Source organism: Bradyrhizobium sp. IAR9 (genome assembly GCF_013408065.1).
Taxonomy (GTDB): domain Bacteria; phylum Pseudomonadota; class Alphaproteobacteria; order Rhizobiales; family Xanthobacteraceae; genus Bradyrhizobium.
In genome coordinates, this window is record NZ_JACBZW010000015.1 from 55,955 (window position 1) to 112,219 (window position 56,265).

Here is a 56,265-nt window from a genome sequence, read left to right on the forward strand (position 1 = left end):
GGCCTTTCACCGCAGCCCCTGCTCGTCGATCAGGATGCGGTGGATCTCGATGCGCTCCGGCAGCTCGATCAGGAATTCCGCGTCGCGCGCGAGATGATGGACCTTGGTCGGCTCGCCCTTGGTGAAGGCCGTCATGGCCTTGATGTCCGCCCAATAGGAAATGGTCGTGAACCACGTCTCCTCGTCGCGGTCCTCGCGCAATTGCTGCACACCGAGCGCGGTCTTGAGCAGCGGCGGAATGCCCTCGGACTGCAGATAGGCTTGGTAGGCATCGGCGAGATCGCGGCGGGTGCGACCGCGCCAGATGCGAGCGATGGTCGGCTTGGTCGGCATGGTGGACTCCTTCCGGGCGAAACGCCGTGCTTCGCAGTCCCGTTCCATGCGCCTCCCTGTCGCTGCCGCCAGCGGAACCTGTGCCGGCTGCTGACGGTCCCGTCTCGGAATTCCCCATCATTGATCTGAAGCAATGATGATCCCGACCACCAATGCTAGAACGACTCGCAAGTCGCGACTCAGGGCTCCCCAGCCGGTCGCGACCATCGCAGCGCGTGTTGGAATCTGAGGGCTCAATGGGACGATTACTGAATATCGTGACGCCGCTGCATACGGCGACGAAGCGCGACTACATGGGCCGCATGAACGACGACAAGATCGGCTGCTCGCTGAAAGCGCGGGAGTACGAGGCTGATTATTGGGATGGCGACCGCCGCTTCGGCTATGGCGGCTATCGCTTCATCGAGGGGCGCTGGGCGCCGGTCGCCAAGGCGCTGATCGAGACCTATGGCCTGAAGGACGGCTCCAGCGTGCTCGACGTCGGCTGCGGCAAGGGCTTCCTGCTGTACGAGATGCAGAAGATCCTGCCGGGCTTGAAGGTCGTCGGCTTCGATATTTCCAAGCACGGCCTCGAAAATGCGCACGAGCAGGTGAAGCCGTACCTCTTCAATTACCGTGCCCAGGACATCTATCCCTATGGCGACGACAGTTTCGATCTCGTCATCTCGCTCGGCACGCTGCACAATCTCCGGCTCTATGAGCTCGAAGCGGCGCTCAAGGAGGTCGAGCGGGTCGGCAAGAACAAATACGTCATGGTCGAGGGCTACCGGAACGTCGCCGAGTTGCACAATCTCGAATGCTGGGCGCTGACGGCGGAGTCCATCCTGCACACGTCAGAATGGATCTGGCTCTACGGCAAGCTCGGTTACACCGGCGATTACGAATTCATCTATTTCGAGTGATCGGGCGCGCCTCATGGATATCAAGACTGCCAAGGCGGCCATTCTCGTCGAATCCGGCAAGCCGCTGATCGTCGACGAGTTCACCTTGCCCGATAGGCTTGAACACGGCCAGGTGCTCGCGCATGTGCATACGTCCAGCATCTGTGGTGCGCAGATCAACGAGATCGACGCCGTCAAGGGCGTCGACAAGTTCCTGCCGCATCTTCTGGGGCACGAAGCGCTGGCAACGATCATCGAAACCGGACCCGGCGTCGTCTCCTGCAAGCAGGGCGACACTGTCGTCATGCATTGGCGGCCCGGCAAGGGCATCCAGTCCAACACGCCGGCCTATTCCTGGCGCGGCAAGCGCCTCAATGCGGGCTGGGTCACCACCTTCAATGAATATGCCGTGGTGTCGGAGAATCGTGTCACGCCCGTTCCAGCCTCGATCGACCGCACCAGCGCGCCGCTGCTCGGCTGCGCAGTGACGACCGCGCTCGGCGTCGTCAACAACGACGCGCAGATCGCCATCGGCGAGGCCGTCGTCGTGTTCGGCGTCGGCGGCGTCGGATTGAACATCGTGCAGTTCGCCGCGATGGTCGGCGCCTATCCTGTCATTGCGATCGACCGCCTCGACAACAAGCTGGCGATGGCGAAGGATTTCGGCGCCACCCACACCATCAACTCCGAAGCGGTCAAGGATGTCGCTGCCGAGGTTCGCTCCATCACCGGCACTGAGGGACCCGACAAGGTCGTCGAGACCACCGGCGTCAAGAATCTGATCGAGCTCGCCTACGAGATCACGGCGAAGAAAGGCCGTTGCATCCTCGTCGGCGTTCCCCGCGAGAAGGCCGAGATCTATACGCTGCCGCTGCACTTCGAGAAGGTGCTGAAGGGCTCGGAAGGCGGGCAATGCCAGCCGGCGCGCGATATCCCGCGTCTCGTTCGCCTGAGCGACGCCGGCAAGGTGAGCTACCGCGGGATCGTGACCCACGAGTTCGCGCTCGACGACGTCAACGACGCACTGGATTTGATGCGCAGCGGCACATCGGGGCGGATCCTGCTGAACATCAGCTAGGCCGCGGCGAAGGCGCCGACGGCACATCGACGCTGGCGCTGCAGCAGCCAGGCTGTGATCGCCATGTTCACGATATTCCAGGCGATGCCATTGACCAGCGCCGAAGCGTAGGAGCCGGTCCAGTCGTAGATCGCGCCGGCCATCCAGGCCCCCAGCGCCATGCCGGCGAGCGTGATCGAGATGGCGAGGCTGACGCGAAAGCCGGCCTCCCTTGCCGGGAACAGCTCACGGATGATCACCGCATAACTCGGCACGATGCCGCCCTGCGCCAGGCCGAAAATGGCGGACACGACGTAGAGCGAGACCAGCCCGTTGAACGGCAGATAGAGCGCGAGTGCCATGGCCTGCATCGCCGAGCCCAGCAGCAAGGTCGGCAGGCCGCCGATGAGGTTCAACACCCAGCCGAAGATCAGACGGCTCGCCACACCAAAGCCGAGCATCACCGCCAGCATTTCGGCGCCGCGCGCGGAGCCGTAGCCGAGGTCGCCGCAATAGGCGACCAAATGGACCTGCGGCATCGACATGGCGACGCAGCAGCACATGCCGGCCAGGGCCAGCAGGCCCTGGGTGACGCCCGGAGACAGGCCGATGGCCTGCATCGTGTTGCCGCAGCTCGCCGCTTGGTGCGCAACCTTGTGGAATACCGGTCGCCGCCGCAGAACCAGACAGAGCGGCAGCATCGTTGCGAGGCAGAACAGGCCGATGCCGATATGGGTCTGCCGCCAACCGTGCGCGGCGATGGCATGCTGGACGATGGGTGGCCAGATCACGCCGGCAAGAGAGCCGCCGGCCGTGGCCAGGGAAATCGCAAGGCCCCGGTGCCTGTCGAACCACAGCGATGCGTCGGCCACCAGGGGCGCGAAGCTCGCCGCGCCGCCGAGCCCGATCGTGACGCCTGAGATCGTCGCGAACACGGACAGGTTAGGGGCAAAGGCGGTCAGGACATAGCCGAGGCTCATCAGGATTGTGCCGCCGGCCAGTGGCGGCAGGATGCCGAAGCGATCCGCCAAGCGGCCGACGATGATGCCACCGATCATGAAGCCGATGATGGCGAGCGTGTAGGGCAGGGTCGCCTCCGCGCGAGGCGCATTGAAATCGGCCTGCAACGCCGGCAATGCCACGATCAGCGACCACATGCCAACGCAGCCCAATGCGCTGAGGGCGATGGAGGCGGTGAGGCGAATCCAGGAATACGAATTTTCGATCGACGGCATGTCGGGCACTGCGGCGGGTTTCCTGGGGCTGCATGGAGATCGGCCCTGGGGTATCGCTCGCCGTCAGCGGCGACAAAGCAGGATTTCTCTTTTGTCGAGCGAGCGAAACTCATGCATCCTCCCGGCCTTCCCGCATCGCCCGGAGCCGGCCATGACGTATCTGCTGCCGCCACTCAATGCCCTGCGCGCCTTCGAGGCCGCCGCCCGCCATCTCAGCTTCAAGCAGGCCGCTCACGAGCTGCACGTCACGGCCGGTGCGGTCAGCCAGCAAGTCCGCCTGCTGGAGGAACGGCTGGGGGTGCAGCTGTTCGAGCGACGGACACGGCAGATCATTCTGACCTCTGCCGGCGAAACCTATCTGGCGCGGGTCCGTGACGCCTTTCGTTGCCTTGCCGAGGCCACCGCCGAGCTCAAGCCCGAGGGCGTCACGAGCCTGCTGCATATCGGGCTCCACGCCAGTTTTGCCGTCGATGCGTTGCGGGCGCGCCTGGCGCAGTTCCGCCGGGCCCAGCCCCAGCTCGCCATTCGCATCAGTCAGCCGGCAGGGCTGCACGAGCTGCTCGAAGGCAAGGTCGACGTCGTGATCGCGGACAGGGTGCAACGCTGTCCCGGCTACAAATGCGAGCCCCTGGAGAGCGGCTTCCTGATCGGGCCGCTGGGCACTGCCGATTGTCCGGAGATCGAAACCTTGCGGTCCTGCCTGCTTGGCGATGTCGAGCGCGCGCGGCCGGCCACGCCGAGGGCGCCGCTGGCCGCCAGTGCGGCAGGTCCGGGACGCAGACCATCCAAGCCGTTCTTTTCCGCCTGAACGGGCCTGTTCTCAGGTTTTGCCATGACCGGCTTCGCGCGCCGGCCGTAACCGGCGGTTAACCATGGATATTTACGGTGTCGAAAGCCTCTGAACTGTGACTGTCAGTTGATTTCGAGTCGAGCCCATGGCGTTCGGTAGCCGCGCAACTCCGCGAAGCATCGCCCCGACGGAGCCTGCGGCTTCGTGGGAAGCGCCGCGGGCTGCGCGGATGAAACCTGACGGCGCCGCGCCGGCGCTGATCAAGGGATCGCTGACCGTCACCGGAGTGCTGTCTTTCCTGCGCGAGAACGGCCGGCGCATTCTGACGCTGGCCCTGGCGCTGTTCGCCCTCGGCGTCGTCGTTCTGATGATTCTGCCGGTCCGGTACGCCGCGACCGCCCTGGTCGTGCTCGATCCCCGGGAGCTGCGCGTGACCTCGGATCAGGAGGTGCTGCCGGGCATCGGCCAGGACGCCGCGGCGCTTCAGAGCCAGATCGAGATCGCCAAATCGGACGGCTTTCTCCGCCCCCTGATCGAGCAGCTCAAGATCGCCGATGACGATGATATCGCGGGCGGTCATACCGACATGACGCGCCTGCTCGAGAAATTCCGCAACCGCCTCGAGATCACGCGGCGCGGGCTCACCTACGTCATTGCGATTTCCTTCACCTCGAACCGCCCCGAGCGGGCCGCTTACTACGCCAACGCCATCGCCGAGGCGTTCGTTGCCAGCCAGGGCCGCGTCCGCACCGAGGCCACGGACGAGGCGGCCGACTGGCTCAAGAACCGGCTGAACACGTTGAACGAGCGGCTGCGCGCATCGGAAGACGCCGTCGCCGCCTTCAGGCTCGAGCACAAGATCCTCAATGCCGGCAAGGATTCGACCACGCAGCAATTGCGGGTGACCGATCTCAATCAGCAGGTCTCCGCCGCTCGTCTTCGCACCGAGGAAGCCAAGGCGCGCTACGAGCAGGTGCAACGCGATCTCAAGGCCAATGTCGAAGGTCCCGTGAAGCAGGACCTGTTGAGCATGCTGCGTGCGCAGCGCTCAACCCTGAACGACCAGATTGCGCAGAAGAAGGCGGTGTACGGCGACCGCCATCCCGACCTCGCGATCTCCTACAGCCAGCTGGCCGATATCAACCGGCAGATCGAGGTCGAGCGGAAAAAGAACATCGACACGGCAAAGTCCGAATATGAGGCTCAGCTGGAGCAGCAGAACGCGCTGGAGAAGCAGCTCAAGGCGGTCGAGACGCAGATGCTGGTCGACGGCCAGGCGCTGGTGAAGCTGCAGGAGCTGCAACGGGACGCCGATGCCAACAGGAACATTTACGAGCAGTTCCTGTCGCGGTTCAAGACGACCAACGAGCAGCGTCAGCTGCAAAACTCCCAGACCAAGATCGCTTCGCCCGCCATTCCGCCGCTGCGCTCGACCCGTCCGCCGCTCGCTCTGCTGCTGGCGGCGCTGGCGATCGGATCGCTGCTGACATCGACCGCCGCCACTGCGGCGATGACGAGCATGTCGGGCGGGCCTGCGCCGGCCGAGGCTGCCGTGCACGCAGCGGCGCAGGACACGCAAGGCCGGCAAGTCCAGCAGCCGCTCCAGCCGCAAGTCCAGCAGCCCGCCGCTGCCGCGCCCCGGCCCGAGGCGATGCCGCGCCTTCCTGTCTGGGCCCGCATCCCCGATCTTTCGTCCGGAGCCGGGACCAACACCAACACCGTCTGGCAAAGACCGATCGCTGCCTCAGTGGAGCTCGATCTCGGCGCCTATCTGCGGCCTCTGCTCGAGCGGATCGATCGCGTGCCGGTGCGCGGTTGCAAGGTCGCCCTCGTGCTGTCGGTCGGCAAGAGCGCCGGCGGCAACACCGTTGCGCGCTCGCTCAATCGCGCCGCCGTGAACCGGGGCATGATGAGCGTCTTGATCCGGCTGCAGGGCGAATTCGCAGGTCACCAGCCGCCGGTGACCGAATGGAACGACGGCTCGACCACGGCAGGACTTCAGTCGATCGACGAGCTCCTCAGTGCCGGCCGAAAGGCCGATGCGAGGCCCGAGGACGATATTCGTTCGGAGTTCGATCTGATCATCGTCCATGCCGGCAATCTCGCCCTGCAGCCCGACGCCATCGCGCTGGCGGCGCATGCGGACCTGATCGTCCTGGTGACGCGCGCCGGCGAGCTCGGTTCGGCGGCGATGCGCCGGGTGACCGCCGCGCTGTCGCGGTACGAGGGCGTGCCGACGGGTTTGGTCGTCAATCACGCGCCTGCGGGCTCGACGGCGCCGCACCCCGAGGGCGGCGCATTGGGCCTTGCGGTTTGACGATGAAAGCGGCGCGCCGTCGTTGGCTGACTGCTGCGATGCTGCTGTCGATCTCGTTCGGAGCGCCGGCCTTCGCCGACACTTGCGTGCCCGTGCCGCAGACGGTGGCGCCGGCGAGGCTCACCGCACTGTCGCGCGGCTTCAATGCCGACGGCTGGATCAACGGCGAGGTGCCGAGCCGCGAGTTGCTGCAGCAACTGCGCCGCGCTGGAATGACTCACGTCCGGCTGCCGGTGCCGGCCGAGCGCGTGATGCCCCGGTTCGCTGAGAAGGCCGAACGCGACGAGACGCTGCGCGCGCTCGAGAAGGCGCTGAAGCAGCTCACCGCGCTCGGCTATGCCACGTCCGTCGATCTTCATCCCGGCGAGCGCTTCAATCGCCTGCACAAGGAAGATCAGGACGCGGCGCTGCGTGAGATGCAGGACGCCTGGGGCAGCCTCGCGGGAGTCATTCGCTCCTATCCGGCCGATCGCGTCTTCGCCGAGCTGCTCAACGAGCCCGATATCGGCGCTGACACATGGCAAAGGCAGGTCGAGACGCTCGCCGGCTTCGTCCGCAAATTGCTTCCCGCCACCACTCTCATTGTCGGCCCCGTCAACTGGCAGCGCGCGGACTCGTTGCCGCGGTTTCGTCCGCTGGATGATCCCGACATCGTCTATGCCATCCACTTCTATGATCCCATGGTGTTCACCCATCAGGCCCACTGGGATGTGCAGGATCCGCTGCACGACATCATCGATCTGCCTTATCCGATCAACGCCGGCGATCCCAAAGTGCAGGGGCTGCGCCAGGATCTGCAGGATCGGGGTGCGACCAAGGCGCTCGGCATGCTCGACACTGCAATTGCCGCCGCCAAGGACAAGCCGGCGGCCGATCGCTGGCTCGCGCCGGCGCTCGCATGGCAGCAGCAGTTCAAGCGGCCGATCATCGTCAACGAGTTCGGCGTGCTGAAAGCCGGTGCGCCCAGACAAAGCCGGTTGCGCTGGCTGGCGGACGTCACCGCTTATGCCAGGGAGCATTGCTGGGGCTGGACGCATTGGGAGCTGGCGCAAGGCTTTGGCCTCGTCGACCGCAACACCGGCAGGCCCGATCCCGACGTGATGCGGGCGCTGCTTGGCGGCGCGACCCGGCCCGCCCGGCGCTGACATCGCACGGGTTCGCTATCGTTAAGGAATCCTTACACATCGCCCCGCTATCGTGCTCGACGCGCGCTGCCAAAGGACGATTGATGGGTGCCGGGGACTTGACCCAGGTTCAGACCGTGCCGGCCGAGCCATCGCCGCCGGCCTGGCGCGAGCTGGTTCCGACCCTCTGCATCGCCGTGGCAGCGATCGGCTTTGCTCCGGTCCTGCATTTGGCCTATCCGGCCCTGGCCATCGTGGTCGAGGTCCTCATCGGCATCGCCATCGTGCTGGCGGTCCCGACCTATGCGCCGGCCATCGCGATCTTCGTCCTGTTCTTCCAGAACCTGTTCGTCTCGATCCTGTCGCCGCTGGTCCCGCTGCCGTCCGATCTCGACTTCATCAAGGGCTACAATTTCCTCGTCTGCTCCGTCATGTGGCTGGCGACGTTCGGCCTTTACGTGCTGGGCCAGAGGAATCAATCGGCCGAGGTGAAGCAGATCATGCGCTGGGGTGTCGTCACCCTCGCCGTGGTGTCGCTGTATTTCGCGATCGGCTTCATCCAGGACGGACAGCCGGCGGCGGTCTATCTGCGCAATATCGTGCTGCCGCTGTTCCTGTTCCAGCTCTCGCTTCTGACGGCCGCGACCTATGAGGTGCGCATCACGCCGTTCCTGGTGATGCTCGCGGTCATCCTTCTGCTGTGCGGCTATGTCGAGCTCGTCTTCCGCGATCTCTGGCTGGCCATCACCAACAGCTATACGTTCTGGGGTTTCGACGAGCTCAAGGCGACCCATTCGGGTGTCTGGGAAGCCCAGATGCGGGCCACCGGCAACGTGCCCGTCGACCTCAAGGACCGCTTCAGCTTCGACTTCCTGAATACACCGCTGCTCGAAGGGTTTGGCCTGTCGAAGATGCTGCGCATCAACGGTCCGAACATGCATCCGATCAGCTTCGCTTACGGCGTCGGGTTTCTCGCCCTGTTCCTGTTCTCGGTGGGACGGCCGCTGCTGGCCCTCGCAGCATTGCCGCTGCTGATCTTTTGCAGCGTGAAGGGCGCGCTCATCGTGGTGATCTTCGTGGTTGCGGCCTGGGTCGCGACCCGTCTGATCGGCGCAGTGGTGACGTTGTTGCTCGGCTTCCTCGGCATGGCCGCCTTCGCGGTTCTGGCGATCCGCCTCGGGCTGCAGATCGGCGACTATCACGTCATCGGACTGATGGGTGGTCTGGACGGATTCGTGCAGAGACCTTTCGGCCGGGGCCTCGGCATTGGTGGCAATTTGTCGGAGAGCTATTTCTCCATCGACTGGAGTGCCGCACAGGCGGCCGGGACGATCGACGGCGCCGTCGAGAGCGCGATCGGCGTGCTCTTGTACCAGATGGGCGTTGGCGCCTTCGTGCTGCTGGCCTTCTATTTCGCGATGGCGCTTAGGGCATGGCGCCTCTACGCCTCATCGGGCTATCTGACGCAGGGTCTCGCCGGCTTCGGCGTCATGGTGGTGCTGCTCAACGGATTGTTCCAGGAAGAGGCCCTGTTCGCGCCACTCGCGCTCGGGCTCATGCTCTCGCTCACGGGCCTCGTCATCGGCAGCCATGTGAGAATGCAGGCCGTCGCCCGCGAGGATGCGGCAGTCGAGCCTCTCCCGCGCTACCAGCCGGTGGCGTAGCCCGGCGGCACGCCGGCCGTCCCTTTCGCAAACGGCACCAGCCACGCGCTTAGTCCGCTCGCGCCGCGGCCTTCAGGGGCCGGCATCATCGAACTGTCACCGCCTTGTCATTCGCGCTCTACTGATCGCTGCTCCTTTCGCCGCGCATCGTGGAGGCTGATATATGCATCTGATCAAGACCATTTCGTCCGACCGCCGGTCGATCCTGAAGGGCCTCGCCGCCGTAGCCATGGCGCCGATGGCTGCGCCGGCGATGGCGGCCGAGGGCCTTCCGGCGCAGCCGGCCGGTTCGGCCGCCGCGATCGCCGCCGACAAGGCCTATTGGGCGGCGGTGAAGGGGCTCTACGCCGTGACGCCCGATGTCGTCAATTTCGAGAACGGCTATTGGGGCATCATGGCCGAGCCGGTGCGGCGCGAGTTCATCCGCCAGTCCGACATGATCAACTTTCAGAACACCTATTACGCGCGGCAGCGCGCGGGTGCGGATTTCGAGGCGGTGCGCGCCAAGGTGGCGGAGGCGGTCGGCGCGGCGACCGAGGAGATCGCGCTCACCCGCGGTGCGACCGAAGCGCTGCAGCTCCTCATCGGCGGCTACAACCGGCTGAAGCCCGGCGATGCCGTGCTCTATGCCGATCTCGATTATGATTCGATGCAGTATGCGATGAACGCGCTGAAGGGGCGCCGCGGCGTCGACGTGGTCAAGTTCGACGTGCCGGAGCCCGCCACCCGCCAGGTGGTGCTCGACGCCTATGCCCGCGCCATCGAGGCGAACCCGAAGACGCGACTTCTGCTCCTGACCCATGTCAGCCACCGCACCGGCTTTGTCATGCCGATCGCCGAGATTGCCCGCATGGCCAAGGCCAAGGGCATCGACACCATCGTCGACGCCGCGCATTCCTGGGGGCAGATCGACTTCCGGGTCGGTGAGCTCGAGGCCGATTTCGTCGGCTTCAATCTGCACAAATGGATCGGCGCGCCGCTCGGCGTGGGCTTTCTCTACATCAGGAAGGACCGCCTCGCCGCCATCGACCGTGACATGGGGGATGAGGATTTTGCCGAGGCCGATATCCGCTCGCGGGTTCACACCGGCACGGTCAATTTCGCCACGGTGCTGACGGTGCCGACGGCCGTGGCGTTGCATCAGCAGATCGGTGCCGCGGCAAAGCAGGCCCGCTTGCGCCATTTGCGCGACTATTGGGTGAGCCGCGCCCGCGGATTCAAGGACATCGAGATCCTGACGCCGGACGAGATCGGTTCGTACGGCGCGATCACGTCCTTCCGTCTCGCCGGCAAGACCAGCAAGGCCGACAACGAGGCCATTGTGGTAAAACTGCGGGACAGCCACAAGGTCATGACGGTGCGCCGGGCCGGCGTCGCCAGGGGACAGTGCATCCGCGTGACGCCGGCGCTCTTTACCGACGAGGCCGATCTCGATCGCCTCGTCGAGGCACTGGCGGTGATCACGGGGACGAAGACGGGGTAAAGCCGGGCGGGGCGCGGTCGCTCGTGTGTCAGCTGCGCTTGGCTGATTGGATCAGGTCCCAGCGGTTGCCACAGAGATCCTCGAAAACCGCCACCACGCCATAGGCCTCATGCCGTGGCGCCTCGACGAAGCGCACGCCGGCGGCGATCATGCGCGCATGATCGCGCTCGAAATCACCCGTCTCCAGGAACAGGAAGACGCGCCCGCCGGTCTGGTCGCCGATGCGTTCCATCTGCGCCGGACCGTCCGCCCGCGCCAGGAGCAAGCCGGAGCCAAAATTGCCCCGCGGCCGCACCACCACCCAGCGCTTGCCGCCACCGAGCGGCGTGTCCTCGCAAAGCTCGAAATTCAGAGCGCGCGTGAAGAAGGCAATCGCTTCATCATAGTCAGCGACCACGAGACTGACGAGGGACAGATGCTGATTCATCACGCAACCTGGTGGATGGCGGGAAGCTCGCTGTCAGGAAGACAAGGGTAGCATCGCATTGGCCCAGCCGGTGCAGCCCTCATGCGCCAAGCATCACGCGCTTGCAATCAAAAATTGTGTTGATAGGATTTGCCCCAAACTTCAGGGCGGGGGGCAGAATGAAGAATTCCTATCAGGTCACGGGCACCAATGCGAACGCGCCATTCACCCTGAAGATTCATCGCGGCGACGGGATGTTGCTGCTCGCGATGAATTGGCGGCAGGGCAAGCCACCGCGCGATTTCGTCGGCTTTGCAATCGAGTACAAGGAGCCGAAGCAAGACCGGTTTTGGCCGGTGCCCAACCGCATCGGCTTTCCGGGTCAGCGCAAGAAGCCGAGCGACCCGATGCTCCCGAGTACGATTGCGCCGATTCAAAAATTCCGCTGGGTGCATTTCCCCTGGCACGCCGACAAGGACGGACAATTTCTCTATCGCGTGACACCCATGTTCATGGACAAGTTGGGAACGCTCAGTCGAGGCGAACCGCAGGAAGCCTCGATCGCCCTGATGCGCGAGACATTACCGGGCAAGCTGAATGTTGCTTTCACGCGCGGTTATGTGTCCTCGCAATCCTTTGTTGAGAAGTTCGCGCCCGACCGCAAGCTCGGCAGCCTCATTCCAGATGATGCGAAGGATGGTTTGACCTTCAAGCCCACGAACAAGAAGGCCGAGGACGCCTACAAATGGATGGGCTTCGAAGCGCGTGCGTCGATCCTCGACGTGCTTGATGAGGCGATCGCCGCCAAGGCCAATGTTCGCGTCATCGCTTATGACTTCAACATGCCCGAAATCCTGAGCCGTCTCGAAAAGCTCGGAAAAAGGCTGAAGGTCATCATCGACGATTCGACGGCCAAGGGCGGCGGGCACAAAGCCAAGGATTCGCCCGAGAGCGTCGCTGAGAAGCGCTTACGCAAATCGGCCGGGGCTGACAACGTCAAGCGCCAACATATGGCGAACCTGCAGCACCATAAATCCATCGCGGTTTCCGGCAAGGGTGTGCATAAGGTCGTGTACGGCTCCACGAACATGAGCTGGCGCGGGTTCTACGTGCAGTCGAACAATGCGGTCATTGTCAACAGCAAGAATGCTGTCGACGATTACTTCAAGGTTTTCGATAGCTATTTTTCGGCGGAAGCCGCCGGCGATTTTCGCGACTCCGAGGTGGCGACGGGTTGGCGCGATCTGGGAGTGAGCGGACTCGGCGGAAAGGTCGCTTTTTCGCCGCATACCGAAGAGAACGGGCTCCTGGCCGTGGTGGGCAAGGACATAGCCAAGGCGAAATCCAGTGTTCTTTTTTCTTTGGCGTTCCTGGGTCAGATGAAAAATGGACCGATCGGTCCTGCCCTGGGTCGCGCCATCAAGAGCAAGACGGTGTTCGCGCTTGGCATCGCCGATGCGCGCGTGAAGGAAGGGAATTTGGGCGTCACCGTATTGACGGCCGACAACAAGAAGCGCGTCGTTCGTTCGTCTGCGCTGACCGGCAATGTGCCGGCTCCGTTCAGTACGGAACCGTCAGGACTTGCCGGCAGCGACGGTCAGCACCGGGGTACTCGGATGCATCACAAATTCGTCGTGCTCGATTTCGATACCGATGATGCACGCGTTTATCTGGGCTCATACAATTTCTCTGAGCCCGCCGATACTGACAATGGCGAGAACCTGTTGCTGATCAAGGATCGCACGGTCGCGACCAGCTACATGATTGAAGCATTGCGCATCTACGATCACTATCGTTTCCGCTCCGCCCGCGAGGACGCAAAGGGCAAGAGCAAAAAGGTGCTCGAGCTTCAGTTGCCGCCCAAAAAGGCTTCAGAGAAGCCGTGGTGGCAGAAGGATTGGGACGATCCGATCAGCAGGAGAGACCGGGAGCTATTTGCCTAAAGCATGATCCGGGAAAGTGCGCAGCGGCTTTCCGAAAAAATCATGCTTAAACAACGACCTAAAGCGCGGTGACGCTTCATCCTGATGGCGTCGCGCTTTAGCGCTCGGAATCCAGGTCAATGTGGCGCCAAGGTGGACCACTCGCTCACCGCCACCCCAGCGCCGGCGCGACGTGCTTCAGGATCGCCTCGATCGCATGCGCGCAGTAATCGACCCCTAACTGGTTCGGGATCGTCAGCAGCAGTGTATCAGCCTCCGCAATCGCCTCGTCCCGGCGCAGCTGCTCGATCAGCACATCCGGCTCGGCGGCATAACTCCGGCCGAAGATCGCCCGGGTCTGCGGGTCGATGAAGCCGATCTGGTCCTCGCCTTCGCGCTCCCTGCCGAAATAGGCGCGGTCGCGATCGTCCATCAGCGCAAAGATGCTGCGGCTGACGGAGACGCGGGGGGCACGGGCGTGGCCGGCCTCCTTCCAGGCGGCGCGAAAGCTACGGATCTGCGCGGCCTGCTGCACGTGGAAGGCTTCGCCGGTCTCGTCGTTCTTCAGCGTCGAGCTCTGCAGGTTCATGCCGAGCTTCGCCGCCCACACCGCGGTGGCGTTGGAGCCGGCGCCCCACCAGATCCGCTCGCGCAGGCCTTGCGCGTGCGGCTCGATGCGCAAGAGGCCCGGCGGGTTCGGAAACATCGGCTGCGGATTGGGCTCGGCAAAGCCTTCGCCCCGGAGTAGGTCGAGAAACACCTCCGCATGGCGCCGGCCCATGTCGGCATCGCTCTGGCCCTCGGCCGGGCGATAGCCAAAGTAGCGCCAGCCGTCGATCACCTGCTCGGGCGAGCCGCGGCTGATGCCGAGCTGCAGCCGGCCGCCGGCGATGAGATCGGCGCTTCCGGCGTCCTCCACCATGTAAAGCGGGTTCTCGTAGCGCATGTCGATCACGGCCGTGCCGATCTCGATTGTGCTGGTTCTGGCGCCGACCGCCGCGAGCAGCGGAAACGGCGAGGCGAGCTGGCGCGCGAAATGATGCACGCGGAAATAGGCGCCGTCGGCCCCTAACTGCTCGGCCGCGACCGCAAGCTCGATCGATTGCAGCAGCGTGTCCGCCGCCGAGCGGGTCTGCGATTGCGGCGAGGGGGTCCAGTGTCCGAAGGAGAGGAAGCCGATTTTTTTCATGGGGGCTAGGTATGCATGACCGGAAGAATTTGCGAGACGTTGGCCGAGGGAAAAGTGGCGGCAAGGCGTGTGCCGGTAAGTGCCTCCAGGAGGAAGCAGGCCCGGGTTCGCACCACGACGTCAGGTCGTTCGATTTTGATCCGCCGTGCCCGGAAGCGGCCTCAGATTTCGCAACCGGTCAAATTCAATGCCTTGAGCAGGCCGCCGAACGCCTTGAGTCGACAGGGCTCGGTCTCGCTGGCGGCCTTTGCACGCTGCGCATTGGCAGTTCGCTTGGCAACAATTGCCTTTGGTTTCGGCCTGGGACGTTCAGCGGTCGCGATATTCTTCGTATCGCGCCGATGACGGACGATTGGTTCCGGTGCGGTCGAACCGACTTGGATGTCTCGCGGAGCAACGGGGTTCTCGACCGGAGCGTCCTGTGTCGGCATCGCGCTGCTCACAGCGGCAACCTCGAGGCGATCGGCCTTGGGCAACGCGTCATGTGACGCAGAGACGCTAGCGCTCTGCTCGGCAAGCGGCGGGGCGATCGCGACGGCGCGACGCGGTGGAGCGCTCAGCTCCATTGCCGACAGCACGCCTGCGCTCAACAGGATGAGGAGGCCCAACAACGCCATTTTCAGCATAAAGCGCCTCTAACCTAAGTTAGTGCCGCTGAAAATTCTCCGCGCCAATAAGGCAACTTGTCGGCGATTGCCGACCTACGGCGAATCATTTGCCGACAGGGTTAACGTCGGTGCTGCTTCCGCGGCCGCTGAGAATAGACCGTACAGCTGGGCACCGCCTGACCGATTGGGCGACCGCTGCTTTTGACCCAATGCAGACAGGCTCCCCTTCGACGGCAGCGAAGCCTCGCCAAAGTCCCTCTCGTCGCGGAAGCTAAGTTGACCGCAGGGTCCGAGGTCAGATCGATCGTTGGCTGGTAAACCCTTCTACCAGAGTCTCCGGCGAGATTTTGATCCGCCGTGTTGCATCGGCGGTCAGCCAGTTCATCGCAGAGGGTCCAACCCATAGCGATCGGTCTGGGCTGCTTGGATTGGCGGATCTGTTTGGTCCAGCCGGGGCTTCCGGAATCCCAGGATTGCGCCAACGGACGACGGAGTTGACGCAGGTTTTCTTGATCCAACGACGCGGGATGAATTCGGCTGGTAGCTTTGGCAGGTCCTCCGGGGACCAGATGACGCAGTGGTAACCGACAGAAGCGATATTTCGAGTTGTGGGAGGCGCGGCCGACTTCCACCGCGGACCATCGACGAGAAGAACCACGGGGTCGCGTAACACCTCCGACATCAGCACAGCCTCGTCGTCCGGACCCATCACAATCGAACGTCGCTTCTCACACAGCCCTCTAGTTCCACCACAGCCCGCCCTGCAAGGACGTAGTGTTGCTACTTCCTTTTTGCGGCGCATGAGTCCGGGGCCTGGCCCTTTTCGTCCGCGTTCGACGCTTGGCTCGACGCCAGCTCTCAGGGCATGGCGGGCTAGATTTGCTCATACCAAGTTTCTTCGCAGTTCGGCGGGCATGGGTCGGCGTCCAGCTCAAAATTTCCAGGAACCATTTCCGTTCCGAACCATCCAATGGGTGCGCGGCAATCACCGACAGGCCTCCGGACGGCAACGCGCACGGCGGCCATTGCACGGGATATGCTGGCTGCAATGCCTCAGGAAACCGATGTAAGGAGGTGCCCATGGCAAGGCTTCGTTCGACTTCCATCAGCAGACGAAGTGTGGTCGCAGGACTGGCGCTGACAGCCGCCCCCGTGGCTTTGGCTGGAGCCAATCAAGCGCGTGCGCAGGCCCAGCAAACCACTCCGGATCAAAGCCTGTATGAACGACTTGGCGGCGTCTTCGCCATTGCAGCGGTCGTGGATCACTTCAGCGACGCTGTCGTAAAGAACGCCATCGTCGGTCAGAAGTCAAAAAATCCGCAGTTGAGGGAATGGCACACCAAAAATCTGAAACGCTTGCCTGGTCTCAAGTTCATGCGAACACTTTGGGTCTGTGACGTTTCGGGTGGGCCGTTCCAGTTCAAAGCCACCAGGCCGGGGACGACGCCCCTTGGCCTTGAGGAGGCGCACCGGGGCTTGCGGATCTCCCCGGCGGAATTCGACGAGGTCGCCGCTGAACTCGGACGGACACTTGACTTCGCCAAGGTCCCGAAGCGCGAGAAGACCGAAGTACTAGCTGCGTTCGCCAGCCACAAAGATGAGGTGACCGCCGGTTACGTATCGAGAGCCAAGCGCGGTTGAAGCATCCCGTGGTGCCGAACGACGAATTGCGACCTCACGCATAGGCGACCCAGCCGCGGAAGGCGAAGCCGGTATAGAACAGGGTTGGGTCCGTGAAGCCGGCCTCGCGCAAGATCACCTCGTCCTGCGCGGGCGCCAGAATCTCCAGATGGTTGGTGACGGCGTTCCGCGCGGCGGCCGCCTGCTCGGGCTCGACGCCGGATGCGGCCAGGAACGCCGAGTACCGCGACAGCCACAGCGGGCGCTCCTGCTCGCCATTGGGCGCGCTCAAATGCGCGACCACGAACGGCGCGCGCGGCTTGAGGCGGCGACGGACCTCCGAGGCGATGCGGCGCCGCTCCTCGACGCCGACGAAGTGCAGGGTCAAGAGGCAGGTGGCACCGTCGAACGGTCCCTCCGGGGCATCATCGATATAGCCTTGATGAAGGCGTGCACGGGATGCGAGCGATCCCAGGGTTTGCCCGGCCAGCGCCAGCATCGCCGCGGACGGATCGACGCCGTCGAAGCGCCAGCCGGGATGCGCCTGCGCAAACGCTTTGAGCTCCAGGCCGCCACCGGCGCCGAGGACGAGCACCCGCCCATCGCTTGGGACGCTTTCGGCGAGCAGAATCGCCGTCATGGACTGCATGGCGTCATAGCCCGGCACGAAGCGCCGCGGCCCCTCGGTGTATCTCGCCACGAATTGCGGATCGGAGAATGCGGCTTGCATGTCGGTCATGATGTTGTCCCCGTGAATGGCGCCGTTCACGCGCGATGCGCTCTGATGTCGTGGATCTTTCGGGACCCGAGCCGCTTGCGCAGGTCCTCGCCCAGCATCGCCAACGTCACCTCGCCGAGCCGCGCCAGCAGCAGCGCCTCCGCATCGTCAAAGGCCTGATCGAGGGCGGCATTGACGGCCTGCTCGACCAGACAGCCGGGCGCCTCGGTCCGGTTGCCCATCGCCAGAAGCGGGGGATTGCCGAGCGCTGCATAGACGTCGCGCAGCGTCACCTTCGACAGGTCGCAGGCGATCGTCCAGCCGCCGCCGTGCCCCTTCTCGGAGCGCACGTAACCGATTTCCCTGAGCCCCGCCATGATGCGGCGGATCACCACCGGGTTGGTGTCCATGGCCTTGGCCAGCGTCTCGGACGTGAACGGCCCAGGCTGCTGCGCCATGTGTAGCAGCACGTGCAGAACGCCGGAGAGTCGGGAATCTCGTTTCATGTAACTTTATATGTTACATGATGGCGGCGACGTCAAGCGGGCCCCACGCGGGTCTTTCCGATCCCATAATTCGACCGCGAGCGAAGGACCCGCCGTCAGGTTTGTGCACAATCGCGTCGCGGAGCGCAGGCTGTCGACAAGGATGCAGAACGGGACGTTTTATGGTTGGCGAGTCGTCGCGGCGAGCTTTGGTCTCGCTGTCCTCGGCCTTGGTTTCGGCTTCTATGGTCCGCCGATCTTCCTGAACGCGGTTTGTGAAGCCAGGGGTTGGCCGCTGGCGTTGGTCTCGATGGCCGTCACCGTGCACTTCCTGACTGGATCTATCGTGACCGCCAATCTGCCGGCGCTTTATCGGCGCTTCGGCATTGCGGCCGTGACGAAGGCCGGCGCTCTCTCGCTGGCCGTCGGCATCTTTGGATGGGCGAGCGCGACAACGCCCTGGCAGCTGTTCGGCACGACGCTGCTGAGCGTCGCGGGCTGGGTGACGATGGGCGTCGCCGCCGTCAACGCCATCGTGTCACCCTGGTTCGTCCGCCGCCGCCGCCCTGCGGCGCTCGCCGTCGCGTATAACGGCGCGAACGTCGGAGGGATCATCTTTCCGCCGCTCTGGGCCGCGGCTATTGCAATGTACGGCTTCGCCATCGCAGCGGCCGTCCTCGGCGTGATCATGGTCATCCTGGTGTGGATGCTCGCAAGCACCGTGCTGTCACGCACGCCTGCGCAGATCGGATCGCTGCCGGACGGAGCGGAGCCAGCCGCGGCGACCGGGCCTGCGGACGCTGCGCGGCGGCTGCCGGGATCGTTGATCTGGCGAGACCGTAAATTCCTGACGCTCGCGGCCGGCATGAGCCTTGGGCTGTTTGCGCAGATCGGTCTGACCGCGCACCTGTTCTCGCTGCTGCTGCCCGCGCTCGGCACGCAATGGGCCGGACTGGTGGTCGGCTTGATCGGCGCTATGGCGATCATGGGTCGAACGCTGCTGGGCTGGCTCATGCCGGAGCGCACCGACCGGCGGCTGATTGCCTGCGCCAGCTACACGGTTCAAATCATGGGCTCGATGATCTTCATCGCCGCGGCTGGAACGAACGTTCCGCTGTTGATTCTTGGCGTCGTCCTGTTCGGTGTCGGATTCGGCAACGGCACGTTCCTGCCGCCGTTGATCGCTCAGGTCGAATTTGCACCAGAGGACGTACCGCGTGTCGTCGCGCTGATCGTTGCGATGTCGCAAGGCGCCTATTCATTCGCGCCGGCGGTCTTTGGCTTGATCCGCGAATGGTTTTCGGCCGCCGCCTCTGGTGCCGCGCCAGGCTTCTATGTTGCCACGGCGTTGGTGCAGGGATTGGCGATCTACGCTTTCTAGGCGGGGCGCCGCGCTGAAGCCGTCAGGGCCGACACGCAACACCGGGCGCGCCGATGATGTCATCCTGCTCCTGTTTTGCCCGACGGATCAATGATCGTCTCGTAAAATCAGGAATTCTCGCCGCGAATTCCGAAAGGATCATGCTCTCTTGCCGCGTCCTATGCTGTTGATTTTGCTATCCCCGGCTACTGTGCATGGGGTTGTTTTCGCACATTTCTGTCCTGCGATCAGGAAGGCCGGGATAGACCATGCTGATTTGTCACGGTGACGCCGCCGCGCGCGGGGACAACAATCGGCCAGGGCGACCGTAAGGACTTTTCGTCCTCACCTCGCGCGGCGCCCGTTTTTCATCAGTCCATTTTTCGGAGGCGCATCATGCAGGTTTATAATGTGGTCAGGTTCAAGGTGAAACCGGGTGAGGAAGCCGCCTTCCTCGACGCGCATCGGAACGGCAAGGCCAAATGGCCGGGGCTGGAGCACGGCGTCATCATCAAGACCGGCGAGCAGACCTTTTGCCTCATCGGCACATGGGCCAGTCAGGACGCGTTGGTCGCGGCACGATCGGCGATGATCAAGACGCTCGACAGCTTCAGGTCCGTGCTCGAGGACCAGGGCAACGGACGCGGCGTGACGGACGCGGTGTCGGGGCCGGTCGTGCTCGATCTCTAGGAACGCTGCGGCGCGCGTTCACTTCATCACCCGCAGCCCCTTGGTCGTGAACCGCTGGGTCTTCTCGCCCGGCCGCACCGGTCGCCGCGTGCCGGCGGCCTTGCCGGTGCCGGGGGGCTGGTGCGCGGGCACGAGCTGGTGGGGCTGCGAGCCGATCAGATCGCGGCGGCCCATCTCGATCAAGGCCTCGCGCAGCACCGGCCAATTGTCGGGATCGTGGTAGCGCAGGAACGCCTTGTGCAGGCGGCGCTGGCGCAGGCCCTTGATCGCCTCGACCTTGTCGCTGCCGCCGTGGCGGACGCCGCGCAGCGGATTGACGCCGGTGTGGTACATCGCGGTCGCGGTCGCCATCGGCGAGGGCAGGAAGGTCTGCACCTGATCGGCGCGATAGCGGTTCTTCTTGAGCCACAGCGCGAGGTTCATCATGTCCTCGTCGGTCGTGCCCGGATGCGCCGCGATGAAATAGGGGATCAGGTAATATTTCTTGCCGGCCCGTTCGGCCGCTTCGTCGAACATCCGCTTGAACTTGTTGTAGGCGCCGATGCCCGGCTTCATCATCTTGTCGAGCGGACCGCGCTCGGTATGTTCGGGGGCGATCTTCAAGTAGCCGCCGACGTGATGGGTGACGAGCTCCTTGATGTATTCGGGGCTCTCGACCGCGAGGTCGTAGCGCACGCCGGAAGCGACCATCACCTTCTTGATGCCGCGGGTCTCACGCACCTTGCGATAGAGGCGGATCAGGTCGTCATGCGAGGTGTTGAGGTTCGGGCAGATCTCGGGGAAGACGCAGGACGGCCGCCGGCACGCCGCCTCGACCTTCGGATCCTTGCACGCCATCCGATACATGTTGGCGGTGGGGCCGCCGATGTCGGAGATCACGCCGGTGAAGCCCGGCGTCTTGTCGCGGATCTTTTCGATCTCGCGCAGGATCGAGCCTTCCGAGCGGTTCTGGATGATGCGGCCTTCGTGCTCGGTGATCGAGCAGAAGGTGCAGCCGCCAAAGCAGCCGCGCATGATCGTCACCGAAAACTTGATCATGTCCCAGGCCGGGATTTTTGCTTCGCCGTAGGACGGATGCGGCGCGCGCGCGTAGGGCAGGTCGTAGACCGCGTCCATCTCTTCGCTGGTCAGCGGGATCGGCGGCGGGTTGAGCCAGAGATCGCGATCGCCATGACGCTGCACCAGCGGTCGCGCATTGCCGGGATTGCTCTCCCGGTGCAGCACGCGCGATGCGCGGGCATAAGCTTCCTTGTCCTGCTCGACCTGCTCCAGCGCCGGCAGGCGGATGACGGTCGCACCCTTCTGGCGCGTTGCGCCCTCGTCGGCGGAATCGAGATCGTCGGCGTGCAGCTCGGTGTAGTCCTCGGGGACCTTGCGGAACAGCGCGACACCCCTGATGTCGTCCAGCGCGCGCGGCGCTTCGCCGGCGGCGAGCCGCTGCGCCACCTCGACGACGGCGCGCTCGGCATTGCCGTAGAGCAGCAGGTCGGCCTTGGCGTCGGCCAGCACCGAGCGGCGCACCTTGTCCGACCAGTAATCGTAATGCGCGATCCGGCGCAGCGAGGCCTCGATGCCGCCGAGCACGATCGGCACGTCCTTGAACGCCTCGCGGCAGCGTTGCGCATAGACGACCGTGCAGCGGTCCGGCCGCTTGCCGCCTTCGCCGCCGGCCGTATAGGCATCGTCGCTGCGCAGGCGGCGGTCCGCGGTGTAGCGGTTCACCATGGAGTCCATGTTGCCGCCGGTGACGCCGAAGAACACTTTTGGCTTGCCTAATGCCTTGAACGGCTCGGCCGAATGCCAGTCCGGCTGCGAGATGATGCCGACCCGAAAGCCCTGCGCCTCCAGCAGCCGGCCGATGATGGCCATGCCAAAACTCGGATGGTCGACATAGGCGTCCCCGGTCACCAGCACGATGTCGCAGGCGTCCCAGCCGAGCGCGTCCATCTCGGCGCGGCTCATCGGGAGGAACGGTGCCGGCTTGCGCGGCTGCGCCCGGGCCATCAGCGGCTTTGCGGCGGTGATCATCTGGGTATCCATGGCGCCAAGGGATAAGTCCCCACGCCTCCGAATTCAACCGACGGGCGCGTGAAAGTTGAGGTTCCCGGGCCGCGGCCGGGGCGTCGTCAGGGTTCTCACCGCGGCCGACATCGGATATCCGGTTGCTCCATGGGCAAGGAAACCTCCGACGGCGGTCATGATGCGGTGGCCGGAATATCGCCGTCCACGAATGTCTGGCTCGGCGTGATTGCGCTGGTCGGCTTCATCCTGGTGGCGACCGCGCAGGCCTCCAATCAGATTCTGGCGCGCGGACTCGCGGGCTCCGTCCCGCCCTTCGCGCTCGCCTTCTTCCGCTGGAGCATCGTCGCGATCGGGCTCGCGCCGATCGCGCTCAAGGAGATCCGGGGCGGCCGCGTGCCGCTCGGCCGAAACGTCTGGCCGATCCTCGCCGCCGGCTTCATGGGCATGTTCCTGTGCGGCGGTCCGGTCTATGCCGCGGGCGTGTCGACGACGGCGATCCACATCGCGCTGATCATGGCGCTGTCGCCGATCACGGTGCTGCTGATCTCCGCCCTGCGCGGCATGGAGCATGTCGGCCCGCTGCAATGGCTCGGCACGGCGCTGGCGCTCGCAGGCGCGCTGCTCATCATCTCCGGCGGCCATCCGCAGACACTGATCGAACTTCAGACCGCGGCGGGCGATGGCCTCGTCGTGATCGCGATGCTCGGCTGGTCCGGCTACACGCTGCTGCAATCGCGCGCCGCGCCAAAGGCGTCGCTGCTGGCACGCATCAGCCTGTTCTCGGGCGCCGGCGCCCTGTTCTCGCTGCCGCTCGCGGCCATGGAGATGTGGGCGACGCCGGGGGAGGTCTTCAGCACCAAGGCGCTGTCGGCCTATGTCTTCGCCGGGATCGTTCCCGGCCTGCTCGCCTATGCCGGCTTTGCCTGGCTCGGCGGCAAGTTCGGCTCGGTGCGGACCTCGCTCGTGCTCTATCTCGGGCCGATCGCCAGCGCGCTGCTGTCTTTCGCCATCCTCGGCGAACCGCCGCAACTGATCCATCTTCTTGGCGGTTTGCTGATTTTGAGCGGCGTCTGGGCCAGTTTGCGCCGCTAGTTCCATCCGCATGCGTCCAGGTTCACCCGCAGGAACCATCGGCCTTCGCGGACATTCTGATGAGGGGTTGCCGCGAGCCCGGCTCGCGCGCACTCGCGATGTTCGCCTCTGGCGATGGGGGAGCTGTGAGTACAGTCATAGAGAACCTGCTGTTGCGAAAGCAGAAGCTCGTGGAGCAGCTCGAAAAGGCGCCATCGGTCGAGGACCGCGACAGGATCGAGCACCAACTCGAGCAGATCAATACTGCGCTGGATTTTCTGGACAGGCCGGGACCGAGGGAAGGGCGCTAGAGGCGCTTATTCCACCTTCAGCGCCTCCACCTTCAAGGCCTCCACCTTCAAGGCCTTGGCGTAGACCACGCCCGAATTGGTAATATGCGTGGTCATCAATTCTTCGAAGGCGGCGAACGCGCCGCGCGCGAACAAATCGAGCAGCCTGCGATGCTCGTCGAATGAGGTGCGGGTCCGCACGTCGATCGGCGAGGTCAGATTGGTGCGGAGCGCGGCGACACGGCCGGAGACCAGCTGATAGGATTCGGCGAGGTAGCGGTTGCCGCAATGGGTGAACAGCGCCTCGTGAAACGCGGCATCGGCGCGGCCATAGGCGATGTTGTCCTTTGCCGTAACCGCCGGCTCCATCGCCGCGATGGCCTCGCTCATTGTGGCGATTGCACCGTCACGATCGTGACGGTAGGCGAGCTCGGCAGCCTTGGGTTCGAGCGCGATGCGGAAGGTGCAGAGCGCGTTGATGTCGTCCGCGCTCGGCGTAAAGACAAAGCTGCCGACCTGCGGCCGGATCACCACAAGGCCTTGCGCCTGCAGCTGGCCCATCGCCTCGCGCACCGGCGTGCGGCTGACGCCGAAGGAATTGGCCACCATCTCCTCGGAGATGGCAGCGCCGAGCGCGAACTCGCCGTCGATGATCGCCTGTCGTAGCCGCTGCATCACCCGCTGCGACAGCGATTTCGGCGTATCGAGCTTAAGCGAGCGCATTGGCGTTTCTCAGACTACCTTGCCGGGATTGAGCAGATGGTCGGGATCGAGCGCCGCTTTCAGCGTTCGCATCAGCGCGATCTCGGCGTCGCTCCTGGCGTGGCCCAGCCATTTCTTCTTCAGCGTGCCGATGCCGTGCTCGGCCGAGATGCTGCCGCCGAGCTCGCGGACCAGACCGTAGATGATCGTGTCCATCTCTTCCTTCGGCTGCTGCTCGACGGAAAGGCCGGTGACCCAGGAGACCAGATGCAGATTGCCGTCGCCGATATGGCCGTAATAGACGCTCTCGCAGCCCGCGATGCCGGAAGCAAGCGCCGCCTTGCAGCGCGTGACGAATTCATCCATCCGCGCCACCGCAAGGCCGATATCGTAGGAGATGTGCGGGCCCAGCACCTGGCCGAATTCGGCGCAGATGTCGCGCACCCGCCAGAAGGCTTGCGTCTGCGCCAGCGATTGCGCTACGGCGGCATCGGCCAGCAGCCCGCGTTCCATCAGCTCTTCGAGCCAGGCCTGGAAGCGCGGCGCGTCCAGGCTCTCGTCGGTGCCTTGTGCCTCGACCAGCACATAGAGGCCGTGACCTGCGGCGACCGGCGGCTTCACGCCGGCGCGAGTCGTGATCACGTCCCAATAGTCCGGCCACATCACCTCGAACGCCGACAGCAGCGGCCCGAGCCCGCTGCGCGCCGCATCGAGCAGCGCGATCACCGCGGCGTAATCCTTCAGCGCGCAGAGCGCCGCCATGGTCGAGCGCGGCTTCGGGAACAGTCTTAGCACCACGCGGGTGATGATGCCGAGCGTGCCTTCCGAGCCGATGAACAGATGCTTCAGATCGTAGCCGGCATTGTTCTTCATCAGCTTGTTGAGGCTAGTGATGATGGTGCCGTCGGGCAGCACGACTTCGAGACCGAGCACCAGCTCGCGCGTCATGCCGTAGCGGATCACGCGGTTGCCGCCGGCATTGGTCGAGAGATTGCCGCCGATGACGCAGGAGCCGCGCGAGCCGAGGTCGAGCGGAAAGAAGAAGCCGGCTTCGTCCGCGGCCTTCTGGATCGTCTCCAGCGGCGTGCCTGCTTTCACCGTCATCGTCGCGGAAGCGCGGTCGATCTCCTCGATGCCGCTCAAGCGCTCAAGCGAGATCGCGACCCAGCCGGCTTCGGGCGATGCGCCTCGGCACAACCCGGTCAGTCCGCCCTGCGGCACGAACGGCAGCTGCGCCTGCCGGCAGGTCGCAATCGCATCGGCCACGCCCTGCGCATCGACGGGACGGATCACCGCAAGCGGCGTCTGCGGCAGGCTCGCGCTCCAGTCGTTGCAATTGCGCGCCGGCACGTCGGTGCCGATCAGGACGGCGGCTGCGCCGAGCTTGTCGCGCAGGGCGCCGAGCAATTGGTCGGGATGCTTCACCGGGGTCACCATGTTCATGCGAGACCTTCCTGAATCTGGCTGCGCCCATGCGCGCCGTGACGGTGGAAAGGATTTGCCTCTTTCTTGTATGTAAGGTACAAGATGGAAAGTAAAGCAAAAACAAGGCTCGGAAGCCCCCTTAAAGACCATTGGGAGATCAGGGGCTTGGTCCGAGATCGCAGCTTAGAGGGCGGTGTGATGACAGAGGCAATTCGCGGGTTCTGGGTGGCATCGGCGACGCCGCTGGCGGCCGACGGCAACGTGGACTCCGCCAAGCTCGCGGCGCACGCCAAGCAGCTGTTCGGCAAGGGGGTCGACGGCGTCGTGCTGTTCGGCACCACCGGCGAGGGCACCTCCTTCAATGTCGCCGAGCGCATCGCGACCATCGAAGCCGTGCTCAAGGCGGGCGTTGCGCCGGAGCGCATCGGCATCGGCGGCGGCTTCCCCGCCATCACCGACGGCATCGCGCTGACGCGCGCCGCGCTCGGCCTCGGCCTGCGCCACGTGCTGGTGCTGCCGCCTTACTTCGATCGCAGCGTCACGGCCGAAGGCATCGAGGATGCCTTTGCCGCGATCATCGACGGCGTCGCCGACGATCGGCTGCGCGCCTATCTCTATCACATCCCGCAGACGTCGGGCGTTGCGATCCCAACCGCCGTCGCCGCGAACTTGCGCAAGCGTTACGGCAAGGTGATTGCCGGCCTGAAGGACTCCAGCGGCGACTTCAAGCAGTTCCAGGCGTTCCGTGCCGCGGCTCCCGAGCTCGCCATCACCGTCGGCAATGAAGCCGATATCACCCGAGCGATCGCCGCCGGCGGTGCCGGCACCATCTGCGGCATGGCCAATGTCGTGCCCGAGCTGGTCAAAGGCATGGTCGAGGGCAAGGATGTCGAAGCGCGCATGCAGGCTGCGATCGACGTCGTGCTGAAGACGCCCTCGTTCACTGCGACGCTGAAAGCAATCCTGGCGGCACAGACCGGCGATGCGGCCTGGCAGCGCGTGCGCCCGCCGCTCCGCGCCTCGTCCGACGGCTCCGCGTTCAAGCGGAAGCTCGACGAGTTGACGGCTCCTGCCATCGCCTGAGACCGCACAGAATCGTGATACGCCGCGAATTCGCGTGTTGCGTGTTGCGACCGGCACGACGGCAATTGGAGATTGCCGTTCGATGTCGCTCCTTCTTAGAACGATTCAACACTAGAGCGATTCAACTCTGCCTGCGGTTCTCTTCGGGCACCGCGGCTGTTAGACGCGCCAGCTTCAATGCTGCGTCTGACCTGGAAGTGAATCGAACGTGCGTGCCCATCTGGATGGCCAGCGTGTCTGCGGCCATCGAACTCATGCCGGCAAGAGCCGTGCAGGTCTTCTCATCGGAGCGGCCGTGCTGCTCGCCGAATGCCCCTCCAACACGACGACCGCGCAGGCGCAATCGGCCCTGCCGCCGGTGACGGTGGAGGCGCCGGCGCAGCGGCCGAAGCCGGTGCGTGCATCGGATCAGACGTCACGCCGCACGCAGGCCGCCGCGCGCCAGCGCAACCGCAATCCTGCCCCCGCCGCGCCGACGCTCTCGGAGCGGGCCGCAGCGGACGCGGCCGCGCAGCAGGCCGCCAAGCTCGGCTATCGCGCGATGCCGAGCGCGACCACGTTGCGCAGCGGCGCCTCGCCGCTCAATACGTCGCAAGCCGTCAACGTCGTGCCCGAGCAGGTGCTCAAGGACCAGCTCCCGCGCAACATCGACGATGCGCTCATCAACGTCTCCGGCGTCACCCAGACCAACACGCTTGCCGGCAGCCAGGACGCGGTGATCCGGCGCGGCTTCGGCGATAATCGCGACGGCTCGATCATGCGCAACGGCATGCCGCTGGTGCAGGGCCGCAGCCTCAATGCCGCCGTCGAAAGTGTCGAGGTGCTGAAGGGACCAGCCTCGCTGCTCTACGGCATCATGGACCCCGGCGGCATCGTCAATACCATCAGCAAGCGCCCCGAGCTCTACCAGCACGGCTCGGTCACGCTGCTCGGCTCGGCCTTCAACGCCTCCAAGACCGGCGCCGACGGCCTGCTCGACGTCACCGGCCCGATCGGCGACCAAGGTCTCGCCTATCGATTTATCGGCTACGGTGTCAGCGAGGACTATTGGCGCAATTTCGGTCGCCACCGCGAGATGTTGATCGCGCCGTCACTGGCCTGGTACGGCCAGGACACCACGGTCCAGCTCAACTACGAGCATCGCGAGTTCATCTACCCGTTCGATCGCGGCACGGCGTTCAACCCGGTGACCAAGGCGCCGCTCGCGGTGCCCGCCACGCGCCGGTTAGATGAGCCCTTCAACAACACGTGGGGTACGTCCGACCTGATGCAGGCCTCGGTCGAGCATCGCTTCAACCAGGACTGGAAGCTCTACGCTGGCTACAGCTACAACACCGAGACCTTCAGCGCCAACCAGCTCCGTATCACCGGTATTGACTTCACGACCGGCAGGGAGACGCGCAGCAACGATGGCACGGGAAGCTCGCTCAGCAACGTCAGCTACGGAACGTCGTATATTTCCGGCAGCTTCTGGCTCGGCGACATGCGCAATGACGTCGTGTTCGGCGGCGATGGTCAGTATCGCACCATCTACCGCGACACCCTGATCCGGCAGACGACGCCCGCCTTCAATGTCTACAATCCCGTCTATGGGCTGATCGGGCCCGGGACGACGGCGTCGAACAGCGATAGCGCCCAGACCGACAAGCTCGGCCAGTGGTCTCTGTTTGTCCAGGACACGCTGCATCTGACCGAGCGCTTCGCGCTGGTCGGCGGCGCGCGCTACATGGACTATGAGCAGATCGCCGGCCGCGGGAAGCCGTTCAACACCAATACCAATGTGTCACAGGACAAGGTACTTCCGCTCGGCGGCGCCATCTTCAAGCTGACCGACCAGATCTCGCTCTATGCGAGCTACACCCAGTCCTTGAAGCCGAACTCGACCATTGCGCCGATCGGCGTGGTGATCGATTCCAACATCGCTCCGGAAGAGGGCGTGTCATACGAGGCCGGCGTCAAATTCGATCTGAACAAGCGCATCTCCGGTACGCTGGCGCTCTACGATCTCGACAAGAAGAACGTGCAGACGACGAAGACGAACAGCGCGGGCAACGTGGAGCTCCACACCGTCGGCCGGGCTCACTCGCGCGGCGTCGAGCTGGACGTCACCGGCAGGCTCACCGATAGCTGGGCCCTGATCGGCAGTTATGGCTATACTGATGCCCGCGTGACGGCGTCCGAGGATGCGACCCTGCTCGGCAGGAAGCTGCAGAACGTCGCGCTGAACACCGCATCGCTCTATCTGGTGTATGACTTCGGCACCGCATTGCCCGGTCAGCTCCGCCTCGGCGGCGGTGCGCGCTATGTCGGCGACCGTCCCGGCGATTCCACCAACACCTTCTTCTTGCCGTCCTATGTGGTCGCCGACATTTTTGCGACCTATGAGACGAGATACCAGAACACGCCGGTGATCTATCAGTTCAACGTCAAGAACCTGTTCGACACCGTCTACTATCCCTCAGCCGTCAACAATCTCAACGTCGCGATCGGCGATGCGCGGCGCGTCTCGCTGTCGGCCACGGTGAAGTTCTAGCCATGGCCGCGCGGCTCGGACACACCATCAAGGCGGTCCTGTTCCAGGTCCATTCCATCGCGGGTCTGGTCCTTGCTCTGCTGGTGTCCCTGATCGCGCTGACCGGCGCGATCATGAGTTTCGAGGACGAGATCGTCGATCATCTCAACGCCGGCATCATGCAGGTCGCACCGCGTCAGGCACCGGCGTTGATGCCTGATGCGCTGGTTGCGCGGCTGAAGGCCTCGCAGGACCTCGGCAAGGTCGCCGCCGTCACACTGTCGAGCGATCCGTCTGCGGCGGTTCATGTCCGCTTTGCGCGTGACGACCGGGGCGACCGGCCGACTTCGCTCTATGTCGATCCCTATGACGCTAGCGTGCTCGGCTCGCCGCGCGGCGAAGCGTTTTTCGCGACCGTGCGCCGGCTGCATCGCTGGCTGCTCATTCCCGGCGATGGCAAGGGCTGGGGACGTCCGATCACCGGCACGGCCGCGCTCGGCCTGATCGTCATGCTGGTCTCGGGCCTCGTGCTGCGCTGGCCGCGCCGTGCAGGCAGCGTGAAGATGTGGCTGAAGCCGAATCTTGGGCTCGGTGGCCGCGCTCTGCACCGGTCGTTGCACACCGTGATCGGCACCTGGGTCCTTCCGGTCTATCTGACGATGACCCTCACCGGCCTGTATTTCTCCTTCGAATGGTACAAGGACGGCGTGACCTGGCTGCTCGCGCGTCCGCACGTCACAGCAGCGAAAATGCCCGCAAAGCTGCCGCGTGCGGCCAACTCCGAACCGGCGGCGCCAATTGGATTCGATCAGGCCTGGATGACGTTCCAGCGTGAGGAGGGCGATCGGTTCTCCAGGGCTTTGCTGACGCTGCCGGCGCAGGGTACGACGTTGCGGATCCGGTCGTGGGGGAAAGCCTCGTTGCTGGAGACCACGCGCGACGAATTCCGCATCGACGCCGTCACCGGGCAGCTGGTCTCAGCGGAGCGCTTTGCTGACAAGACGTTCGGCGAAAAGATCATCGCGGCCATCTACGACATCCATCGCGGCGAGATCCTGGGCTGGCCGGGCAAGCTCGCGTTCATGATTGCCGCGATGTCGATGCCGTTGTTCGCGGCCACCGGCATCCTGCTCTACCTGTCGCGCCGCAAGCTGCGCCGTCCGGCACGGCAGCCGCTCGGGCGGCTCGTTCCCGGCGAGTGAGCGGGCGAGGCTAGCCAACGCGCTTCTAATCGGTCAAAAGCTCATGGTCCTCTTCTCAAGGTCCGTGCCATGAAGCTTCCGACCGTCACCCCCGCCGATATCCGCCGCGCACTGCTGCTGCGCGAAGAAATCGCGCTGCTCGATCTCCGATACGAGGCAGGTTTTGCGACCGGACATCCGCTGTTCGCAGCCAACATGGCCGTGGATCGGATCGCGATCGAGGCCGAGGTGCGGCTGCCGCGCAAGGACGTGGCGATCGTGCTTTACGATGACGGCGAGGGGCTGGTCGCGGCCGGCGCCGAACGTCTCGCCGCGCTCGGCTACACCCGTATCAGCGCGCTCGATGGCGGCCTGAAGGCCTGGCGCGAGGCGGGCTATCAGGTCTTCGAGGACGTCAATTCCTATTCGAAAGCGTTCGGCGAACTGGTCGAGTCGCGCAAGCACACGCCCTCGTTCAGCGCCGACGAGGTGGCAAAACTCATCGCGGACAAGGCCAACATCGCCATCCTCGACGTCCGCCGTTTCGACGAATATGCCACCATGAACATTCCGGGCTCGATCAGCGTGCCCGGCGCGGAGTTGGTGCTGCGGGCGGGGCAGGCCGCGCTCGACCCTGAAACCACCATCATCGTCAATTGCGCGGGCCGCACCCGCTCGATCATCGGCACGCAGTCGCTGATCAATGCCGGCGTGCCCAACAAGGTGCGGGCGCTGCGCAACGGCACCATCGGCTGGACGCTGGCGCGGCACACGCTCGATCACGGTGCGGACAGGCGCGGCGCGATCGGCTCGTTCGAGAGCGGCCCGGCCAATGCGCGCGACGTCGCTTATCGCGCCGGTGTTCGCCATATCGGCGCAAGCGAGATGGCCGCGCTCGTCGCGCAGACCGATCGCACGCTCTATCGCTTCGACGTGCGCGACGCCGAGGAATATGCGGCCGGCCATCTCGCGGGCTTCCGCCATTATCCCGGCGGCCAGCTGGTCCAGGAGACCGACATGGCCGCGCCCGTGCGCGGCGCGCGCATTCTGCTGACCGACGACAGGGGTGTCCGTGCCGACATGACGGCGTCGTGGCTGGCGCAGATGGGCTGGGAGGTCTATGTGCTGGAAGGGGGCTATGACGCCGCGCTCGAGATCGGCCCGCCGCGCATGCTGCCCAAGCCCGATCCGGCCCATCGTTACCGCAGGCCCTATGAAGGCACCGGCGTCGCGCAGGCTGCGATGCAGGCCTATCTCGATTGGGAATATGGGCTGGTCGAGCAACTCCGCTGTGACGGCACGCACGGGTTTTATGTGATTTGACCTTGAACGGGTGGATTATCCGTTCCCCTGAGGTGCGCTTCTTAGCGGCCCTCGAAGGGGCGACGGCCCAACTCTCTCCGCGCGGCTGCATCGGGGCCCCAGCGGTGCATTCGCACCGCAGGGCTCATGCCTCAGGATGACGGAGTGGCTGATGCGAGCATGATGGGCCATCCGCCATTTTCTCCCCGTATCCACCCCCTATTGTGCCGCGCACCGTCCGCGGTCTATGAGCTGCGACAAAGCTCATCATCTATGGAGACACCATGTCAGCCCCAGGCCAAAGCCCTGAGCGGAGCGCGAAGGCGCTGCTGCTCGAAGGCGTCAATGACAGCGCTGTCGACCTTTTCAAGGGCGCGGGCTTCACCAATGTCGAGCGGCTGACCAAGGCGCTGGACGGCGAGGATCTGCGGCGCGCGCTCAAGGGCGTATCGCTGCTCGGCATCCGCTCGCGTACCCAGATCACCGATGACGTGCTCGCGGCCGCCGATCAGCTTCTCGCGGTCGGCTGCTTCAGCGTCGGCACCAACCAGGTCGATCTCATGGCGGCGCGCAAGCGCGGCATTCCCGTCTTCAACGCGCCGTTCTCCAACACGCGCAGCGTCGCCGAGCTCGTGATCGGCGAGATCGTGATGCTGCTGCGGCGGATTTTTCCGCGCTCGGTGTCGGCCCATGACGGCGGCTGGGACAAGTCCGCGACCGGCAGCCGCGAGGTGCGCGGCCGCACGCTCGGCATCGTCGGCTACGGCAATATCGGCTCGCAGCTGTCGACGCTCGCCGAAGCCATCGGCATGCGCGTGATCTATTTTGATCGCACCGACAAGCTCCGCCACGGCAACACCGAGCCGGTCGAGAGGCTCGAAGAGCTGCTGGCGCAGAGCGACGTCGTCAGCCTGCACGTGCCGGAGACGCCGGAGACCGCGGGCATGATCGGCGAGAAGGAGCTGCGGGCGATGAAGCCTGGCTCGTTCCTGATCAACAACAGCCGCGGCACCGTGGTCGATCTCGACGCGCTCGCGCGCTCTTTGCGCGACGGCCATCTTGCCGGCGCGGCCGTCGACGTGTTTCCGGTCGAGCCGTCGTCGAATTCCGATCGCTTCAAGAGCCCCATTCAGGGCCTCGAGAACGTCATCCTCACCCCGCATATCGGCGGCTCGACCGAGGAGGCGCAGGAGCGCATCGGCGGCGAGGTCGCGCGCAAGCTGGTCGACTATTTCATCACGGGCTCGACCATGGGCGCGGTGAATTTCCCGGAAGTGCAGCTGCATTTGCGCCCTTCCGGCGCGCGCTTCAGCCATGTCCATCGCAACGTCCCCGGCATGCTACGGCGGCTCAACGAGGTCTTCCTCCAGCGCGACATCAACATCGCCGCGCAATACCTGGAGACATCAGGCGATCTTGGTTACGTCGTGCTCGATGCCGATCTCGCGGGGCAGGATTCCGCGGCGCTGCTCCAGCAGATCCGCGCCCTCGACGGCACGGTCGGCGCGCGGCTGGTGTTCGAGCACTAAAGCGTGATCCGGAGAAGCGCGCAGCGGTTTTCCGAAAAGATCATGCTTAAACAACGACCTAAAGCGCGATGACGATTCATCCTCATCGCATCGCGCTCTAGACGGCGCGGGGCCCACGTTCCGGTTGCATTTCTTCGCCAAGGCTCTCTACACTACGCCATCGACTTCGACGCGCACGTGACAAATCGCGTCGGATTTGAGCTTCAGTTGCGTGAGTGCCGCGATGGAACCGGACACCGTACTGATTGATCTCGCGCTTCAAGGCGGCGGTTCGCATGGCGCCTTCACCTGGGGCGTGCTCGATCGCCTGCTGGAAGAGAAGCGGCTTACGATCGCCGCGATCTCCGGGACGTCCGCGGGCGCGATGAACGCAGCGGTGCTGGCGGATGGGTGGACGGCCGGTGGCGCCGAGGGTGCGCGTGACGCGCTCGAACGATACTGGCGCCGCGTTTCGAAGGCGGCGGCCTTCAGCCCGCTCCAGCGCTCGCCGCTCGACCGGCTGATGGGGCGCTGGACGCTCGATACCTCGCCGGCCTACATCCTGACCGACCTGATGTCGCGGGTGCTCTCTCCCTACGACCTCAATCCGACCGGCTACAATCCGCTGCATGCGGTGCTGGCTGAGAGCATCGATTTCGAGCGCCTCGCGCGCTCGCCGATCAAGCTGTTCATCACTGCGACGCGGGTGCGTACCGGGCGAGGACGCATCTTCCGCAACGCGGAGATCACGGCTGACGTGTTGCTCGCGTCGGCCTGCCTGCCAACCATGTTCCGCGCGATCGAGATCGACGGCGAACCGTATTGGGATGGCGGCTATGCCGGCAACCCGACCATCACACCGCTCATTCGCGAAAGCGACGCGCACGACACCATCCTGGTGCAGATCAATCCGACTGAAAAGCCGGAAGAGCCGCGGACGGCTGCGGAGATACTCAATCGGCTGAACGAGATTTCGTTCAACTCGCCGCTGATGAAGGAGTTGCGTATGATCGCGTTGCTGCGTCAGGCGGCCGACCCGGGAAGCGGCGAGGGCGCGCGCTGGGCGAAGATGCGGACCCACCGCGTCAAGAGCGACATGCTGGCGAAGTTCGGCGCCTCGTCCAAGCTCAACGCCGAATGGGAGTTCGTCTCGATGCTGCACGGCGAAGGACGTCGGGCGGCCGAAACGTTCCTCGACGAGCACGGCCCGGATATCGGTCGGCGCTCGACCGCCGATCTTGACATCCTGCTGTCGGAGTGCTGAGAGGTGGGGCTTCTCGGCATTCTCGTCGGGCTTGGCCTTCTCGTCCTATTTGCCTTTCGCGGCTGGAGCGTTCTTCTGCTGGCGCCGTTCTCCGCGCTCGTCGCGGCGCTGTTCGGCGGCGAGCCGCTGCTTGCGAACCTGACGCAGATCTTCATGGTGAATGCTGCTGCATTCCTGGCGCAGTTCTTCCCGATCTTTCTGCTTGGCGCCGTATTCGGGAAACTGATGGACGACAGCGGGGCGGTCACCTCGGTTGCCGCCTTCATGGCGAGACGTCTCGGCCAGCGCCGCGTGATCCTGGCGGTCGTGCTCGCCGGTGCGATGGTCACCTATGGCGGCGTCAGCCTGTTCGTTGCGTTCTTCGTGATCGTCCCCATGGCCCGCTCGCTGTTTCGTGCCGCCGCGATTCCGCGGCGATTGATTCCGGCCGCGATCGTGCTGGGCACATCCACCTTCACGATGTCGGCCTTGCCGGGCACGCCATCGATCCAGAACGCGATCCCGATGCCGTTCTTCGGCACGACGCCTTTTGCCGCGCCCGGACTCGGCATCATCGCCTCCCTGATCATGGTTGGAGCGGGATTGTGGTGGTTGCGCCGCGCCGAAGCCGCGGCTCGACGAGCGGGGGAAGGCTATGGCGAGGACATGGAGGGTGCGGCCGAACGTGCCGTCGACGACGAACTGGTCCGCGAATACGCGACCACCGCACGGGAATTCGATCCCGCCGAGATCCGGCATGGACGGCGCGGTGAAATGTCTGCTCCGGTGGTGAGTGCCATCCTGCCGTTGGCCGTCGTCGTGGCTGTCAATCTCGTGATGTCGCTGCTGGTGTTGCCGCGGCTCGATGTCTCGTATCTGAGCGAGCAGCGCTTCGGCGGCACATCGTTGGCGGCGGTCGCTGGTGTGTGGTCGGTCAGCACCGCGCTGGGTGCCGCCATCGTCACGACCATCTTGCTCAATTGGGCCCGGCTTCCCTCTCTGCGGCAGACCATGGACGCCGGTGCCAATGCATCGGTTCTGCCGGCGCTCAGCGTCGCCAGCCTCGTCGGATTCGGCGCGGTCATCGCGGCGCTACCGGCTTTCGAAACGGTGCGCGACTGGGTGCTTGCGATCGAAGGTGGCCCGTTGGTCTCGCTCGCGGTTGCGACCAATATTCTGGCCGCGCTGACCGGCTCGGCATCCGGCGGCTTGACGATCGCGCTCGACGCGCTTGGCCAGACCTATGTCGAGATCGCCGCGCGCAACGGCATCGACCTTGCGCTGATGCATCGCGTCGCGGTGATCGGTTCGGGGACGCTGGACATCCTGCCGCACAACGGTGCGGTGGTCAGCCTGCTCGCGATCTGCGGCCTGACCCATCGCGACAGCTATCTCGACATTGTGATGGTGGGCATCGTGACGTCGCTATTGGCGCTGGTGGCCGTGATCGCCTTGGGGAGCGCACTCGGATCATTCTGATGGGCGGCTCGGCGTGAGCGATTGACGGGAGGACGAAGGTTGCATTCAATGCGGCAAGCCGTCGACGCAACAAATCGAGAAAGCCGGGTGGAAACGATGACGCGAAAGAGAGCGAAGCTGTGTGCGTTGCTTGTAGGCTCGATGGCGACACTGGGAACGGGCACGGCGCCGGCGGCAACGCTGGCGGAAGACGCCGATGTGGTCTGCAAGGGTCTCGTCGGCGGGGCCGATGCCGTGAAGATCGACTCCGCAACCTTGCAGGCGCCCTCGCCGATCGCCGTTGCCGAACGCGGACCGACGCCGTCAGGGCGCGTCACGCCGGCCAATCCGGCCTTCTGCAAGGTGCTCGGTCATATCGACCCTGTCGATCCCAAGGCGCCGCCGATCAGATTCCAGGTCAACCTTCCCGTCGAATGGAACGGCCGCTCGCTGCAATATGGCGGCGGTGGTTTCAACGGTGTGCTGATCACCGGCCTTGCGCTGCCGCCGGCCTATCCCTTCGACAAGCCGTCGCCGCTGGCGCGCGGCTTCGTCACCTATGGCACCGACTCGGGTCACGAGACCAAGCAAGGCGAGCCGCCACAGGTTTTTGCGCTCAACGACGAAGCCTTCGAGAATTTTGCTCACCGCGCCTACAAGAAGGTGCGCGATGTGGCCGTTGGGCTGATGGAGCGCGCCTACGGCAAGAAGCCGGACAAGATGTATTTCATGGGTTCGTCCGAGGGCGGCCGTGAAGGCCTGACCATGGCGCAGCGTTACCCTGACGATTTCGACGGCATCTTCGCACGCGTGCCCGTGATCAACTGGGTCGGCCTGCAGCACGCCGGCACGCGTTCGGGTCTCGTCACCATGGGCGCGGGCTGGATCAATCCGGCGCAGGTGAAGCTCGTCGGCGATGCCGTGCGGGCGGCTTGCGACAAGGCCGATGGCTCCGACGATGCGCTGGTGCAGGATCCCGTCGCCTGCAAGGCGGCCTTCAAGGTCGAGACGCTGCGCTGTGAGGCCGGAAAGAGCGGCGATCAGTGCCTGACCGATGCACAGATCAAGGCGATCGATACCTTGCACGGGACCTACAAATTCCCGTTCGCGCTCGCCAACGGTCTCGACGATTATCCCGGCTGGGGCGTGTCGGGCGAGGATACGCCGGCGATCGGCCCGACCGGCGGCTGGGTGGCGTGGTGGCTCGGCACCGCGCCGCCGGCGCAGCCGCCTGCGCCCAACAACGGCATCGCCTGGATCTACGGCGCCGGCGGCATCCAATATGTCTTCGCGCGCGATCCCAAGCTCGATGTCACCACCTACAAGGTTGAGGAGCACAAGGCGCGGCTGCTCGAGGTTTCGAAGCTGATGGATTCGACCGATCCCGATCTCAGCCGCTTCCGCGCCCGCGGCGGCCGTCTGATCATGCTCGAGCACATGGCCGACTACGCGCAGAGCCCCTATGCCGGCATCCGTTATTTCGAGAGCGTCGAGCGCAAGCTCGGCAAGACCGAGACGGCGGAGTTCGCGCGGCTCTACACCGCACCCGGCGTTGACCACGTCGGCTCCGGTGCGCCGGCCAATGTCGACATGCTGAGCGTGCTGGTCGACTGGGTCGAGAAAGGCAAGGCGCCCGGCGATCTCGAAGTCAGCGAGCCGAAGATCGAGGCGCCCTCATTCGCGACGCTGCGCGCGCTGCCGCTGTGCCGCTGGCCGGCCTGGCCGCACTACAAAGCGGGACCGGTAACGGAGGCGGCAAGCTTCACCTGCGCGCCGTAAGGCGGCACAGGCCGGATGGATGACCGCGAAGTCACTCCGCTGCCATCGCCTGCGCCCCGCCGAGCAGACGCGCATTGAGCCGGCCGCCAGAGAACAGCATGTCGTCGAGGGCTTCGTCGATATCGGACGAGACGATCGACTTGCCGCCGTCGCGCGCCAAGCTGGCTTGCGCCAGCCGCCGCATCAGTTCCTTGATGAAGGCGCAACTCGTCCCCTCGCTGCGGCGGGCAGCCTCGATGACGATCGCGTCGTCGAGCGGCAATCCCTTGCCATAGAGGCGCACCAGCTTGCTGCGGCCATTTTCATCCGGGAGCGGCACTTCGATGGCCTGGTCGACGCGACCGGGGCGACCGGCCAGGGCAGCTTCCAGGTCCTGTGGCCGATTGGTGGTGAGAACGAAAAGGATGTCGGCATCCGGCTTCAATCCAACCATCTCGTTGAGCAGCCTGTTGAGCATGGTTTCTTCGCACAGCCCCATGTTGCGGCGGTCACGCGCGATCAGGTCGACGTCCTCGATCACCACCATCGCGGGCTGCAGCAGCCGTGCCAGGCCCATATAGGCGCTGAGAAGGCCGATCTGCCCGGCCGTGATGATCAGGGTCGTATGTCCAGGCAGATGCGTTGCGAGATAGCGGATCGTATGGGTCTTGCCTGTGCCGGGCGGTCCGTAAAGCAGGATGCCTTTGCGCGTCGATTGTCCGAGCCGCCGCAGTTGCTCGCGCGTCCCAACGAAATTCAGCACGTTGCGTTCGAGCAGCCGCAGAGTCCGCTCCGGCAGGATCACCTCGTCGCGTCGAACGGTCGGTAGCCGGTGCACATTGATGCCGCGGGATTGGCCGCGGTAGTCGGAAGATTCCTCGAGCGACAGGATCTTGCCGCGATAGGTGCGCGCGGCCTGCACGGCGTCTTCGAGCGCGCCGAAGCAATGCTGCACCACGGCCGCCCCCGTGCTTCCAGCGGACACCATGATTTCGATCCGGATGCCGGGCTCGCGACGGGGGTCGCGGTCGGCGCAGAGCAGGACGGCATGGCGCAAGCCGTCGTGCTCGCAGAGCCACAAGCCGTTGTCTAGGCACCGCGACGGACTGCTCTCGCCGACATCGACGTCGGAATATTGCAGCGGGGCGATCGCCACGGCGCTCCGATCGTCGCGGAGCAGGCGCGCAAACGACAGCGTTTCGTAGTGTTCCTCGGCAAGTCCGAACAAGTCGACGTGCGCTGCCAGCAGCTTGTCGAGGGCGGCTTGGACGTCCACTCGCATGTGGCCGGGAAACTGCCGGGTGGTCGTGACGAGCTTGCTGAGCGGAACGCCATGGAAGTACGCGTCCAGAACCCCGAACGCATAGGCGAGTTCGCCTTCCGTTTCGTGTTCTTGGACTTGCTCTTCCGCTTGCTCCAGCTTCTGCGCCACGGCTCACCTTTCTGTTGCAACTAGAACGAGTTTGGAACAAATAAGGAACATGAACGCGCCAGAACGTCAAGCGCTTTGACAAAGAGACCGACAGGCGCTATTTGCTTCGCATGCGAAATAAAACGCCAGACGCGCGGCATCATCGGCTGATCTACCTGCTGAGCGTCGCGCAGCGCCGCTTGCAGCGCTGGATGGCGGCGCGGCCGGAGAACGAGGTGACGCCGGCGCAGGCGGGATTGCTGTTCATCCTCGGCAAGCAGGATGGCGTGCTGATGGGCGAGGCGGGCGCGGCGCTCGACATGGGGCCGGCCGGCATTTCCGGCCTCGTCGACCGCACGGAGGCGGCGAAATTGATCGAGCGACGGGCCGATCGCGAGGACGGGCGCGCCTGGCGCATCTTTCTGACGCCGAAGGGGCGCACCGCCCTGGCGCAGGCAAAAGCCGGGGCGGCCGAGGTCAACGCCGCCCTGACGGATGGATTCACGGCGGCCGAGATCGACATCGTCGCGCGCTGGCTGGCCAGCATTCAAAACAAGTTTCCAAGATCTTCAGAAACACGACATTCAGACGAATAAAAGGAGAGAGCGATGACCGAGCACGTCCGGATCGAGAACAATGGCGGAATTCTCACCCTCACGCTGGCGCGTCCCGACAAGAAGAACGCGCTGACCGATGCGATGTACGGCAAGCTTGCCGACAGCATCGAATCCGCCGAGTTCGATCCGTCGGCCCGCGTAATCCTGATCCGTGGCGAGGGCGACATGTTTACCGCCGGCAACGACGTCGGCGAATTCGCCGCGGTCGCGGCCGGCAAGTCCGAAGGCAGCCGCAACGTCGTGCGCTTCATCCAGTCGCTGGCGCGCTCCACCCGGCCGCTGGTCGCCGCCGTGCAGGGCCGCGCCGTCGGCGTCGGCACCACGATGCTGCTGCATTGCGATCTCGTCGTGCTCGCCGACAACGCGCAATTGTCGACGCCTTTCGTCAGCCTCGCATTGGTGCCGGAGGCCGCATCGAGCCTACTGATGCCGGCGCGTATCGGCCATGCCCGCGCCTACGAGATGTTCGCGCTGGGCGAGACCGTACCGGCGAAGGCCGCGCTGGAATGGGGCCTCGCCAACCGCGTGGTGCCGCTCGACAAGCTCGATGCCGACGCGCTCGCGCTGGCGCAGCGTCTTGCCCGCCAGCCGGCCGGCGCGCTCACGGCGACCAAGAAGCTGATGCGCAACGGCGAAGCACTGGTCGCGCAGATGCAGGCCGAAGGCGAGCAGTTCGCGCAGCGCCTGCGCACCGCCGAGGCGCGCGAGGCGTTTACGGCTTTTGCCGAGCGCCGTCCGCCGGATTTCACCAAGGTCGCGTGAGGGACGCGGCCCGCCAGGAGGCGCGGCGGGCACAACCGCAGGTACTTGATTAAAGTCTTAACCAAACCTTGGCATGTCGCGATGCAAGGTGGCCGCTCGTGAAGAGTAGGCCCCCGACCCATGGCAATGTTTAAGAAATCGGTAAGCTCGCTTCTCCTGACGCTGATGGCCCTCCTTGCTGCCGGCGCGCTGGCCTCGACGGCGTTCCAGATGGCCGGGGCTTTTGGCCGCTACAGCGAGAGTCTCGAGACCGAGCGGCTTGCCGCGGCCGATAAGGCGATCTTCCAGGGCGTGCTGTCGCTGCGGACCAATCGCGGCGATGCCCAGAGTGCGCTGCTCGGCGAGGACGATCCGCGCGCCAAGCTCGAAGCGGCGGAGAAGGCCGAGCAGGCCGGCTATGAGGCCGTCGGCGCTGCGCTCTCGACCGTCGACTTCGCCCGCCGCGACGAGCTCGCCGGCACGCTGAAGCAGCGCTGGAGCGAGACCGCGCCGCAATTCCAGCTGTTCTACGACGAGGCCAAGCGTCCGCGCGCCGAGCGCAAGCTTGAGCGAACCAACTCCTGGTACGATTCCGTCACCAAGGTCATCGACACCGCGAACCTCGCCTCCACGGCGGTGTCGAACCGCGCCTGGATGAACGATCCCTATATCGCACGCATGATCCAGGTCCGCCGCTTCGCCTGGCAGGTGCGCGACCGCTATGGCATCCATTGTTCGTCACTGCGCTCGAACGTCAACAGCAGCAAGCCGCTCGACGACGCCCAGAAGCGGTCGGTGGCGCAATGGGACGGCACCATCACCTCCGCATGGGCCGGCATGGCCGAGCTGCTGGCTGTGCCCCGTGTGTCGGCGGAGCTGGTCACGGCAGCGACGGACGCGAAGGCCAAGACCGATGGTGTCCTCAAGCAGATCAACGAGCTCACCAAAAATTTTGACGGCAGCGGCAAGCCGGCGCTCCCTGCGGCAGAATGGAATACGCTCTGCCAGTCACCGTTCGCGCTCATTGTCGGCGTCGCGACCAAGGCGCTGGATCAGTCGATCGCGCGTGCCGAGGCCATTCAGGCCAAGGCTCTCACCAACCTCATGGTACAGTCGCTCGCCTTCCTGCTCGCGCTTGCCGTGACCCTGACCGGTGTGTTCGTGGTGCGCAATCGTCTGATGCGCCCGGTGCGCGCCATTCTCGACGCCATCGCCCGCATCAGCGCGCGCGACTATGCGACGCCGGTGCCGCAATCCCGGCATCCCGACGAATTCGGCACCATGGCCGCGGCGCTCGAAAGCCTGCGCGAGAGCGCGGCGACCGCCGAGCGCCTGGGCCGGGAGCGTGAATCGCAGCAGGCCTTGCAGTTGGCCCGCTCCGGTACCGTCGACGAGGCCTGCCGCAGTTTTGATGACACCGTGCAGGCGGTGATCCACAGCGTTGTGGCCTCGACGCGGGAGCTCGATGCCACCGCAACCGGCGTGCGCTCGCTGGTGTCGGAATCGAGCAGCCAGACCGCGGCGGTCTCTTCCGCCGCCGAGCAGGCCACCAACAATCTGGAGACCATCGCGGCCGCGACCGAGGAACTCTCCGCATCGGTCGGCGAGATCTCCGCGCAGGTGCAGTCGAGCGCCCGCGAGGCTCGCGAAGCCGTGTCGCAGGCCGAGCAGACCAACGCGACGGTCGAGATCCTCGACCAGACCGCAAGCCGCATCGGCGAAGTCGTCAAGATGATCAACGCCATCGCCGGCCAGACCAACCTTCTGGCCTTGAACGCCACCATCGAAGCCGCGCGCGCCGGCGAAGCGGGCCGGGGCTTTGCCGTGGTCGCGGGCGAGGTCAAGAACCTCGCCGCACAGACGGCGACGGCGACGGAAGAGATCTCGCGTCAGGTCGAGGAGATCCAGGGCGCCACTAGCCAGGCCGTGACCGCGATCCGCGCCATCGGCGGCGCCATCAGCGGCATCGACGAGAAGATGACGGCGATTGCCGCCGCCGTCGAGCAGCAGCGCGCGGCCACCACCGAGATCTCGCGCAATTTCCAGCAGGCCGCGCAGGGCACGCGCGAAGTCACCGACACCATCGGCAGCGTCGCCAGGCTCAACCAGGAGACCGGCAACGCCGGCACGGTGTTGTCGGAATCCGTCAAGAAGATGTCAGCCGACGCCGACCGCCTCCGCGTCGCGGTCGAGGGCTTTTTGGGCGCGGTCAAGACCGCGTAGTTTCGCCTCATTCTTCCAACCTGACGTCGTGGGTTCGGCATTGCCGCCGGTCCGCGCGGCGGCTACATCTGTGCCGCCGCATCAACTATGCGGCGCCAGACGTAAGACAGATCAGGGATGGAGAGTTCGATGCCGGTCACCCCACACAAGGCCCAGCGCCCGTATCGCGGCGTGTTCCCGGTCGCGCCCACCATCTTCGACGAGCGTGGTGAACTCGACCTCGAGGGACAGCGCCGCTGCATCGATTTCATGATCGATGCCGGCTCGAACGGCCTCTGCATCCTCGCCAATTTCTCCGAGCAGTTCGTGCTCACCGATGCCGAGCGCGAGACCGTGATGCATGCGGTGCTGGAGCATGTCGCGGGCCGGGTTCCCGTGATCGTCACCACCACGCATTTCAGCTCGGCCGTCTGCGCCGCGCGCAGCCAGCAAGCCGAAGCCGTCGGCGCCGCCATGGTGATGGTGATGCCGCCCTATCATGGCGCGACCTTCCGGGTCCCTGAGAAGGGCATCGTCGAATTCTTCAAGGTGCTCTCGGGCGCCATCACCATTCCGATCATGATCCAGGATGCGCCGGTCGCGGGCACGCCGCTGTCGGTCGACCTGCTGGCGCGGCTGGCGCGCGACTTCGCCAACATCCGTTATTTCAAGATCGAGGTGCCGGGCGCGGCCTCAAAGCTCCGCAGCCTGATCGAGGCGGGCGGCAAGGACATCGAGGGACCCTGGGACGGCGAGGAGGCGATCACGCTGCTCGCCGATCTCGATGCCGGTGCCACCGGTGCGATGACCGGCGGCGGCTATCCCGACGGTATCCGCCAGATCATCGATCCCTATTTCGCCGGCAAGCGCGAGGAAGCGAAGGCCGCCTATGAGCGCTGGTTGCCGCTGATCAATTACGAGAACCGTCAATGCGGCCTGATCGCCTGCAAGGCGATGATGCAGGCCGGCGGCGTGATCAAGTCGGACGCGGTGCGCCATCCGCTCCAGCCGCTGCATCCGGCCACGCGCGCGGGCCTGCTGGAACTCGCCAAGGAACGCGACGCGCTGGCGCTGCGGTGGGGGAAGTAACGGGCCAAACGCGTCGCTGTCGTAGGGCGCGGAGCGCCGTGCCCACCATCTTTACCGACGGCGACAGGTGGTGGGCACGCTCCGCTTTGCCCACCCTACGAAGTGAATATTTCAGCTGTCGTCCCGGGCTTTGCCGAAACGACCCCGAAGGGGAGTTGCGCGCTCGCCTCATCTCATCGGCCCCTTTCGCCTGAAGGCGTCGAATTTGCGCGATTCGAGCCGTTTCCCGCGGCCCGGCGATGAAGTAATATACGTCGCCAACCAGGCCCCGCGGAGCATCTCGAGCCATCGTGTAACACCTCTTCATAATGCCGTTATCCCGAGCCAGGTTGGCGCGAACCGACAGATCAGGGAGGCAGTGCCATGACGATGAGGCCGGACCCCACCTTTCACGCATCGCCCAGGCTTGCGATGGAAGCACCTGCGGAGAACTTTGCCTACACGTTGCTGCTCAGTCCGGATTTCTCGAAGCCGGATGCTCTCGCCGTCATCGACGTCAAGCCGGGATCGCCGACCTACAGCCAGATCGTCCACACCGTGACGATGCCCAACAAGGGCGACGAATTTCATCACTTCGGCTGGAATGCCTGCTCCTCCGCCCTGTCGCCGCTCGCCGGACACGCCTTCATCGAGCGGCGCTATCTCATCATCCCCGGAATCCGTTCGTCGCGGATCTACATCATCGATACCAAGCCAGATCCGACCAAAGCCAAGATCCACAAGATCATCGAGCCCGAGGAAATCTTCAAGAAGACCGGCTACTCGCGTCCGCACACCATCCATTGCGGACCGGACGGCATTTACGTGAGCACGCTGGGTGGCGGCGGCAAGGACGGCACCAACGGGCCTCCAGGCGTCTTCATCATGGATTGCGAGACGTTCGAGGTCCTCGGACGATGGGAGATCGACCGTGGCCCGCAGACGCTGCATTATGACTTCTGGTGGAATCTGCCGCGCGATTACATGGTGACGAGCGAATGGGCGCTGCCGCCGCAGTTCGAGAACGGGATCGTCCCGGAGGATCTGCTGGCGAATAAATATGGCCATCGTCTCCACTTCTGGGATCTCCGCGCCCGGCGCAATGTGCAGACCATCGACCTTGGCGCCAATCATCAGATGGCGCTGGAGGTGCGGCCTGCGCACGATCCGGTTCGCGAATACGGTTTCGTGGGCGTCGTGGTCGACACCACCAATCTCGAAGCATCGATCTGGACCTGGTGGCGCGAAGGCGGGAAATTCCATGCCGAGAAGACGGCAACGATCCCGCCCGAACCCGCACCAAAGGAGAAGCTCCCGCCGCTGCTGCAGGGATTTGGCGCCGTGCCACCGCTGGTCACCGACATCGACCTGTCGATGGATGACCGGTTTCTCTACGTCTCGTGCTGGGGCACCGGTGAAATGCGCCAGTACGACGTCAGCGATCCCAGAAAGCCGAAGCTTGCGGGCTCGGTCCACATCGGCGGCATCGCACGCCGTACAGCGCATCCGAATGGCAAGGCCTTTGCGGCCGGCCCGCAAATGGTCGAGATCAGCCGCGACGGCAGGCGCGTGTACTGGACCAATTCGCTCTATTCCACCTGGGACGACCAGTTCTATCCCGATGGGGTTCCGGGCGTGGAGGTCATGGCCAATGTCGGTCGCAACGGCGGCCTCGAGCTCGACAAGGACTATTTCGTGAGCTTCCCGGACGGCTATCGTGCGCACCAGATCAGGCTGGAGGGCGGCGATTGTTCGACGGACTCCTTTTGCTACCCGTCGGTCTAGATTGGGGGCACGCGAGCCCGGCGCTTGGCTGGCTGTGGCTCGCGCTTGTTGCGAGCGGCCTCTATCACGGAGTCAATCCGGGAATGGGATGGCCGCTCGCCGTTTCGGCCGGGCTCATGGACAAGAGCCCATCCGCACTCTTCCGGGCGTTGTGGGCTCTGTCGGCCGGGCATCTCCTGGCAACATTTCTCGTGCTGCTGCCATTCGCGTTCCTGCTCGTGCTGGTCGAGTGGCAGCGTTCGATCCAGATTGGCGCGAGCCTTCTCGTCGTCGGCTTCGGCGTCTATCGGCTGATCGCGCGCCGTCATCCGCGCGCGCTGGCACGAATTCCGCCGACGCAATTGGCGCTCTGGTCATTTGCCGTCGCCATTGCTCACGGCGCCGCCTTGATGCTCGTGCCGATCTATCTCGGACTCTGCCAAGCCTTCGAATTCGATGCCGGCCATGAGGCGGCCGGCGCGTTGATGAAGACAAGTCTTTTCAAGACAAGTCTCGGGATGGCGCTGCTGGTGTCCCTGGTGCACGTTGCCGCCATGGTCGGCGCCGGCGGATGTCTGGCGTGGCTGGTCTACCGCCATCTTGGATTGAAGTTCGTCTCGCGAAGCTGGTTCAATCTGGATGCGGTCTGGGCGGCCAGCCTCGTTCTGGTTGGCGCGGTGGCGCTCGGCTTGAATCTTGCGAGCTGGCGCTGAGGTCTATTGTGCCAGCGGCCACTCGTCGATGATGTGGAATCTTGCCGACGCATCATCCTGCCGAAACAGCGCGATGCGGTCGATCGCCAGCTTCTCGATCCCCAGCGCCGCAAACCGCGTCCGCAGCATCTCCAGGATCGGCCCGCGGCGCTCGGCATCCAGCCGCCCGGTCAGCGTCATGTGGAAGCGGAATTCTTGCATCACGTAAGGGTAGCCCCAGCGGTCGAGATAGTCGCGCTGCCGTTCGCTCAGCTTCTCGGGTTTGCGTCGCGCGCGGTCGTCCGCCGACAGCGTGGCGCGGAAGGAATCGAAATCGCGGGCGCAATCGGCGGCGAGTTGCTGGAGCGCCTCGACCGGCTCGGCCGGAATGACGGCGATGAAGCCGCTGATGGAATCGACCACCGGCCGGATCACGGGAAGCGGCCGCGGCCTGCCGGCGAATGCGGCGCAGGCGGCCATCAGCTCCGCTTCGGTCCTGCCTGATACGAGCGCCATCGGCGCCTTCAGCGTGGCGTGAAAGCCGTATTTGCGGGGATCGGCGCTGACGTCACGCCAGTCCGGCGCGACGCGCAATGCGTCGGCGGGAAAGGCCAGTTCGTTGCCAGTGTAGGCATCGTAGCCGAGCAGTTCGGCGCCGAAGCGGGAGAGGGCGCTATCACTGCCGGCGGCAAAATAGATCGCGTAGCGGGGGAAACCTGTCATCGCCTCAGCATAACCAATTTACGCCGCGACGACAGTCTCGCGCTGCGTCGCCATAGCAGTTAGCACCCGCGTCGCATCGGTGAGATGGACGAGCTTTCCGCCCGCGATCACCGCAATCAGCCGTGGCCGCAGCGGCACGGTGTCGTCGACCAGCAGAATATCGGCGCGGCGTCCTTCCGCGAGCACGCCGCGATCGGCAAGGCCAGTGGCACGCGCAGGCCCGGCGGACACCAGATTCCAGGCGTCGGTCAGCGGCAGCACGCCGTCGGCGGCGAGGCGGAACGCGGCGAGCAGCTGCGCGGGATAATAATAGTCAGACGCCAGCACCGAGCAGAGCCCCTTGGCGATCATGTCGGAGGCCTTCGTCCAGCCGGTGTGGCTGCCGCCGCGCACGACGTTGGGCGCGCCGTAGACGATGGCGTCGCCGTGGCTTGCCGCCGCCCGCGCCGTCTCCTCGTTGATCGGAAACTCCGCGATGTCAGCGCCGAGATCGCGAAACTCCTGGCGCATCGCCGGCGTCGCATCATCGTGCGAGAGCATCCGCACCTCGGCCGCGCGCGCCGCGGCGGCCAGACGCGCAACCGAAGCCGGCACCTCGTCGGCGCGCGAGACCACGCGTTCGACCAGCCGGTCGAATTCCTCAGCTGACAGCCCGGTGCGCTCCACCATGCGGTTGCGCTTGCGCGGCTTGGCCATGTCGGCGACGGTGCCGTCCATGTGGTCGTTGAAAGCGAACAGGTCGACCCGGCCTTCGTTGAGCCACTCGCTGATCTCGGCCTCGGCATCGAGATTGTAGGTCTCGTGCCGCAGATGGAAGCGTGTGTCGGCGGCGAATTGCGGACGCTGCCGCTCGATGGCCTCCATCAGACCGCGCGCGTTGTCGGCGCTGCGCAGGCCCGGCTCCCACGAACAGGTCGTGGCGTGAAAGACGGTGGTGATGCCGTTGCTGATCGCCTGACGGTCGCTATCGGCGAGCGCGACATCGATCGGGAAGTCGACCCCGGCGCGCGGCATCATCTGCCGCTCGAAGGCATCGCCGTGCAGGTCGACGATGCCGGGTAGCACCAGCAGGTTGCGCGCATCGATGATCAGCCGCGACCGGCCCCGTGAGGCATCGACCTGCGCGATGTCCTTTCCCGACACCGCCAATGACGTTTCGACAAGCTCGGCGCCGATCAGGGCCCGGCCGCCTTCAAGGAAAATGTCTGTCACGCGACCGCGTTTCGTTTGCTGGTAAGGGATCTGGTCTGGGGAGTCGCTCGTGCTTCGTATGTCGCGAGAAAATCTTCAATCCCGAGCTTGCGGAAATCGGGCAGCGCTTCGCGCAATTTGTCGTGATCCCAGTCCCACCAGGCGAGCTTCGCGAGCCGTCCGGCGATCTCCTCGGAGAATCGCCGCCGCACGATGCGGGCGGGATTGCCGGCGACGATGGTGTAGGCCGGCACGTCCTTGGTGACGATGGCGCCGGCCGCGATCACCGCGCCGGTGCCGATGTTGCGGCCCGGCAGCACGATCGCGCCGTGGCCGATCCAGACGTCGTGGCCGATATGGACGTGGTGCTGCCGCCGCCAGTCGAAGAACTCGGCATCGTCGCTCTCGCCTTCGAAGTAGGCGCTGGAGCGATAGGTGAAATGCGCCTGGGTCGCGCGGTGCATCGGGTGATTGCCGGGATTGACGCGCGTCATCGCCGCGATCGAGCAGAATTTTCCGATGGTGGTGTAGGTGATCTGGGAATCGTTCACGACATAAGAGTAATCGCCCATCGCGACGTCGTGCAGGATGGTGCGCGCGCCGACCTCGGTATAGGCGCCGAGCCTGGTCTCGTGCAGCTTGGCCGAGGGGTCGACGGTCGGCTGGACCGAGAGAATCTTGGCGGCCATGTTGCATCCGAAGCGCGAGGGCGGGCGTTCCTCTTCGAGCGGCTTGATGACGATGTCATGACACGGCGATGACAGGGGATGAGCTGTGTAGGATCGCCGCACCGCAACGCCCGTGTCACACAAGTGTCAAGCGCGGGCGTTAGCGGTTGGCTCCAGCTAATCTGGAGTCCCGCATGCTGGTGGTGGAAGGTCTGACGTGTCGCTTCGGCGCGAAAGCCGCGGTGGACGACGCTTCGTTTCAAATCTCCCCCGGCGGCTTCGTCGGTGTGATCGGACGGTCCGGCGCCGGCAAGTCGACGCTGCTGCGAACCATCAATCGTCTCGCGACGCCGACGCAGGGCCGCATCCTGTTTGACGGCATCGACGTCACCGCGCTGCGCGGCAAGGAGCTACGGCAGTGGCGGGCGCGGTCGGCCATGATCTTCCAGCAGTTCAACCTGGTCGGCCGGCTCGATGTCCTCACCAACGTTCTGATGGGGCGCTTGGCGACGATGCCGGCCTGGCGCTCGCTGTCGCAAGTGTGGCCCGAGCAGGACAAGGCGCTGGCCATGTCGGCGCTCGAACAGTTCGACATCGCATCGCTCGCCGCCCAGCGTGCCGACCAGCTCTCCGGCGGCCAGCAGCAGCGCGTCGCGATCGCGCGTGCGCTGGTGCAGCAGCCCGACATCATCCTTGCCGACGAGCCGATCGCATCGCTCGATCCGCGCAACACCAAGATCGTGATGGATGCGCTGCTGCGCATCAACAAGCATTTCGGCATCACCGTGCTCTGCAATTTGCATTCGCTGGATCTCGCCCGCAGCTATTGCGATCGCCTGATCGGCATGGCGGCGGGCCGTGTGGTGTTCGACGGCGCGCCGTCCGCGCTGACCGAGCACGTTGCGCGTGAGCTCTATGATCTCGAAGCCGCCGACGTCATGGGTGGCACGCCTGTCCCGGCGCCCGAGGGCGTGCCGGCGCTCGGAACCGCAGCGGCCGCCTGAGCCGCGCCACCTGTTTTGTTGCCAGTTTTGCGTCCACCGACCCCAACGGATGAAGAGGGTATCATGATCACTCGCAGATTAATTCTTGCCGGCGCCGCCGCGCTCGCGTTCACCGCCTCCGCCTCCGCCGACGATTGGAAGGCGAAATATCCTGAACTGACCTTTGCGGTCGTCCCGGCCGAGAACGCCTCCGGCGTCACCGAGCGCTGGGCGCCGTTCGTGAACTATCTCTCCAAGGAACTGGGCGTGAAGGTCACGCTGCGCATCGCCAACGACTACGCCGCCGTCATCGAGGGCCAGCGCGCCGGCAACATCCACATCGCCAGCTACGGCTCGGCCTCGTTCGCCCGCGCCCGTCTGACCGGCGTCAAGTCCGACGCCTTCGCCAACGACATCAATGCCGACGGCTCGACCGGCTATTACTCGGTGTTCTTCGTCAAGGCGAGCAGCGCCTACAAGAAGGTCGACGATCTCAAGGGCAAGAATCTCGGCCTCGTCGATCCGAACTCGACCTCCGGCAACAATGTGCCGCGCTTCGAGCTGGACAAGATGGGCATCCCCGATGCCGACGGCTATTTCGGCAAGGTCGTCTTCACCGGCAGCCACGAGAACGCAATGCTGGCGCTGTCGCAGGGCACGGTCGACGTTGCCGCCAACCAGTGGACCAGCGACGACGATTCCACGCTGGCGCAGATGCTGACCAAGGGCATGCTGAAGAATGCCGACGGCTCGGCGATGAAGAAGGACGACTTCCGCATCATCCACAAGTCGGCGCCGATCATCAACGGCCCCTATGCCTACAATTCCGACCTGCCGGAAGATGCCAAGGCCGCCATCGCGAAGGCGTTCTTCGACGCGCCGGCCAAGGACAAGGCCGCGTTCGACCGCCTCTCCGACGGTCAGAAGAAGGGCTTTCATCCCGCCACCACCAAGGACTGGGATGGCACGATCGAGCTGATCAAGTTCGTCGATGCGCTGCGTAAGAAGAAGGCGTCCTGATCTCAGGGCGATGCAACTGGAGCCGGGTCCCTGGACCCGGCTCTTTCTTTGACGGAACTCATCTCAGGCCGATGACAACAGCGGTTTCGATCCTCCCCGAACAGCAGCTTGCCGTGCTCAACGCCGCTTATCGCCAGGCGGTCGGGCGCAGGCGGCTCCGCCTGCTGTTGGGGATCGCGGTCTTCGCCGCCGCGCTGGTTCTCGCGGGAATCGGCGCGGAAGTGAATCTGCGCACGCTGTTCACCTATTTCGGCAATTTCATCAGCTATTTCGATCGCATCCTCACGCTCGACAACGGCCAGCGCGTCTGGACCGATGTCGGCGAATGGCTCTGGGGCTGGCGCAAATGGCTGAAAATGCTCGGCGAGACGCTGCTGATCTCCTATGTCGGCACGCTGATCGGCGCGACCTTGGCATTTTGCCTGAACTTCTTCGCGGCTGAAAACACCTCGCCCGCCCCCTGGCTGCGCTTCGTCGTCCGGCGCCTGCTCGAGTTCGCCCGCACCGTTCCGGGCATCGTCTTCGCGCTGATCTTCGTGATCGCCTTCGGGCTCGGACCGATGGCGGGTGTGCTCGCGATCGCGATCCACTCCACCGGCGCGCTCGGAAAGCTGTTCTCGGAAATCGTCGAGAACGCCGACATGAAGCCGGTCGAAGGCATCCGCTCGACCGGCGCGAGCTGGCTGTCCTGCATGCGGTTCGCCGTCGTGCCGCAGGTGACCGCGGGTTATGCGAGCTACGCGCTGCTGCGCTTCGAGATCAACGTCCGTGAAGCCTCCGTGATGGGCTTCGTCGGTGCCGGCGGCATCGGCCAGGAACTCGTCGTCGCGATCCGCAAATTCTACTATTCGGACGTCAGCGCGATCCTGCTGACCATCATCGTCACCGTCTTCATCATCGATATCAGCACCGGTTGGCTGCGCGGCCGCCTGTTCGGCAAGGAGGCGCGGACGTGACGAGGCGGCAAGCGGTCGACACGCGAGAGCTTCGCGCGCGCTATCCGGATGTGTTCGACCGACCCGCCTCGGCGCGGCTTGCCACACCCGCGATGATCGTCGCGGCGTTCGCGATCCTCGTTTACGGCCTGGTCGATCTCGACTTCTCGCCGTCGCGCTTCTTCGCAGGTCTCAGCCAGCTCGGCTGGATCACCTTGATGATGATCCCGCCCGATCCCGGCTCGTCGCTGCCGATCTATCTGAAGGCGCTCGGCGAGACGCTGTCGATCGCGCTGCTCGGCACGACGCTGGCCGCAATCTTCTCGCTTCCGGTCAGCCTGCTCGCGGCGCGCAACGTGGTGCCGTCGAAGCTGTTGCGCTTTCCTGTCCGCCGTGTCCTGGATTCGATCCGCGGCGTCGACACGCTGATCTGGGCGCTGGTGTGGATCAACGTCGTCGGGCTCGGCCCGTTCGCCGGCGTGCTCGCCATTGCGGTGTCGGATTTCGGCGCCTTCGGAAAGCTGTTCTCGGAGGCGATCGAGGGCGCCGACCAGAAGCAGGTCGAGGGCATCCGCGCCTCCGGCGGCAGCCCGCTGCACGAGATCCGCTTTGGGCTGTTGCCGCAGGTGCTGCCCGTGATCGCCGGGCAGGTGCTCTATTTCATCGAATCCAACACCCGCTCGGCCACCATCATCGGCATCGTCGGCGCCGGCGGCATCGGCCTGCAGCTCGCCGAGCAGATCCGCGTGCTGGAATGGCAGAAGGTGTCGTTCCTGATCCTGATGATCCTGGTCGCGGTCGCCGCGATCGATTTCATCTCGGGCAAGCTGCGCTTTGCGATCATTGGGCGAAGGGCCGTGGCCTGAGCAATGGTGCCGTAGGGTGGGCAAAGCGCAGCGTGCCCACGGCTCTGAATGATCGAGAAAGATCGTGGGCACGGCGCGAAGTGCGCCTTTGCCCACCCTACGGCTCCGGTTTCTTGGAGAGAGCCCTACGACTCCACCAGAAACTCCACCCGTTCCGCGGCGAAGCGCGAATGCTTGGTCATCAGCGGCTTGCCGTCGAGATCGTGGTCGGTGGCATCGACCACTAGGATCGGCCGTCCGAGCGCGAGATCGAGCCGGGCCGCGTCGGTTGCGTCGACGATGCCGGCGGTGATCCGGGTCGCGCCGCGGCGATAGTCGCGCACCCCATAATGCTCCAGCAGCTTCGTCATCGAGCGCGTCGCCGCGAACACGGCACCGGCGCCGGGAAACAATTCCGCGGACAGCCAGGTGGTGGAGACGCAAATCGGCGTGCGGTCGGCAAGGCGAATCGCCTCGATCCGCACCAAGGGCGCGCCGGCCTTCAGGCCGAGCTCGCGCGCCAGCTCGCGGGTCGCGACATCGGCGGTCGCCTCGATCAACTGACCGCGCGGCTCGCGGCCACCGGCGCCGACGATCTCGGAGAAGCGCGTACGCGAGCGCAGGGGATAAGCGAGCTTCTGCGCCTCGACATAGGTTCCGCTGCCGCGCTCGGCGCGCACCAGGCCGCGCTCGGCAAGCGCTGCCAGCGCGCGCCGCACGGTGTGGCGATTCACCCGATAGGTTTCGGCGATCTCCATCTCGCCCGGCAATTTGTCGCCGGCCGCAAAGCGGCCGTCGGCGATGCCGCGCTCGATGCCGTCGGCAACGAGGCGCCATAGCGCGACGCCGGACGACGCAGTGTCTTGCATGCTCATATCGCCGGCCAGCCTAGCCCAGAAATCACAGCTTTGTCACGAAACAGTCATGGCGCTCCCGTATGAAGTTGTCTATTATCATAGACAACTTCAGCGCGGCAAGTTCTGTCAAAGGTTCGGTGAATCAGGTGACCCTGCACAACAACCAGCAAGCCCAGCGCCAGGCCGCCATGGCCGTGCTGGCGCACGCGGAGGCGGGCGAGATCGCCGCCCGCCTCCGCAACTTGGCGCTCCCGGCCCATCAGGATCTGCGAGCGCCCGAAAACGGTCTCGTCATGCTGCGCGGCCGGGTCGGCGGCGACGGCGCGCCGTTCAATCTCGGTGAAGCCACGGTGTCGCGCGCCGCGGTGCGGCTTGCGAGCGGCGAGGTCGGATTCGGCTACACGCTCGGGCGCGACGGCGAGAAAGCGCGGCTGATCGCTTTGTGCGACGCCCTGGTGCAGTCGAGGGATTTTGGCGGAGTGGTGGAGCGGGACGTTATCGCCCCGTTGCGTGAGCAGCTTATGGCTGGCCGCGCGCAGGCGGCGGCCGAGACCGCTGCGACGAAGGTTGATTTCTACACCATGGTGCGCGGTGAGGGGTGAGATCATGACCACGATTGCGGAACTGCCGCCGGGCTTCGCCGACAAGGTGCTGTCGGCGCAATCGACCTTTCGCTCGGTCATGGACGCGATGGCGCGGCCGGGCTCGGTCCAGCGCATCGTACCGGGGGCGGGGACGCCCGACAGGATGATGCGCGGCACGGCCGCGATCGCGCTGACGCTGTTCGACCACGACACGCCGCTCTGGCTCGACGCGCGGCTGGCGGAGAGCCCGAACGTGGTGAAATGGCTGAAGTTTCACACCGGCGCGCCCGTGGTGCAGGATTCCTCGATCGCGAGTTTTGCGCTGATCAGCGACGGCGGTGCGCTGCCGCCGCTCGAACGCTTCGCGCTCGGAACCAGCGAATATCCGGATCGGTCCACCACGGTGATCCTGCAGGTCGATAGCCTCGACTCCGGACGGAGCTTCGAGCTGCGCGGCCCCGGCATCGACGGCGCCGCCATGCTCAATGCGTCGATCAAGCCGTTCGATCTGTTCGAGCGTATGCACATCAACGAGGCGCTGTTTCCGCGCGGCATCGATGTGGTGCTGGTGGCCGATGACGCCGTGGTCGCGATCCCCCGCACCACGCGAATCGTGAGCAAGGGAAGCTAGAAGCATGTATGTCGCAGTCAAAGGCGGCGAACGCGCCATCGAGAACGCCCATCGCCTGCTCGCAGACAAGCGGCGCGGCGACCAAGGCGTTCCGGAGGTCACGCTCGACCAGATCTCGGAGCAGCTTGGCCTCGCCGTGGACCGCGTCATGAGCGAAGGCTCGCTCTATGACCGCGAGCTCGCGGCCCTCGCGATCAAGCAGGCGCGCGGCGATCTGATCGAGGCGATCTTCCTGGTTCGCGCCTTCCGCGCCACGATGCCGCGTTTCGGCGCGAGCGAGCCGGTCGACACCGGCGCGATGCGCGTGCAGCGGCGGGTGTCCTCGACCTTCAAGGACATTCCCGGCGGGCAGATCCTCGGGCCGACCTTCGACTACACCCATCGCCTGCTCGATCCCGCGCTCGCCGAAGGCTTCGTGCCGGAGGCGCCGGCAACGGCGGAAGCCTCGACGGTGCCGACGCCGCGCGTGACCGACATCCTCGGCCGCGACGGACTGATCGAATCCTCTCCGCAGGCCGAGGACGGCGCCAGCGTCGGCGACCTCACCCGCGAGCCGCTGAATTTTCCTGCGGACCGTGATTTGCGCCTGCAGAATCTCGCACGCGGTGACGAAGGATTCTTGCTGGCGATGGGCTATTCCACCCAGCGTGGCTATGGCCGCAACCATCCCTTCGCCGGCGAGATCCGCTTCGGCGAGGTCGAGGTGGAATTTTTGGCGGAAGACGTCGGCTTCGCCGTGCCGCTCGGCTCGATCGAGCTCACCGAGTGCCAGATGGTCAACCAGTTCAAGGGCTCCGCGACGGAAGCGCCGTGCTTCACCCGCGGCTATGGCCTCGCCTTCGGCCAGAGCGAGCGCAAGACCATGTCGATGGCCCTGGTCGACCGCGCGCTGCGTGCCCGCGAGCTCGGCGAGGAGGCACTCGCCCCCGCGCAAGATGAAGAATTCGTGATGTCGCATTCGGACAACGTCCAGGCCACCGGCTTCGTCGAGCATCTGAAGCTGCCGCATTATGTCGACTTCCAGTCCGAGCTCGGCCTGCTCCGCAAGCTGCGCAAGGAATTCACTGACGCCCAGGCGCCTGATGCCATGAAGGAGGCCGCGGAATGAACGCGCCCGCCTACAATTTCGCCTATCTCGACGAGCAGACCAAGCGGATGATCCGCCGCGCGATCCTGAAGGCGATCGCCATTCCCGGCTATCAGGTGCCGTTCGCCAGCCGCGAGATGCCGATGCCCTATGGCTGGGGCACCGGCGGCGTGCAGGTGACCGCTGCGATCCTCGGTCCCGCCGACGTGCTGAAGGTGATCGACCAGGGCTCCGACGACACCACCAACGCGATCTCGATCCGGAAATTCTTCGCCAAGACCGCGGGCGTTGCCACGACGACCGCAACTGACGAAGCGACGGTGATCCAGACCCGCCACCGCATCCCCGAGGCGACGCTGCACGCAAACCAGGTGCTGGTCTATCAGGTGCCGATCCCGGAGCCGCTGCGTTTCCTCGAGCCGCGCGAGACCGAGACGCGGCGCATGCACGCGCTGGCCGAATACGGCCTGATGCATGTGAAGCTCTATGAGGACATCGCCCGCTTCGGCCACATCGCCACCGCCTACGCCTATCCGGTCAAGGTCAATGCGCGCTACGTGATGGATCCGTCGCCGACGCCGAAATTCGACAATCCCAAGATGGACAATTGCCCGGCGTTGCAATTGTTCGGCGCCGGCCGCGAGAAGCGCATCTATGCGATCCCGCCTTACACGAAGGTGGTGTCGCTCGATTTCGAGGATCATCCGTTCGAGCCCTATCGCTTCAACGCGCCCTGCGCGCTGTGCGGCGCGGAGAATTCCTATCTCGACGAGATCGTCACCGACGACAAGGGCGGACGGATGTTCGTG

General features: G+C 65.0%; 50 protein-coding genes (1 of these 50 running past the window's edge). 35 read left to right on the top strand and 15 right to left on the bottom strand.

Translation table 11 applies throughout. The features are described from left to right. Positions 1–6 precede the first annotated feature (6 nt). Positions 7–333 (bottom strand): hypothetical protein, encoded by a 327-nt coding sequence (locus GGD67_RS31375; RefSeq protein WP_018321177.1) that lies wholly within the window; start codon positions 331–333, stop codon positions 7–9. Between the two features lie 236 nt (positions 334–569). Between GGD67_RS31375 and GGD67_RS31380 the strand changes: the two genes are divergently transcribed. Both GGD67_RS31380 and GGD67_RS31385 read left to right on the top strand, forming a co-directional pair. Next, positions 570–1,235 (top strand): class I SAM-dependent methyltransferase, encoded by a 666-nt coding sequence (locus tag GGD67_RS31380; protein WP_177236872.1) that lies wholly within the window; start codon positions 570–572, stop codon positions 1,233–1,235. Between the two features lie 13 nt (positions 1,236–1,248). After that, positions 1,249–2,292: a zinc-binding dehydrogenase gene (locus GGD67_RS31385; protein WP_179738232.1), complete on the top strand. Its 1,044-nt coding sequence runs from the start codon at positions 1,249–1,251 to the stop codon at positions 2,290–2,292. Here the strand turns inward: GGD67_RS31385 and GGD67_RS31390 are convergent. Continuing rightward, on the bottom strand, positions 2,289–3,506 hold the full coding sequence (locus GGD67_RS31390; protein WP_179738234.1) for an MFS transporter: 1,218 nt from the start codon (positions 3,504–3,506) through the stop codon (positions 2,289–2,291). The two genes, GGD67_RS31385 and GGD67_RS31390, sit on opposite strands and share 4 nt — an antisense overlap. A gap of 151 nt (positions 3,507–3,657) precedes the next feature. Here GGD67_RS31390 and GGD67_RS39825 point away from each other — a divergent pair, with 151 nt between their 5' ends. The 5 genes from GGD67_RS39825 (at position 3,658) to GGD67_RS31415 (ending at position 10,884) form a co-directional block, all read left to right on the top strand. After that, positions 3,658–4,314: a LysR family transcriptional regulator gene (locus tag GGD67_RS39825; RefSeq protein ID WP_018321181.1), complete on the top strand. Its 657-nt coding sequence runs from the start codon at positions 3,658–3,660 to the stop codon at positions 4,312–4,314. A gap of 127 nt (positions 4,315–4,441) precedes the next feature. Next, positions 4,442–6,613, top strand: coding sequence for an exopolysaccharide transport family protein (locus GGD67_RS31400; RefSeq protein WP_179738235.1), 2,172 nt, complete (start codon positions 4,442–4,444; stop codon positions 6,611–6,613). Between the two features lie 2 nt (positions 6,614–6,615). Beyond that, the gene (locus tag GGD67_RS31405; protein WP_179738237.1) at positions 6,616–7,758 is read left to right on the top strand and encodes a glycoside hydrolase family 5 protein; all 1,143 of its coding nucleotides are present in this window, start codon (positions 6,616–6,618) and stop codon (positions 7,756–7,758) included. An 83-nt stretch (positions 7,759–7,841) separates the two neighbouring features. After that, on the top strand, positions 7,842–9,401 hold the full coding sequence (locus GGD67_RS31410; RefSeq protein WP_179738239.1) for a hypothetical protein: 1,560 nt from the start codon (positions 7,842–7,844) through the stop codon (positions 9,399–9,401). 163 nt (positions 9,402–9,564) lie between these two features. After that, positions 9,565–10,884 (top strand): aminotransferase class V-fold PLP-dependent enzyme, encoded by a 1,320-nt coding sequence (locus GGD67_RS31415; RefSeq protein WP_179738241.1) that lies wholly within the window; start codon positions 9,565–9,567, stop codon positions 10,882–10,884. A gap of 28 nt (positions 10,885–10,912) precedes the next feature. On the opposite strand, the gene GGD67_RS31420 is transcribed toward GGD67_RS31415, so the two are convergent. Continuing rightward, entirely contained in the window at positions 10,913–11,311 is a 399-nt protein-coding gene (locus tag GGD67_RS31420; protein WP_179738243.1) for a VOC family protein, read from the bottom strand. 158 nt (positions 11,312–11,469) lie between these two features. On the opposite strand from GGD67_RS31420, the gene GGD67_RS31425 reads away from it, so the two are divergent. Beyond that, positions 11,470–13,233 (top strand): phospholipase D-like domain-containing protein, encoded by a 1,764-nt coding sequence (locus tag GGD67_RS31425; protein WP_179738245.1) that lies wholly within the window; start codon positions 11,470–11,472, stop codon positions 13,231–13,233. 145 nt (positions 13,234–13,378) lie between these two features. Here GGD67_RS31425 and GGD67_RS31430 read toward each other — a convergent pair whose 3' ends face one another. Together GGD67_RS31430 and GGD67_RS31435 are read right to left on the bottom strand one after the other, a co-directional pair. Continuing rightward, positions 13,379–14,401, bottom strand: a complete 1,023-nt coding sequence (locus tag GGD67_RS31430; protein WP_179738247.1) for an LLM class flavin-dependent oxidoreductase — start codon at positions 14,399–14,401, stop codon at positions 13,379–13,381. A gap of 161 nt (positions 14,402–14,562) precedes the next feature. After that, positions 14,563–15,027, bottom strand: coding sequence for a hypothetical protein (locus GGD67_RS31435; protein WP_179738249.1), 465 nt, complete (start codon positions 15,025–15,027; stop codon positions 14,563–14,565). Positions 15,028–16,089: 1,062 nt separating this feature from the next. Here GGD67_RS31435 and GGD67_RS31440 point away from each other — a divergent pair. After that, a complete protein-coding gene (locus GGD67_RS31440) occupies positions 16,090–16,650 on the top strand; it encodes a group 1 truncated hemoglobin (RefSeq protein ID WP_179738251.1) in 561 nt (186 codons plus the stop codon). Positions 16,651–16,684: 34 nt separating this feature from the next. On the opposite strand, the gene GGD67_RS31445 is transcribed toward GGD67_RS31440, so the two are convergent. Next, a complete protein-coding gene (locus tag GGD67_RS31445; RefSeq protein ID WP_179738253.1) occupies positions 16,685–17,368 on the bottom strand; it encodes a class I SAM-dependent methyltransferase in 684 nt (227 codons plus the stop codon). 26 nt (positions 17,369–17,394) lie between these two features. Then, positions 17,395–17,853: an Rrf2 family transcriptional regulator gene (locus GGD67_RS31450; RefSeq protein ID WP_179738255.1), complete on the bottom strand. Its 459-nt coding sequence runs from the start codon at positions 17,851–17,853 to the stop codon at positions 17,395–17,397. 142 nt (positions 17,854–17,995) lie between these two features. Between GGD67_RS31450 and GGD67_RS31455 the strand changes: the two genes are divergently transcribed. Both GGD67_RS31455 and GGD67_RS31460 read left to right on the top strand, forming a co-directional pair. Next, the gene (locus GGD67_RS31455; protein WP_179738257.1) at positions 17,996–19,213 is read left to right on the top strand and encodes an MFS transporter; all 1,218 of its coding nucleotides are present in this window, start codon (positions 17,996–17,998) and stop codon (positions 19,211–19,213) included. Between the two features lie 375 nt (positions 19,214–19,588). Further along, on the top strand, positions 19,589–19,882 hold the full coding sequence (locus GGD67_RS31460) for a hypothetical protein (protein ID WP_018321194.1): 294 nt from the start codon (positions 19,589–19,591) through the stop codon (positions 19,880–19,882). Between the two features lie 18 nt (positions 19,883–19,900). On the opposite strand, the gene GGD67_RS31465 is transcribed toward GGD67_RS31460, so the two are convergent. Beyond that, a complete protein-coding gene (locus tag GGD67_RS31465; RefSeq protein WP_179738259.1) occupies positions 19,901–21,922 on the bottom strand; it encodes a YgiQ family radical SAM protein in 2,022 nt (673 codons plus the stop codon). A 129-nt stretch (positions 21,923–22,051) separates the two neighbouring features. On the opposite strand from GGD67_RS31465, the gene GGD67_RS31470 reads away from it, so the two are divergent. Continuing rightward, positions 22,052–22,996, top strand: a complete 945-nt coding sequence (locus GGD67_RS31470; protein ID WP_179738261.1) for a DMT family transporter — start codon at positions 22,052–22,054, stop codon at positions 22,994–22,996. Positions 22,997–23,121: 125 nt separating this feature from the next. Continuing rightward, entirely contained in the window at positions 23,122–23,286 is a 165-nt protein-coding gene (locus GGD67_RS31475) for a hypothetical protein (protein ID WP_167443383.1), read from the top strand. Between the two features lie 6 nt (positions 23,287–23,292). On the opposite strand, the gene GGD67_RS31480 is transcribed toward GGD67_RS31475, so the two are convergent. Together GGD67_RS31480 and GGD67_RS31485 are read right to left on the bottom strand one after the other, a co-directional pair. Then, complete coding sequence (locus GGD67_RS31480) at positions 23,293–23,988, bottom strand: GntR family transcriptional regulator (RefSeq protein ID WP_179738263.1); 696 nt, start codon at positions 23,986–23,988, stop codon at positions 23,293–23,295. A gap of 9 nt (positions 23,989–23,997) precedes the next feature. Further along, positions 23,998–25,410, bottom strand: coding sequence for an FAD-binding oxidoreductase (locus tag GGD67_RS31485; RefSeq protein WP_179738265.1), 1,413 nt, complete (start codon positions 25,408–25,410; stop codon positions 23,998–24,000). 180 nt (positions 25,411–25,590) lie between these two features. Between GGD67_RS31485 and GGD67_RS31490 the strand changes: the two genes are divergently transcribed. From GGD67_RS31490 to GGD67_RS31525, 8 genes are all read left to right on the top strand, one after another. Continuing rightward, positions 25,591–26,475 carry a dihydrodipicolinate synthase family protein gene (locus GGD67_RS31490; RefSeq protein WP_179738267.1) on the top strand — a complete coding sequence of 295 codons (885 nt, stop codon included), beginning with the start codon at positions 25,591–25,593 and terminating at the stop codon, positions 26,473–26,475. Between the two features lie 208 nt (positions 26,476–26,683). Further along, positions 26,684–29,008: a TonB-dependent siderophore receptor gene (locus GGD67_RS31495; protein ID WP_179738269.1), complete on the top strand. Its 2,325-nt coding sequence runs from the start codon at positions 26,684–26,686 to the stop codon at positions 29,006–29,008. 2 nt (positions 29,009–29,010) lie between these two features. Then, positions 29,011–30,189 carry a PepSY domain-containing protein gene (locus GGD67_RS31500; protein ID WP_179738270.1) on the top strand — a complete coding sequence of 393 codons (1,179 nt, stop codon included), beginning with the start codon at positions 29,011–29,013 and terminating at the stop codon, positions 30,187–30,189. A gap of 69 nt (positions 30,190–30,258) precedes the next feature. Continuing rightward, positions 30,259–31,491: a rhodanese-like domain-containing protein gene (locus tag GGD67_RS31505; protein ID WP_179738272.1), complete on the top strand. Its 1,233-nt coding sequence runs from the start codon at positions 30,259–30,261 to the stop codon at positions 31,489–31,491. Positions 31,492–31,754: 263 nt separating this feature from the next. Next, entirely contained in the window at positions 31,755–32,999 is a 1,245-nt protein-coding gene (gene serA, locus GGD67_RS31510; RefSeq protein WP_179738274.1) for a phosphoglycerate dehydrogenase, read from the top strand. A gap of 223 nt (positions 33,000–33,222) precedes the next feature. After that, positions 33,223–34,242, top strand: coding sequence for a patatin-like phospholipase family protein (locus tag GGD67_RS31515; RefSeq protein ID WP_026202509.1), 1,020 nt, complete (start codon positions 33,223–33,225; stop codon positions 34,240–34,242). Positions 34,243–34,245: 3 nt separating this feature from the next. Next, complete coding sequence (locus GGD67_RS31520; protein ID WP_179738276.1) at positions 34,246–35,700, top strand: GntP family permease; 1,455 nt, start codon at positions 34,246–34,248, stop codon at positions 35,698–35,700. A gap of 96 nt (positions 35,701–35,796) precedes the next feature. Further along, the gene (locus GGD67_RS31525; protein ID WP_179738278.1) at positions 35,797–37,458 is read left to right on the top strand and encodes a tannase/feruloyl esterase family alpha/beta hydrolase; all 1,662 of its coding nucleotides are present in this window, start codon (positions 35,797–35,799) and stop codon (positions 37,456–37,458) included. A gap of 31 nt (positions 37,459–37,489) precedes the next feature. Here GGD67_RS31525 and GGD67_RS31530 read toward each other — a convergent pair whose 3' ends face one another. Continuing rightward, a complete protein-coding gene (locus GGD67_RS31530; protein WP_312009983.1) occupies positions 37,490–38,869 on the bottom strand; it encodes an ATP-binding protein in 1,380 nt (459 codons plus the stop codon). Positions 38,870–38,979: 110 nt separating this feature from the next. Between GGD67_RS31530 and GGD67_RS31535 the strand changes: the two genes are divergently transcribed. The 6 genes from GGD67_RS31535 to GGD67_RS31560 all read left to right on the top strand — a co-directional run bounded on the left by GGD67_RS31535 (position 38,980) and on the right by GGD67_RS31560 (position 45,953). Beyond that, on the top strand, positions 38,980–39,444 hold the full coding sequence (locus tag GGD67_RS31535) for a MarR family winged helix-turn-helix transcriptional regulator (protein WP_179738280.1): 465 nt from the start codon (positions 38,980–38,982) through the stop codon (positions 39,442–39,444). A 12-nt stretch (positions 39,445–39,456) separates the two neighbouring features. Continuing rightward, entirely contained in the window at positions 39,457–40,227 is a 771-nt protein-coding gene (locus tag GGD67_RS31540) for an enoyl-CoA hydratase (RefSeq protein WP_179738282.1), read from the top strand. 120 nt (positions 40,228–40,347) lie between these two features. Beyond that, entirely contained in the window at positions 40,348–42,429 is a 2,082-nt protein-coding gene (locus GGD67_RS31545) for a methyl-accepting chemotaxis protein (RefSeq protein WP_179738284.1), read from the top strand. Between the two features lie 129 nt (positions 42,430–42,558). After that, on the top strand, positions 42,559–43,497 hold the full coding sequence (locus GGD67_RS31550) for a dihydrodipicolinate synthase family protein (RefSeq protein WP_179738286.1): 939 nt from the start codon (positions 42,559–42,561) through the stop codon (positions 43,495–43,497). 363 nt (positions 43,498–43,860) lie between these two features. Then, the gene (locus tag GGD67_RS31555; protein ID WP_179738288.1) at positions 43,861–45,261 is read left to right on the top strand and encodes a selenium-binding family protein; all 1,401 of its coding nucleotides are present in this window, start codon (positions 43,861–43,863) and stop codon (positions 45,259–45,261) included. 83 nt (positions 45,262–45,344) lie between these two features. Continuing rightward, positions 45,345–45,953: a hypothetical protein gene (locus GGD67_RS31560; protein WP_018321215.1), complete on the top strand. Its 609-nt coding sequence runs from the start codon at positions 45,345–45,347 to the stop codon at positions 45,951–45,953. Between the two features lie 3 nt (positions 45,954–45,956). Here GGD67_RS31560 and GGD67_RS31565 read toward each other — a convergent pair whose 3' ends face one another. Genes GGD67_RS31565 through GGD67_RS31575 form a run of 3 tightly spaced genes read right to left on the bottom strand, consistent with a single transcriptional unit; the run spans position 45,957 to position 48,535 of the window. After that, positions 45,957–46,655: a DUF1045 domain-containing protein gene (locus GGD67_RS31565; protein WP_179738290.1), complete on the bottom strand. Its 699-nt coding sequence runs from the start codon at positions 46,653–46,655 to the stop codon at positions 45,957–45,959. Between the two features lie 18 nt (positions 46,656–46,673). Further along, positions 46,674–47,867, bottom strand: coding sequence for an alpha-D-ribose 1-methylphosphonate 5-triphosphate diphosphatase (locus GGD67_RS31570; RefSeq protein ID WP_179738292.1), 1,194 nt, complete (start codon positions 47,865–47,867; stop codon positions 46,674–46,676). Continuing rightward, positions 47,864–48,535 (bottom strand): chloramphenicol acetyltransferase, encoded by a 672-nt coding sequence (locus tag GGD67_RS31575; RefSeq protein ID WP_026202513.1) that lies wholly within the window; start codon positions 48,533–48,535, stop codon positions 47,864–47,866. Before GGD67_RS31575 ends, GGD67_RS31570 begins: the two co-directional genes overlap by 4 nt. Before the next feature lie 173 nt (positions 48,536–48,708). Between GGD67_RS31575 and phnC the strand changes: the two genes are divergently transcribed. The 4 genes from phnC to phnE (GGD67_RS31595) all read left to right on the top strand — a co-directional run bounded on the left by phnC (position 48,709) and on the right by phnE (GGD67_RS31595) (position 52,318). Then, complete coding sequence (gene phnC, locus GGD67_RS31580) at positions 48,709–49,518, top strand: phosphonate ABC transporter ATP-binding protein (protein WP_179738294.1); 810 nt, start codon at positions 48,709–48,711, stop codon at positions 49,516–49,518. A gap of 63 nt (positions 49,519–49,581) precedes the next feature. Further along, a complete protein-coding gene (gene phnD / locus GGD67_RS31585) occupies positions 49,582–50,517 on the top strand; it encodes a phosphonate ABC transporter substrate-binding protein (protein WP_018321220.1) in 936 nt (311 codons plus the stop codon). A 71-nt stretch (positions 50,518–50,588) separates the two neighbouring features. Further along, on the top strand, positions 50,589–51,473 hold the full coding sequence (gene phnE / locus GGD67_RS31590) for a phosphonate ABC transporter, permease protein PhnE (protein ID WP_179738296.1): 885 nt from the start codon (positions 50,589–50,591) through the stop codon (positions 51,471–51,473). Further along, positions 51,470–52,318, top strand: coding sequence for a phosphonate ABC transporter, permease protein PhnE (gene phnE, locus GGD67_RS31595; protein ID WP_179738298.1), 849 nt, complete (start codon positions 51,470–51,472; stop codon positions 52,316–52,318). Before phnE (GGD67_RS31590) ends, phnE (GGD67_RS31595) begins: the two co-directional genes overlap by 4 nt. 125 nt (positions 52,319–52,443) lie before the next feature. Here the strand turns inward: phnE (GGD67_RS31595) and phnF are convergent, their stop codons facing one another. Then, entirely contained in the window at positions 52,444–53,172 is a 729-nt protein-coding gene (gene phnF / locus GGD67_RS31600; protein WP_179738300.1) for a phosphonate metabolism transcriptional regulator PhnF, read from the bottom strand. Positions 53,173–53,291: 119 nt separating this feature from the next. Here phnF and phnG point away from each other — a divergent pair, with 119 nt between their 5' ends. The 4 genes in view from phnG to GGD67_RS31620 are tightly spaced (at most 4 nt apart) and all read left to right on the top strand, a layout consistent with a single transcriptional unit that may run on beyond the window. After that, positions 53,292–53,756, top strand: a complete 465-nt coding sequence (gene phnG, locus GGD67_RS31605; protein ID WP_018321224.1) for a phosphonate C-P lyase system protein PhnG — start codon at positions 53,292–53,294, stop codon at positions 53,754–53,756. A 4-nt stretch (positions 53,757–53,760) separates the two neighbouring features. Next, entirely contained in the window at positions 53,761–54,369 is a 609-nt protein-coding gene (gene phnH / locus GGD67_RS31610) for a phosphonate C-P lyase system protein PhnH (RefSeq protein WP_179738302.1), read from the top strand. Between the two features lie 4 nt (positions 54,370–54,373). Continuing rightward, entirely contained in the window at positions 54,374–55,477 is a 1,104-nt protein-coding gene (locus GGD67_RS31615) for a carbon-phosphorus lyase complex subunit PhnI (protein WP_179738304.1), read from the top strand. Further along, on the top strand, positions 55,474–56,265 hold the 5' portion of the coding sequence (locus GGD67_RS31620) for an alpha-D-ribose 1-methylphosphonate 5-phosphate C-P-lyase PhnJ (RefSeq protein ID WP_018321227.1). Its footprint extends 105 nt past the window's final position; the window shows 792 of its 897 coding nt (coding positions 1–792); its start codon is at positions 55,474–55,476; the stop codon falls past the right edge of the window. The genes GGD67_RS31615 and GGD67_RS31620 overlap by 4 nt, the downstream gene beginning before the upstream one ends.

What these genes read in the sequence shown, in the direction of transcription:
- GGD67_RS31375 (WP_018321177.1), bottom strand. Translation starts at nt 333, where the DNA reads ATGCCGACCAAGCCGACCATCGCTCGCATCTGGCGCGGTCGCACCCGC.
- GGD67_RS31380 (WP_177236872.1), top strand. Translation starts at nt 570, where the DNA reads ATGGGACGATTACTGAATATCGTGACGCCGCTGCATACGGCGACGAAG.
- GGD67_RS31385 (WP_179738232.1), top strand. Translation starts at nt 1,249, where the DNA reads ATGGATATCAAGACTGCCAAGGCGGCCATTCTCGTCGAATCCGGCAAG.
- GGD67_RS31390 (WP_179738234.1), bottom strand. Translation starts at nt 3,506, where the DNA reads ATGCCGTCGATCGAAAATTCGTATTCCTGGATTCGCCTCACCGCCTCC.
- GGD67_RS39825 (WP_018321181.1), top strand. Translation starts at nt 3,658, where the DNA reads ATGACGTATCTGCTGCCGCCACTCAATGCCCTGCGCGCCTTCGAGGCC.
- GGD67_RS31400 (WP_179738235.1), top strand. Translation starts at nt 4,442, where the DNA reads ATGGCGTTCGGTAGCCGCGCAACTCCGCGAAGCATCGCCCCGACGGAG.
- GGD67_RS31405 (WP_179738237.1), top strand. Translation starts at nt 6,616, where the DNA reads ATGAAAGCGGCGCGCCGTCGTTGGCTGACTGCTGCGATGCTGCTGTCG.
- GGD67_RS31410 (WP_179738239.1), top strand. Translation starts at nt 7,842, where the DNA reads ATGGGTGCCGGGGACTTGACCCAGGTTCAGACCGTGCCGGCCGAGCCA.
- GGD67_RS31415 (WP_179738241.1), top strand. Translation starts at nt 9,565, where the DNA reads ATGCATCTGATCAAGACCATTTCGTCCGACCGCCGGTCGATCCTGAAG.
- GGD67_RS31420 (WP_179738243.1), bottom strand. Translation starts at nt 11,311, where the DNA reads ATGAATCAGCATCTGTCCCTCGTCAGTCTCGTGGTCGCTGACTATGAT.
- GGD67_RS31425 (WP_179738245.1), top strand. Translation starts at nt 11,470, where the DNA reads ATGAAGAATTCCTATCAGGTCACGGGCACCAATGCGAACGCGCCATTC.
- GGD67_RS31430 (WP_179738247.1), bottom strand. Translation starts at nt 14,401, where the DNA reads ATGAAAAAAATCGGCTTCCTCTCCTTCGGACACTGGACCCCCTCGCCG.
- GGD67_RS31435 (WP_179738249.1), bottom strand. Translation starts at nt 15,027, where the DNA reads ATGCTGAAAATGGCGTTGTTGGGCCTCCTCATCCTGTTGAGCGCAGGC.
- GGD67_RS31440 (WP_179738251.1), top strand. Translation starts at nt 16,090, where the DNA reads ATGGCAAGGCTTCGTTCGACTTCCATCAGCAGACGAAGTGTGGTCGCA.
- GGD67_RS31445 (WP_179738253.1), bottom strand. Translation starts at nt 17,368, where the DNA reads ATGACCGACATGCAAGCCGCATTCTCCGATCCGCAATTCGTGGCGAGA.
- GGD67_RS31450 (WP_179738255.1), bottom strand. Translation starts at nt 17,853, where the DNA reads ATGAAACGAGATTCCCGACTCTCCGGCGTTCTGCACGTGCTGCTACAC.
- GGD67_RS31455 (WP_179738257.1), top strand. Translation starts at nt 17,996, where the DNA reads ATGCAGAACGGGACGTTTTATGGTTGGCGAGTCGTCGCGGCGAGCTTT.
- GGD67_RS31460 (WP_018321194.1), top strand. Translation starts at nt 19,589, where the DNA reads ATGCAGGTTTATAATGTGGTCAGGTTCAAGGTGAAACCGGGTGAGGAA.
- GGD67_RS31465 (WP_179738259.1), bottom strand. Translation starts at nt 21,922, where the DNA reads ATGGATACCCAGATGATCACCGCCGCAAAGCCGCTGATGGCCCGGGCG.
- GGD67_RS31470 (WP_179738261.1), top strand. Translation starts at nt 22,052, where the DNA reads ATGGGCAAGGAAACCTCCGACGGCGGTCATGATGCGGTGGCCGGAATA.
- GGD67_RS31480 (WP_179738263.1), bottom strand. Translation starts at nt 23,988, where the DNA reads ATGCGCTCGCTTAAGCTCGATACGCCGAAATCGCTGTCGCAGCGGGTG.
- GGD67_RS31485 (WP_179738265.1), bottom strand. Translation starts at nt 25,410, where the DNA reads ATGAACATGGTGACCCCGGTGAAGCATCCCGACCAATTGCTCGGCGCC.
- GGD67_RS31490 (WP_179738267.1), top strand. Translation starts at nt 25,591, where the DNA reads ATGACAGAGGCAATTCGCGGGTTCTGGGTGGCATCGGCGACGCCGCTG.
- GGD67_RS31500 (WP_179738270.1), top strand. Translation starts at nt 29,011, where the DNA reads ATGGCCGCGCGGCTCGGACACACCATCAAGGCGGTCCTGTTCCAGGTC.
- GGD67_RS31505 (WP_179738272.1), top strand. Translation starts at nt 30,259, where the DNA reads ATGAAGCTTCCGACCGTCACCCCCGCCGATATCCGCCGCGCACTGCTG.
- serA (WP_179738274.1), top strand. Translation starts at nt 31,755, where the DNA reads ATGTCAGCCCCAGGCCAAAGCCCTGAGCGGAGCGCGAAGGCGCTGCTG.
- GGD67_RS31515 (WP_026202509.1), top strand. Translation starts at nt 33,223, where the DNA reads ATGGAACCGGACACCGTACTGATTGATCTCGCGCTTCAAGGCGGCGGT.
- GGD67_RS31525 (WP_179738278.1), top strand. Translation starts at nt 35,797, where the DNA reads ATGACGCGAAAGAGAGCGAAGCTGTGTGCGTTGCTTGTAGGCTCGATG.
- GGD67_RS31535 (WP_179738280.1), top strand. Translation starts at nt 38,980, where the DNA reads ATGCGAAATAAAACGCCAGACGCGCGGCATCATCGGCTGATCTACCTG.
- GGD67_RS31540 (WP_179738282.1), top strand. Translation starts at nt 39,457, where the DNA reads ATGACCGAGCACGTCCGGATCGAGAACAATGGCGGAATTCTCACCCTC.
- GGD67_RS31545 (WP_179738284.1), top strand. Translation starts at nt 40,348, where the DNA reads ATGGCAATGTTTAAGAAATCGGTAAGCTCGCTTCTCCTGACGCTGATG.
- GGD67_RS31550 (WP_179738286.1), top strand. Translation starts at nt 42,559, where the DNA reads ATGCCGGTCACCCCACACAAGGCCCAGCGCCCGTATCGCGGCGTGTTC.
- GGD67_RS31555 (WP_179738288.1), top strand. Translation starts at nt 43,861, where the DNA reads ATGACGATGAGGCCGGACCCCACCTTTCACGCATCGCCCAGGCTTGCG.
- GGD67_RS31560 (WP_018321215.1), top strand. Translation starts at nt 45,345, where the DNA reads ATGGGATGGCCGCTCGCCGTTTCGGCCGGGCTCATGGACAAGAGCCCA.
- GGD67_RS31565 (WP_179738290.1), bottom strand. Translation starts at nt 46,655, where the DNA reads ATGACAGGTTTCCCCCGCTACGCGATCTATTTTGCCGCCGGCAGTGAT.
- GGD67_RS31575 (WP_026202513.1), bottom strand. Translation starts at nt 48,535, where the DNA reads ATGGCCGCCAAGATTCTCTCGGTCCAGCCGACCGTCGACCCCTCGGCC.
- phnC (WP_179738294.1), top strand. Translation starts at nt 48,709, where the DNA reads ATGCTGGTGGTGGAAGGTCTGACGTGTCGCTTCGGCGCGAAAGCCGCG.
- phnD (WP_018321220.1), top strand. Translation starts at nt 49,582, where the DNA reads ATGATCACTCGCAGATTAATTCTTGCCGGCGCCGCCGCGCTCGCGTTC.
- phnE (WP_179738296.1), top strand. Translation starts at nt 50,589, where the DNA reads ATGACAACAGCGGTTTCGATCCTCCCCGAACAGCAGCTTGCCGTGCTC.
- phnF (WP_179738300.1), bottom strand. Translation starts at nt 53,172, where the DNA reads ATGAGCATGCAAGACACTGCGTCGTCCGGCGTCGCGCTATGGCGCCTC.
- phnH (WP_179738302.1), top strand. Translation starts at nt 53,761, where the DNA reads ATGACCACGATTGCGGAACTGCCGCCGGGCTTCGCCGACAAGGTGCTG.
- GGD67_RS31615 (WP_179738304.1), top strand. Translation starts at nt 54,374, where the DNA reads ATGTATGTCGCAGTCAAAGGCGGCGAACGCGCCATCGAGAACGCCCAT.